Raw genomic sequence first — 55813 nt, 5'->3', positions numbered from 1 at the left:
CAGCTGAATCCTTTAATGCAAAAATCAAAGCTTTCAGAGCATCACTAAGGGGCATCGTTGATGAAAAGTTTTTTCTGTATCGACTTGCAAAGATTTATGCTTATCCCCACTAAATTTCCACTGAGCCCTTCTTGCCCAGATAAGGACATTTGCTTGTGCTGATGACAATGCTATAAGCGTATTGGCTAATTGTGCTGCTGTGATGAAGGTGGCTTTTCCTAAAGAATACTTCTGGGTTGGTTTTTACATTGTTGATGGCAATGAACTTATTCTTGGTCCGTTTCAGGGCACTCCAGCATGCACAAGAATTAAGTATGGACGTGGCGTTTGTGGCTCGGCATGGAAGGAGGGGCGCAGTCTTGTGGTAAACGACGTGGAAGAGTTTCCTGGTCATATAGCGTGTTCTTCGTTGTCAAAATCTGAGATTGTTGTTCCTTTATTTTTTGAAGGAATTGTTGTAGGAGAGATAGATATTGACAGTACAGAACTCTCCACTTTTAACGATACAGACAGAAAGTACCTTGAGCAGGCTGCAGAAATTATAGCCCCGTTTATGGCAAGGCTTGCAAAATAAAAAATCGGTCATTAGAATTTCTCATTGCTTATAAATGCGAGAAATGCTAATGACCGATTTTGAGTTTAGAATCACTTTATGTATTTCTTTCCGTTAATAATATAAATTCCTTTAGGAAGGAGGGATTTGTCTGTTCCAACGTATGAGCCGTTTATTGTGTAGATTCTTTGTGAGTTGGCTTGCATGTTGTTTTGCTCAATGTCCTTGATGTCTGTAGAGTTATCTGTGAAGCCTACTTTCATCTGGCTTGCCTGAACATCCGGTGAGCAGTAGAAGTATGCTCTCATACCCTTCATAGTTGTTCCTGGCTTGGGATGTTTGAATTCAGCGTTAGCGTTAAGGAACAAGTATTGGCTGCTCTCCTCCTCGCTGAACGTTCTGTTGCTGTATGTTCCAATCATGTAGAATGATTCGTCTCCACTTTTCTCAAGTTCAGGTCCGGTAAGTCTGACGCTATTGAAGAATCGTTCCAAGTTTATGTCTTTACCTTTAGGTCTGATAAGATAAGGGCGTCCGGCGACAATCTCTTTTGACTCTTTAAACATCAAGACATCACCCTCTATACGGTCGTATTCGCGGACTTCCGCTTCAACGTCGCATAGTTTTCCGTCAGCTACGCTTAGATTGAAGGGAATGCAGAACGTATTCCACTTATCTGCTACTAATGTTCGTTCAAGTTGGGCATTTATTATTTCTCCCTTATGCGCATATATAATCTGACTGTTATCCGCAGATTCTTTCAGAGTGATGTTGAATATTGGGTTGATGTCAATCTGTATTCTGCTGATGTATGCAACTCTACCAGGGATAATGCGGAAATTTGATGTTTGTGGAATCTTTGCTGTGACTTTAAAGCCTGTGCCATTCGTTTGTTTTTCTTCTCCATATTTTTCGAAGACAGACTCTATATTTTTATTATTTGCTTTGATTTCTAAGACTTTTGTTGATCCGGGCGTATATTCTTGATAATATAATACTGTAACATTATATCCATTTGGCGCGTCTATTTCTGGAGATGTTAGACTACCTCCTCTATTGTCGAGTTGAATTAGACTTTTATCCTGTCTTGTACGTTTACCTTCATAAACCTTCCATTTATAGTCCTTGTTTGATATTGAGTCTACAAAATTGAGGTCAGCCGTAGTGTATTTGTCTTTGAGGCTATTAAACGAATTGTAATTAGAAGCGAATACTATACTTTCTCCTCTATATTGCAGACGATAGAATGTAGAGCTTGCTGCATACGTCTCGTTGCCGGCATAGTTTGCGGATATTACAGTCTCGCCAATTTTGTTTAAGTGTATATTGCCTTCGTTGTCTACTTTTGCTACGTTGTCATTGCTGCTGCTGTAAGTGATTTTGCCGTTTTCTACTGGAGACAATATTGCCTTTGCACCGGTAAATTTATTTTCCTCGTTCACTTTCACCACGATTGTCTGACGGTCAACTTCTTCGAAAGAAAGTTTTGTCGCAATCTTTTGTTTTTCATTTACCTTGATTGTGTATGAGGCGTTGCAAGGGTAGTGGTTGTCATCACCTGAGTAGGCGGCAGTAATCGTGGTCTCGCCGTATTTGTTAGTGTTATTTATGGTGACTTTGCCGTCGTTGTCCACTGTAGCTATGTCCGTGTTGCTACTTGTGTATGAGATTTTGGCATCAGCAATAATTGTGTTGTCAGCATATACATTGGCTTTAGGAGATGCGAAGTCTGTTGTTCCGTAGGTTACGTCGTATGTATTCTTAGCATCTTCTCCGAATAACATCCTTGTTTTTGTCTTTGTTATTATTTCTGAAGATAACTTATATATGTATACAACGTCTGGTCCTCCCAAACTCGGTGACTCGATAAATCCAAACCATCTTGAGTCTTGTACGTAATTCAAGTATTTAGGATGATTCTTTTCAAATAAGATTCTCGCGTCACCATATTTTTTGGTAAATGATATCGTTGCTTGTGTGTTTTCTGAAATCTCATCACTAAGATTGATGTCTTTGCTATCGTTTTTTTCTGAGACGTTATTGATGAATTTCCCTTCATTGCTGCGGAAGTTGAATTTATCGTTTGTTTTCACTAACGTAAAACAAGCAGCGTCAGAGTTTGTGTATGCAAGAGTCTTGTCTGCATTTAGGGTTATTTCTGTAGATAACAGACGCTGACTTTTGCTGTTTGTGTTTACTTTTCCGATCATTGCCGTAGAATACTTGGACACAATAATGATATGATCGCCATTCGAAAGATCGTCAACGTTATTAACGATAGTGTATTCTTTTGATTCCGTTGTCTGCGCCTGTACGCATAATGGCAACAGCGATAATAATAACAGGATAACAGAGAATTGTCTGATATTGTTTAACTGTTTCATTTTAGATTTTTTATTGTTGTTTATGTATGTTAGGTTTAAGAGCCAAGCAAAAGTACAAATAATAATTGATACATCTATGTTATAGATGGTATATTTTGTGTATATTTGTATTTTATAATTCCACAATGGAATATATACAGCATACATGAATGCTATACATTAATATAATATAGAATAGAAATGATAGATTATGATTTGAAAAAGGTGAGAGCCGTGGTCTTTGACGTTGACGGCGTGCTTTCGGCTGAAACCATAACGCTCTCTTCCGAGGGAGAGCCTCTTCGTACGGTGAATATCAAGGACGGCTATGCCATACAGCTGGCGGTACGTCAGGGATTGCATATAGCGATTATAACCGGCGGTAATACCAACGCTGTAAGATTGCGTTACAGCGGTCTTGGCGTGCGCGATATTTATATGAAGGTAAGTGATAAGATGGTGGCTTATGACGACTTGGTGGAGCGATACGGACTGAAGGACGAGGAAGTAATCTATGTCGGTGATGACATTCCTGACTATCAGCTTATGCGTAGAGTGGGTTGTGCCTGTTGTCCGAAGGATGCATGCACAGATATAAAGAGCATAAGCCGTTATGTGAGCGACCGCTGTGGAGGCTATGGCGTAGGACGCGACATCATAGAACAGGTGTTGAGAGCTAAAGGTCTGTGGATGGACGAAGCTGTGGCATTCGGATGGTAATGCCTTAATATGAGAAAATAGGAACATATAAGAATTAAAAGAAATATACGATGAAAATAGTATTGGCAAGTCATTCGCCACGTCGTCAGGAACTTCTGAAAGGGTTGGGCGTAGACTTTAGTGTGAACGTAATAAACGGTATTGACGAGAGTTATCCTGCTACGATGCCAAAGGAGGAAGTGGCAGAGCACCTTGCTGTGAAGAAGCATGAGGCATATACGGTTGGAGAAGACGAACTTCTCATTACTGCAGACACCATTGTAGTGGTGGACGATGAAATTCTCGGCAAGCCAAAGGATGCTGCAGATGCGAGGCGCATGCTGCGTACTATTAGTGGCAGAACACACAAGGTCGTTACTGGTGTATGTCTTGCTACGGCAACGGAATGTCGCAGCTTCTCTGTAGCTACTGAGGTGACGTTCAGACAGCTTCGCGACAGCGAGATTGACTATTATGTTGAGCGCTACAAACCTTTCGATAAGGCAGGTGCTTATGGCATTCAGGAATGGATTGGATATGTGGGTGTGGAAGGCATCCGCGGTAGCTATTACAACGTAATGGGATTCCCCGTACAACGTGTGTATGAAGAGATGACTCGTCATTTTGGCCTTAAAATAGCAGAATAAGCTTTGTGATAGGTAAAAACATGTGACATTTTAATATATTTTAGATGCAAGATTTATGCTCTACGCTAATAATTCAGTAATTTTGTGCTTCGAAACGAGGCGGAAGATTGCCTCTTAGTATCGAAATATAAACATATAATAAACAGAATAAGAAATGTCAGAATCTATTGATATTCGACAGCTGAATGCTCGCATAGAGCAGCAGAGCAGTTTCGTAACCAATCTTGTGACAGGCATGAACCAGGTGATTGTCGGTCAGAAACATCTTGTAGAGTCATTGCTGATATCTTTGCTTAGTGACGGTCACATCCTTTTGGAAGGTGTGCCGGGATTGGCAAAGACCCTTGCCATAAAGACCCTTGCTCAACTTATTGACGCCGATTACAGCCGCATACAGTTTACTCCAGACCTCTTGCCGGCTGACGTTATAGGTACGCTTGTATACTCACAGAAGGACGAGAACTTCCACGTGAAGAAGGGACCGGTATTTGCTAACTTCGTACTTGCAGATGAGATCAACCGTGCCCCTGCTAAGGTGCAGAGTGCTTTGCTCGAGGCTATGCAGGAGCATCAGGTTACTATCGGTGACGAGACATTCAGTCTGCCCAACCCGTTCCTCGTTATGGCTACGCAGAACCCGATAGAGCAGGAGGGAACTTACCAGTTGCCTGAGGCTCAGGTAGACCGTTTCATGCTTAAGGTGGTTATCAGCTATCCTTCTTTGGAGGAGGAGAAGCTTATCATCCGCGAGAATCTGCGTGGTGAGAAGAAGAACATTCTGCCTGTGACAACAGCGGAGGAGATTCTTAAGGCTCGTGCCGTTGTAGAGGAAGTGTATATCGACGAGAAGATAGAGCAGTATATTGCTGACATCGTCTTCGCTTCACGTTATCCTGAGAAGTACGGTCTTGGAGAACTTAAGGACCTTATTACTTTCGGAGGTTCGCCTCGTGCCAGCATCAGCCTTGCTAAGGCAGCCCGCGCTTATGCCTTCATTAAGCGTCGCGGATATGTGGTGCCTGAGGACGTTCGCGCTGTGGCCCATGATGTTATGCGTCACCGTATAGGATTGTCATACGAGGCAGAGGCAAGCAATGTCACCAGCGAGGAGATTGTTTCGAAGATTATCAACAAGGTAGAGGTGCCCTAACAACTCCCCGAATAGCTGTTGTATAAGCTATTACATTCAGAAATCGTTATAGAATTCAGAAATCGTTATAGAATTGGAAACGTCTGAGATATTAAAAAAGGTCCGCAAGATAGAGATAAAGACAAGGGGCCTGAGCCAGAACATCTTCGCCGGTCAGTATCATTCCGCTTTCAAGGGAAGAGGAATGGCGTTCGCTGAAGTGCGTGAGTACCAGTTCGGCGACGATGTGCGTGACATTGACTGGAATGTCACGGCGCGATTCCGCAAACCTTATGTGAAGGTTTTTGAGGAGGAACGCGAGCTTACAGTGATGCTCCTTGTGGATGTATCGGGATCGTTGGATTTCGGTACGCGTAGCCGTATGAAGTCAGAAATGGCTACAGAGATTGCTGCTACTATCGCTTATAGCGCCATACAGAATAATGACAAGATTGGAGTGGTGTTCTTCTCGGACCGTATTGAGAAGTATATCCCGCCAAAGAAGGGACGCAAGCACATTCTTTATATCATCCGCGAAATGTTAGACTTCAAGCCCGAGAGTCGTAAGACAGACATCGGAGGAGCAATGGAGTTCTTTACCAGAGTGATGAAGCGCCGCACGACGGCGTTCGTGCTGAGCGACTTCTATGACAGACATGACTTCTTCAAGCAGATGCAGATAGCCAATAACAAGCACGACGTTATGGCCATACAAGTGTATGACAAGTGGGCGAAAGCTCTTCCGGATGTCGGATTGGTTAAGGTGGTTGATGCTGAGTCGGGTCATGAGATGTATGTCGATACGAGCAGTAAGAAAGTGAGAGCAGCGCATGCCCGTTATTGGATAGAGCGACAGCAGATGCTGAAAGACACGTTGTCGCGAGCCAATGTCGATTGGGTGTCTGTGGCAACTGACGATGATTATGTTAAGGCGATGATGCATCTCTTCGCCTCAAGAAACTGACAAAACGCATGATGTAATGAGACGCTTACTATTATTATCATACATATTGGTATTCTCCTTTGTTGCTGCCGCTGCACAACAGGCAAGCGTGGTGTCGAAGATTGACTCTGTGTCAATCCTTATAGGACAGCAGGCTCACCTGACGGTAGAGGTTACGGCACGCAAGGGAGCCAATGTTGCCTTCCCGCGTTTTAAGCGTGCCCAGCAGATGGTGCCTGGAGTGGAAGTAGTGGAGACAAGTCCTGAGAATCGATCTGAGTCAGACGACCAGCTTACTGTCAGCAAGACATTCACTCTTACAAGCTTCGACGGAAAACTGTATGCCATTCCGGGTATGAAGGTAAAGGTGGACGGCAAGGTGTATGCTTCCAATCAGCTGGCGCTTAAGGTGCTGGAATGTGAGGTGGACACGCTTCATCCCGAAAAGTTCTTTCCTCCTAAGGATGTACAGGACAACCCTTTCATGTGGTCAGAATGGAGTCCGCTCTACTGGCTTGGAGTATTGGTGATGCTTGTGTCAGCCTTCCTCGCTTATCTTATTCTGCGTCTTAAGCAGAACAAGCCCATCGTGGTGAGAGTACGTGTGGTGAAGAAGATACCTGCACATCAGAAAGCCCTTAATGAGATGACACGCCTCAAGAGTGAGAGCTTCAATACGGCAGAGGAGCAGAAGCTGTATTATACACACTTGACCGATACGTTGAGAAAGTATATCAGAGAACGCTTCGGATTCAATGCCATGGAGATGACCAGCTCGGAGATAATCGAACAGTTGAAGACGGCTGGTGACAATACGATGATAGACGAATTGCGTGAGCTTTTTGCTACCGCAGACCTCGTGAAGTTTGCCAAGTATTCATCGCTTTTGGGTGAGAAGGATATGAACCTCGTGAATGCCATACAATACATCGACCAGACCAAGCATGACGAACAACCGCAGGAGGAGCGCATCGTGCCGAAGCTGAGCGACGATGACATCAAGACACGAAAGAACCGCATAACCATCAAGACATTAATATGGTGTTGTGCGATTTTGGCAACAGTTCTCGTGATATATATTGCTTATCATGTATACCTGCTTACACTTTAGCAGGATGATGCATAAGAATATGGATATGTAAGAAAAAGGAAATAATGGAATTTGCTAATAAAGAATACTTCGCACTTCTCTTGCTGCTTGTGCCCTACGTTGTCTGGTTTCTGCTTTTCCGTAAGAAGAGCGAACCAACTATGCGTGTTTCGAGCACAGAGGCTTACCGCTTTGCACCGAAGAGCTGGCGTCAAAGGATTGTGCATTTGCCGATAGTGTTGCGATGCCTTTGCTTTGTGGCATTGGTATGCGTGTTGGCACGTCCGCAAACCCATAACGCTTGGGACAACAAGTCGGTGGAGGGCATAGACATAATGATGGCTATGGACGTATCGACTTCAATGTTGGCTGAGGACCTAAAGCCCAACCGTCTGGAGGCAGCGAAGAGTGTAGCTGCTGAGTTTATTGCCGGACGTCCCAATGACAACATAGGTCTGACCATATTTGCCGGAGAGTCGTTCACGCAATGTCCTATGACTACCGACCATGCCTCGCTCTTGAGCTTGTTGGGATCAGTGCGTACGGATATTGCTGCGCGTGGCATCATTTCCGACGGTACTGCCATAGGTATGGGACTTGCCAATGCTGTTTCGCGACTGAAGAGTTCGAAGGCTAAGAGTAAGGTGATAATCCTTCTTACTGATGGTAGCAATAACATGGGCGACATCTCACCGATGACAAGTGCGGAGATAGCCAAGAGCATGGGTATAAGAGTGTATACGATTGCTGTCGGTACCAACAAGGTGGCACCTTATCCAGTACCAGTTGCGGGTGGTGTACAGTATGTCAATATGCCCGTGGAAATCGATACCAAGACTTTGGCTGATATTGCTGCGACTACAGACGGTAGCGCTTACCGCGCCACCAACAACCGTGAGCTTTCGCAGATTTATAAAGACATCGACCAGTTAGAGAAAACAAAGATGGACGTAAAGCGTTTTTCAAAGCGTTATGAGGCATATATGCCGTTCGCATTAGCGGCTTTCGTTCTTCTTCTCTCTGAAATCTTACTCAGAGTGACTGTGTTACGTAGAATACCTTAAAGGAATAGTTTAAACATGTTTAAGTTTGAAGACCCTTCTTATCTTTGGCTGTTGTGCCTCGTGCCATGTCTCGTGGTATTGAGGTATTATGGTTTGTGGCGCCGACATCGCAAGCTGCGTAAGATAGGAGACAAGGAATTGTTGAAGAGCCTCATGCCAGACGCCTCATCGGCTCGACTGGCATGTAAGTTCTGGATTTTAATGGCAGTGGTGGCGCTTATCATAGTTGTCCTTGCTCGTCCGCAGATGGGAGCAAAGGTGGCTGATGACAAGCGACAGGGCATCGAGACCATTATAGCCGTAGATATCAGTAACTCAATGTTGGCGCAAGACGTTGTGCCTTCGCGATTGGATAAGAGCAAGATGCTTGTTGAGAATCTGGTTGACCATTTCACGGATGACAAGATAGGTATTGTGGTATTTGCCGGTGATGCCTTTGTACAGCTTCCGATAACAAATGATTATGTGTCAGCCAAGATGTTCTTACAAAATCTTGACCCTTCACTTATCGCCACTCAAGGTACCGACATCGCTCGTGCCATCAATCTTTCGGCAAGCAGTTTCACGCAACAGCAGAAAGTTGGAAGAGCCATAATCCTCATAACCGATGGCGAAGATCATGAAGGTGGTGCGGAAGAGGCAGCAAAAGCCGCTGCCAAGAAAGGCATAAATGTCTTTATCCTTGGTGTCGGTGATCCTAAGGGTGCTCCCATACCTGTGGGTGGAGGAGAATATCTGAAGGACAACAACGGTCAGGTGGTAATGTCTGCCCTCAACGAGGAAATGTGTCGTGCAGTGGCAAAAGCAGGAAGCGGAACATACATACATGTTGACAATTCAAACGACGCTCAGGAAAAGCTCAACTCAGAATTATCAAAGCTTCAGAAGGGGGAAACAGGTGGTGCTACATACAGCAATTACGCCGAGCAATTCCAGATTTTCGCCCTCTTGGCTTTATTGTTCTTGGTTTTGGATGCATGCATCCTTGAGGTGAAGAATCCACGATGGAGAAATGTGCGTCTCTTTAGAAAGAGGAGAATATAAAATAAGAATACAACCGAAGATGAACAGATTATTATTCCTGGTGTTGTTTGCCATGACATCGCTAATGTCCTTGGCGCAGGCAGACCGCCAATTTATACGCTATGGAAACAGACATTTCCACCAGCAGAACTTTGTGAAGGCTGAGGCGGAGTACAGAAAGTCGCTTTCTGTAAATCCTGAGAATCCTCAAGCCCTTTACAACCTTGGCTGTGCGCTTATGATGCAGAAGAAAGACTCGGCTGCCGTTCAGCAGTTTGAGAAGGCTGCAAGAGTGGAGAAGGCAAGGATGAGAAAGGCAAAGATATATCATAATATCGGATATGTATGTCAGAGCAACAAGCTGTATGGCGATGCCATAAAGGCGTATAAGGAAAGTCTGCGAAACAATCCTTCGGATGACGAAACGCGATATAACCTTGCTTTGTGTAAGAGGTTGGAGAAGAAAAATCAAAACAAGAATAAGAATCAGAATAAGAAGAATCAACAAAACAAAGACAAGGAAAAGAAGAAAGAGGACAACAAGAAGGATCAGAACCAGAATAAGAATGACCAGCAGAAGCAGAATAGCCAGGAGCGTATGAGTAAGGACAACGCCGAACAACTGCTTAATGCTGCCATGCAGAACGAGCAACAGACGCAGCGTCGCATAAAGGAAGCCATGAGGCGTCAGAAGAGTAAGAAGCTGGACAAGAACTGGTAAACGAAAGAAATCAATAACATATTAGGCATTTGTGCTGTAAACGTGAATAAAGAATAGAATGAAAAAGGCATATATATTGCTTCTCTTTGTAATGGTGTGCGTATTGACCGTCAATGCGCAGGTTATCTCTGTGTCGGCACCTTCCAAGGTGTCTGCGGGAGAAAACTTCAGACTGTCGTTTACCATCAATACGGACGACGTGGATGACTTCAGGGCTGGATCCATTCCTTCCGGTCTTGAGGTTATAGCAGGTCCGTACACATCGCAGCAGTCGAGCTATCAGATTGTGAACGGCCATACCAGCCGTTCGTCTTCCATAACATTCACATACACATTATATGCCGATAAGCCAGGAACATATACTGTCTCAGGAGCTAAGGCACGTGTCGGAGGCAAGACAATAGCTTCGCATCATGTAACCATCAAAGTCGGAGCGGGCTCTCGTCATGGCAATGGTGCTCCGCAGATGCACGAAGATGCCGAGCCAAGGATGAGTTCTTCAGGCAAGATTAGTGCTAATGATCTCTTTGTGAAGGTTAGCGCCAGCAAACGTCGTGTTTGTGAGCAGGAACCAGTACTCCTTACGTATAAGGTTTATACTCTTGTAGACCTTACTTCTTTGGACGGCAAGATGCCTGACTTGAAGGGATTCCATACGCAGGAAGTGCCGCTTCCTCAGCAGAAGAGTTTCCATCTTGAGAAAGTTAACGGCAAGAATTATCGTTGCGTAACATGGAGCCAGTATGTAATGTTTCCGCAGATGACCGGCAAGCTCTCCATACCAAGCATCACATTCAAGGGAATCGTGGTGCAGCGAAACAATTCTGTGGACCCGTTTGAAGCATTCTTTAATGGTGGTTCGGGTTATGTAGAGGTGAAGCGCAATATTGTGGCTCCTGGAATAGACATCCAAGTGGATCCGCTTCCAAAACGCCCTGTCGACTTCTCAGGTGGAGTGGGACACTTCACAATCTCTGCCCAGCTCAATCATAAGACGGTCAAGGAAGGTGAGCCTCTTACTCTCCGTGTGGTAGTAGGCGGAATCGGCAATCTTAAGCTTATCAAGCAGCCGGTGGTTGATTTCCCGAAAGACTTCGACCGTTATGCCCCGAAGGTGTCTGACAAGACCAAGCTTACAGCCAACGGTATAGAGGGTAATATGATTTACGACTATCTTGTCGTGCCCCGCAACCGAGGCGACTATACCATTCCAGCCGTATCGCTTACTTACTACGATACATCTACTAATAGCTACAAGACAATAAAGACCCAGCCCTTGCAGGTAAAGATTGAGAAGGGTGACGGTAATAAGACCACCGTGGACGATTTCTCTGATCAGCCGAAGGATATTAAGCCGATAAAGACGAGTGACGAAGACGTGGTCGGCGTTTACACCTCGTTTGTGGGAAGCGGTAGTTACTGGCTTTGGCTGGTTCTCCCGTTCGTAGTGTTCGTTGCCGTTCTTGTTGTGTTCCGCAAGCGTGCTCTCGACAGTGCCAATATCGTGGCGTCTAAGCAGAAGCGTGCCACAAAGGTGGCAACCAAGCGCCTTAAGACAGCTTACCGTCTTATGAAGGCAGGCCGTTCAGGCGAATTCTATGACGAAGTGCTCCGTGCTTTGTGGGGCTACGTTGGTGACCGTATGAATATGCCAGTGGAGAGTCTTTCTCGCGAAAATGTGGTTGAGGCTTTCGAAGCACGAAACGTGCAGAAGGAGACAACAGAGAAATTCGTGCATGCTTTGGATGAATGCGAGTTTGAGCGTTATTCGCCAGGCGACCCTGCCGGTAACATGAACAAGACATACGAATCTGCTATGATTGCAATAATGGACATTGAGAATACTATAAAGACAGCTAAGAAGAAGGTGGCAGCGCCTGTGCTCCTTGCTCTCATCACGCTTCTCTTTGCTGCGACTACAGCAACAGCTGCTCCTGCTAAGGTTGCAATTACCAAGGTTGACGCAGATAAGGAATATGCCAAGGGCAATTATCTGCAGGCTTCGAAGGATTATTCTGACTTGCTGAAAGTGGGCGAGAGCGTAGAGTTGTATTATAACTTGGGCAACTGCTATTATCGTCTTGGAAACATCACCAAGTCGATTATCGCTTACGAGAAGGCACATCGTCTTTCGCCGTCTGACCGCGACGTAACCTTCAATCTGGAGTTTGTTCGTGAGAAGACTATTGACAAGATAGAGCGTCAGGAGAAGAACTTCTTCTCTGCAGGATATACGATGCTTCAGAATCTTATGGACATGGACGCTTGGGCACGCTTGTCAATCGTAGCTTTCTTCGCATGTCTCGGTATGGCTATGCTTTTCTTGCTTGGCCGTGACGAGTGGATGCGCAAGCTTGGCTTTTACGTAGCCTTGCTGTCAGTCTTTGTCTTTGTCTTCTCCACATTGTTCGCATGGCAGCAGAAGCATAACTTCGATGCTCGTGATAGAGCAGTGGTAGTGGCTCCGTCGGCAAGTGTGAAGCTGACCCCGTCAGACAGTAGCGCCGATGCTGTCGTAGTGCATGAAGGAACTGCAGTCCAGATTGTAGACCGCACTATGTCCGATTGGTATTCTGTAAAGCTCGACGACGGTAAAGAGGGTTGGCTGAAGCGCAACTCTTTGGAGATCATTTAGTTATTTATAAAGGAATAGAATACTTAATAATATATAAGTAAATTGATAGACTCTCAGACCATAATTGATTTAGACCGCGAATTGCTGTTGTTCCTCAATGGTAGCGATTCGGTGTTCCTTGATGGGTGGATGGCATGTCTTACCCATGGCTTGACGTGGGTTCCACTTTACGTGGCGCTTCTTTATCTAGTCATAAAAAACAACGAGTCAGTGGCGCAGATACTCTTGGTAATAGGATGCTCCGCAGCTTGTGTGTTGTTGGCAGATGTCACGGCAGACATTATTGTTAAGCCTTTGGTGGCAAGACCCCGTCCTTGCAATGAGCCTCAGATAAGCGAAATGGTACATTTCGTTTCTGGATTGAGGAGCATGGACTATAGCTTCTTCTCGGCACATGCGGCTAATACCATCTCCATAGCAGTATTTTTCTGTCTTCTTGTGCGTAGCAAGGTGCTGGGTACGACGTTGGTGGTATGGTCGCTCGTAAATGGATATACGAGAATTTACCTCGGACTGCATTATCCCTTTGATGTCCTTACAGGACTGGCATGGGGAACAGCGGTAGGCTTTCTCGTCTATTGGCTTTACACGTTACTTTACAAGCGTCTTTCGTCCGTCAACAACTATGTGTCAACTCAATACACATCCACGGGCTACAGCTTGGACGATGTCGACATAGTGGAGCTGGTATTCTTCCTTACAATTATATATACTATTATACGTGCTGTTATTATTTACTAAAGAAAATGGATACAAAACACATACAAATAAAGGATTTTAACTATAATCTTCCTGACGAGCGCATAGCTAAGTTTCCGCTTGCAAAGCGTGACAATAGCAAGTTGCTGCTCTATCGTCATGGAGAAGTGACGGAGGACGTTTTTCACAATATAGCGCAATATCTTCCTAAGGGCGCTCTTATGGTATTCAATAATACCAAGGTGATTCAGGCACGCCTTCATTTCCGTAAGGAGACAGGAGCCTTGATAGAGGTATTCCTTCTCGAACCGTATATGCCAGCTGACTATGAGCAGATGTTCCAGACCACTGGTCATTGCTCATGGCTCTGCATGATTGGCAATCTGAAGAAGTGGAAGGAAGGAACTTTGAAGCGCACTTTCGACGTTAAGGGCAAAGAGGTTACTCTTGTAGCTGAGCGTAAGGAAGACGTACATAAGAGTTATCGTGTAGACTTCTCATGGGACGCTTCTGATGTATCGTGGGCAGAATTGCTTGATGCAGTCGGCGAGCTTCCCATCCCGCCTTACCTTAACCGTGAGACGCAGGAAAGCGACAAGACCACATACCAGACTGTCTACTCAAAGATAAAGGGTTCGGTAGCAGCTCCGACAGCCGGTCTTCATTTCACGCCGGAGGTACTTGCCGACATCGACCGTCATGGAATAGACCGTGAAGAGTTGACGCTCCATGTTGGCGCTGGAACTTTCAAGCCCGTCAAGTCTGAGGAAATACAGGATCATGAGATGCATACTGAGTATATTTGTGTTCATCGCCAGACCCTCGAAAAGCTTATCCGTCATGAAGCTAAGGCAATAGCCGTAGGCACCACAAGCGTGCGCACACTTGAGAGCCTATATTATATAGGTGTGAAGTTGGAAAAAACTCTTGACCTTTCCGAGGAAGAACTCCACGTATGCCAATGGGAGCCTTACGAGAATGCCGTAGCCAAGCCCATTACGCCCATCAAGGCAATAGAGAACATATTGGCGTATCTTGACAAGCACGGGTTGAGCGCTTTGCATGCCAGTACCCAGATAATCATAGCTCCAGGTTATGAGTATAATATTGTGAAGATGCTGGTAACCAATTTCCATCAGCCGCAGAGCACCTTGCTGCTTCTCGTAAGTGCATTCGTACATGGTGATTGGTGCAAAATCTATGATTATGCTCTGGCACACGATTTCCGCTTCCTGAGCTATGGTGACAGCTCTCTGCTGATACCGTAATGTCAAGGAGATAGCGGCTGAACAAATAAATAACATAACGAAACGTAAGAAAAATGAAGATAGGAGATAAAGTCCAGTTTCTTAGTGAGATTGGAGGAGGCATTATAGCAGGATTTAAGGGTAAGGACATTGCCCTTGTGGAGGATGAGGACGGCTTTCAGATTCCTACCCCCATATCAGACCTTGTAGTTACCAGTACAGGCGACGAATATTCGTCATCCAAGGTAGTGGCTAAGAAGGGTGGGGCAGAAGCTGAGGCTGCAAATGCTGACCCCGACTCATTCTCTATGTCCGTAAAGGCTAAGATGAATGCTTATGATGAGGAGGCAGAAGCCTATGAGGAAGAATATGATGCTGCCGACCGTGAGGTTACATACAAGGCTCCCGTTCAGGAGCGCAAGGGTGGCAACAAGCTCAACGTGCATTACGCATTCGTGCCCAAAGACGTAAAGAACTTTACGAAGACCGACTTCGACTGCTATCTTGTAAACGACAGTAATTATTACGTACGCTTCCTCTATATGAGTATGGAAGGCGCCGAATATACCTTGAGAGCAGAAGGCGAACTCGATCCTAACACGAAGCTCTATCTCGAGACATTCTCACTCGACCAGCTTAACGAGATAAGCCGCATCCGCTTGCAGATGCTTTCCTTTAAGCGCGACAAGACCTTTGTAGCTCGTCCTGTATGCGACGTGCTGTTCAAGGTGGACAAGGTGAAGTTCTTCAAGCTCCACACGTTCCAGGACAATGAGTTCTTCGAGTCACCAGCTTTGCTCTATCAGATTGTTAAGGACGATGAGGTGGCTCAGCTCAAGCCCATCGATGCAGACAAGCTCGTCTATACCGAGGAAGAGGAAGAAGCAGGTAAGAAGAAGCAGGGAACATTGGCAAGCGAAGTGTCGTATAAGAAACTGAAGGGACTGGAGTCGCTCAATACTTCGTCACATGCCAAGGCATCCAAGAGTTCCAACGATGATCTGCTGGTTGTCGACCTTCATGCAGAAGAACTGCTCGAGACCACAGCAGGCATGGGCAATGCGGACATCCTCAACTATCAGCTGGATTATTTCCGTCGCATCCTTGAGGAAAACAAGGCCAACAAAGGCAAGCGTATCGTCTTCATCCACGGTAAGGGAGAAGGCGTGCTCCGTCATGCCTTGGTGAACGAGCTGCGTTATCGTTACAAGAACTATCGTTATCAGGATGCTTCGTTCCAGGAGTATGGTTATGGAGCCACTCAGGTGACAATACGTTAACATTGTATCTATCAACAAAATATAATACCTAAAAGCAAAACTGATTTTTATGAATTACGGTTTCATCACGGTTGCCTCGGCAATTCCTTCTGTAAGGGTTGCTGACGTAGATTATAATATCGAGCAAATAGAGAAACTTGTAGCTCAGGCTGACGAAAAGGGTGTGGAGATAATGGTGTTCCCCGAACTTTCTGTTACGGGTTACACATGCCAGGATCTCTTCGCTCAGCAGAGTCTTGTGGAAGGAGCAGAGAATGCAGTCCTTCATCTGCTTGACGTGTCGCGTAAGTTGGATGTCATTACCATCATCGGCGTACCTGTATGTATCGGTACCGGACTCTATAATTGTGCCGTAGTATGTCAGCATGGTACTGTCCTTGGCATTGTTCCCAAGCGATTCCTGCCCAACTATTCCGAGTTCTATGAGCAGCGCTGGTTTGTCTCTGGCGATGACATGACAGAGCCGGTAGAAATACGTTACGCAGGCAATAAGGTGACAGTCCTTCCCGGAAACCACATCTTCCAAACCAGCGACGGCGTGAAGTTCGGCATCGAGCTTTGCGAGGATGTATGGTCGCCCGTACCACCATCCAACAGTCTTGCCCTTGCCGGAGCAGACATCATCTTCAATCTTTCCGCTACTGACGAGATGTTGGGCAAGAACGCTTACCTGAAGCGCCTCCTCGCTCAGCAGAGCGCTCGCCTTATTTCAGGCTACGTTTACAGCTCTTGCGGATTCGGCGAGAGCACGCAGGACTTGGTTTACGGAGGAAACGCCTATATATATGAGAAAGGAAAGCTCATAGCCGAGTCGGAACGATTCTCTTTGGACGAGCAGCTGGTAGTAAGCCAGATTGACGTGGAGAAGCTCCGCACTATGCGCCGTAAGAACACTACATACCAGCACGCACAGCGTGGTGTCAAGTCTGTAGTCACTCAAGCCGAACCCATCGAGCAGCGTCCATTCACTCTTCTGCGCCACATCAATCCTCTGCCCTTCGTTCCGAGTTCAGATATGATGCACGAGGCATGCGACGAGATATTCTCCATCCAGGTGAGCGGTCTGGCAAAGCGTCTCGTCCATACCCACAGCAAGACTGTGGTCCTTGGCATAAGCGGCGGACTTGATTCCACTCTTGCCCTCCTCGTATGTGCCATGACCTTCGACAAGCTTGGCTACGACCGTAAGGGAATAGTAGGCGTCACGATGCCCGGATTCGGTACCACAGACCGTACCTATAATAATGCCATATCGCTTATGCAGAGCCTTGGCATCACCATACGCGAGATAAGCATCTGCAAGAGCGTGGAGCAGCATTTCCTCGACATCGATCATGACATCAACGTACATGACGTGACATACGAGAACGGTCAGGCTCGTGAGCGCACTCAGATACTCATGGACCTCAGCAATCAGCTTGGAGGACTTGTGGTCGGTACTGGCGACCTTAGCGAGCTTGCATTGGGATGGGCCACGTATAATGGTGACCATATGTCTATGTATGGTGTCAATGCCGGTCTGCCCAAGACCTTCATCCGTCATCTTGTGGCTTATGTGGCAGAAAACTTAGTGGACGACAAGTCGCGCGAAACCTTGCTTGACATCATCGACACGCCCATCAGCCCCGAGCTAATTCCCGCAGACGAGAACGGCGACATAAAGCAGAAGACAGAAGACCTCGTGGGACCATACGAATTACACGACTTCTTCATCTATCACTTCATGAGTTACGGCTATAAGCCCGGCAAGCTTTATATGCTTGCACGCCATGCTTTTGACGATGCACAATATCCGGACGATGTGATAAAGCATTGGCTGAAGGTGTTCCTCCGCCGTTTCTTCAATCAGCAGTTCAAGCGTTCCTGCTTGCCTGACGGACCGAAGGTGGGAAGCGTTAATCTCAGTCCGAGAGGCGACTGGCGTATGCCGTCAGACGCAATGAGTACATTATGGTTGTCAGAGTGTGAAAATCTTTAATCGTGTTTGTTAGTAAGGCAATATGGAAAAAGATTCTAATGAAAAAAAGGCACCAGCATATCTTACCAAGATTTCGAGCGAAACTTTCGATAAGCTGAAAGAACAACTCCTGCAGCTGATGGTCGTGGAGAAAAAATACCGCGACCGACATTTCACGGCCAAGAAACTGGCTGAGGCTTTGCATACGAACACAAGGTATGTTTCCATCGTACTAAATGTGCGCTATCATCTCAACTATTCGCAGTTTGTCAATCGTCTGCGCATAGAAGAGGCGATGGCTCTGCTTGCGGACAAGCGCTATGCTGGCTTGCGTATGGACGAAATATCGGATATGGTGGGATTTGCTAACAGACAGTCGTTCTACCGCGCGTTCCAACTCTACACGGGAGTGACGCCGCGGCAGTATCAGGCCAATTATATTCAACCTTAAAAATAAATGGCAGAAACATTTAAATTCACAGATGAGCGTTTTGCTGACATTCAGATGCTCCGCTATCGTCTTGACGGTTTCGAAGATCTGACATTAAAGCAGAAACTATATATATATTATCTTGCCAAGGCCACATTATGCGGTCGTGACATCGTAACCGACCAGTTCGGTCGTCACAATCTTCTTATCAGGAAGACCTTGGAGGCTGTGTATGAGAACTTCGTGGGCGACCGCACGTCGCACGATTTCCAAGCTCTGACGGTCTATCTGAAGCGTGTGTGGTTCTCCAACGGCATCCATCATCATTATGGATGCGAGAAGTTTGTCCCCGACTTCTCCGAGCCTTTCTTCATCGAAGCCGTACGTCAGGTCGGAGCCGACAAGCTGCCGCTTGCCGAAGGACAGACCGTGGACAGCCTCTTGGATGAGCTGTGCCCCGTAATCTTCAATCCTTCCGTACAGGCAAAGCGCGTAAATCAGAAGGACGGCGACGACCTTGTCAAGACTTCTGCATGCAACTATTATGAAAATCTCTCGCAGAAGGAGGTGGAGGATTTCTATGCCTCTATGCGCAATCCAGAGGACCAGACTCCGATTTCCTATGGACTAAATTCCACCTTGCGAAAGCATGCTGACGGCACCATCCACGAGGACGTATGGAAAGAAGGCGGACTTTACGGACATGCCATCAAGCACATTGTCAATTGGCTGGAGAAGGCAGCAGAAGTGGCTGAAAACCCGCAGCAGACAAAAATCATAAATCTGCTCATCAGTTATTATCGTACAGGCGACCTCCACGTCTTCGACCAGTATTCCATAGAGTGGCTCAAGGAGCAGGAAGGCCGCATCGACTTCATCAACGGCTTCATCGAGGTGTATGGCGACCCGCTTGGCATCAAGGCTTCGTGGGAAGGCATCGTCACGTACAAGGACCTTGTAGCCACACGCCGCACTCAGACCATCAGCCAGAACGCACAATGGTTTGAAGACCATTCGCCCGTGGACCCGCGCTTCCGCAAGACTAAGGTGGTGGGCGTTACTGCTAATGTGGTCTGCTCAGCCATGCTTGGTGGCGACGAATATCCCTCCACTGCCATTGGCATAAATCTTCCTAATGCTGACTGGATAAGGGCAAGCCACGGATCGAAGAGCATTACTATCGGCAATCTTACGCACGCTTACAATCAGGCGGCACGTGGCAACGGCTTCCTTGACGAATACGTCATCGACGACGCCACACGTGCTCTCATTCTGAAGTACGGCGACCTTTGCGACGATCTCCATACCGACCTCCATGAATGTCTCGGTCATGGATCGGGACAACTGCTCCCTGGAGTGTCAGCTGACGCCCTTGGAGCCTATGGCAGCACCATAGAGGAAGCCCGTGCCGACCTCTTCGGACTTTATTATATCGCAGACGCCAAACTCGTGGAATTAGGTCTTGTGCCTGACGCCGATGCTTATCGTTCGCAATACTACACCTATCTTATGAACGGTCTGATGACTCAGCTGACGCGCATCAAGCCCGGACATGAAATAGAGGAGGCACATATGCGCAACCGTGCGCTGGTGGCAAGATGGACTCTCGCCAACTATCCCTCGGCTCTTTCGTTGACCCAAAGGGACGGCAAGACATATCTCCAGGTGAATGATTACGAACTCCTTCGTCAGGCTTTCGCCACTCTTCTTGCCGAAATACAGCGCATAAAGAGCGAGGGCGACTTCGACGGGGCACGTAGCATGGTGGAGCAATATGCCATACACGTCGATTCTGTTCTCCACGAAGAGATGCTGGAGCGCTATGCCAAGTTGGGAATAGCCCCATACAAGGGATTCCTCAATCCGCACATGACCCTCGAACAGTCAGCCGACGGCACCATAACGGATGTCCGTCTCGACTATTCAGAAACATATGAACACCAGATGCTCAGATATTCCTCTGAGTACGGTTATCTCTAAAACAGCAACAAAGACCATAAAATGGATAATAACGAAAAGCTGAAGGCCATTAAAAGGTCGTTCCGTCTGTTCATGAATGGAGTGACGTCGCAGTCAATGCGTGAGAAGGGCCTTGACTATAAAATAAATTGGGGAATATCCCAACCCGACCTCCGACGTATAGCCTCCTCCTACGACAAGGACATGGAGCTGGCTGACATGCTGTGGGCGGAGAAGATAAGGGAATGTCGCATGCTTGCCACACTTCTCTGCCCTGCGGAAGAGATGACCGTGGAGAAGGCTGTAGAATGGTCCGCATCCGTCGACTCCATTGAGTTGGCGGAGTTTCTTGCGTTCAATCTTTTCCAGCATATTGAGGGAGCCGACCGCTTGGTGAAGCCTCTTCTCGATGCCGACAATAAGTGTCTCCATATCTGCGCTTACCATCTCGCCACACGCTTGCTCAAGCAGCGTAAGCCGCTCGATGCAGAAGCTTATACAGCTTTGCTCGGAAGTGCAGAAGCCGACTTCCGTCAGGCAGACCGACACGTGGTTCATGCCATGGTCAACTGCCTGGAATATATCACGGGAAGCGACAGCCCCTATGCCGAACATACAGCCAGACTGCTGAAAGAGTTCGGTTTGGATGCTTTTTAGGCTATCTATTTGGATACTTTCTTAAAATAATGTAACTTTGCATTTAAATGAAAGATGACGTCAAGGAAGTGGTTCGGTCAGTACTGACTGATTACATCGAAACCAACCATTGCCGGAAGACACCCGAGCGTTTTGCTGTGCTTGACGCCGCATACAGCCTTGGAGGATTCTTCAGAACGGAAGACTTGGTGGAGGAGTTGGCGCAGCGCAATTTTCATGTAAGCCGCGGCACGCTATTCAATTCGCTTCGTCTCTTCGTCGAGCTGCGTCTTCTAATACGCCACCGCTTTCAGAACGGCACCCGTTATGAGGCGTGCTATAAGAACGAGAGCCATTGCCACCAGATCTGCACAGTATGCGGCAAGGCCATAGACGTGGACATACCAGGCATTTCAGACCTCCTGCAGGACGCCAAGATGCGCCGCTTCCGTAAAGACCGCTATGCGCTCTACATTTACGGAGTGTGCTCAGCCTGCCAGCTGAAGGAAAAGCGTAAGCGGGTGGCAATAAAGAACGAAAACAAAAAATAACCGAATCAAAACATTTGATTTTTTATGAATAAAGGAAAAGTAGATGTCCTCCTCGGTCTCCAATGGGGCGATGAGGGAAAGGGAAAGGTCGTAGACGTCCTTACTCCGAAGTATGATGTAATTGCTCGTTTTCAGGGAGGTCCTAACGCAGGACATACCTTGGAGTTCGAAGGCCAGAAGTACGTGTTGCGCAGCATCCCCTCTGGCATCTTCCAGGGTGGTAAGGTCAACATTATAGGTAACGGCGTGGTTCTTGCTCCGGACCTCTTCATGGCAGAGGCAAAGGATTTGGAGAAGAGCGGTCACGACCTCAAGGAGCGCCTCCATATCTCAAAGAAGGCACATCTTATCATGCCTACACATCGCGTACTCGACGCAGCCATCGAGGCTTCAAAGGGAAAGAACAAGGTGGGCACCACTGGTAAGGGCATCGGCCCTACTTATACAGACAAGGTAAGCCGTACCGGTCTGCGTGTGGGCGACATCCTCGAAAACTTCCAGGAGAAGTATGAGGCACACAAGGCCGCACACCTCAAGCAGATTGCAGCCCTCGGCTATACAGACTTCGACATCACAGAGGTGGAGAAGGCATGGATGGAAAGCATCGAGTATATCAAGCAGTTCCACATCGTAGACAGCGAGCACGAGATCAACAAGATTCTCCGTTCTGGCAAGGACGTTCTTTGCGAGGGAGCACAGGGCACAATGCTCGACGTAGACTTCGGCTCATATCCCTTCGTTACTTCTTCCAACACAATCTGCGCAGGCGCTTGCATCGGTCTCGGCATCGGTCCTAACCGCATCGGCAACGTCTACGGTATCATGAAGGCATACTGCACACGCGTGGGTGCTGGTCCTTTCCCCACAGAGCTCTTCGACGCTACTGGCAACAAGATTCGCGACCTCGGTCACGAGTATGGCGCTGTGACAGGACGTGAGCGCAGATGCGGATGGTGCGACCTCGTACAGCTCAAATACTCTATCATGATTAATGGCGTTACAGAGCTTATCATGATGAAGAGCGACGTGCTCGACACATTCCCCACCATCAAGGCATGCGTGGCTTACAAGCTGCAGGACGGAACGCAGACCACAGACCTTCCTTACGAGCTGGAGGGCGTTGAGCCTATCTACAAGGAGTTTAAGGGATGGAACGTGGATATGACATCATTCACATCTGAGGACCAGTTCCCCGCAGAGTTCAAGGCTTACATCGACTTCCTTGAGGAATATCTCGAGACTCCTATACGCATTGTCTCAATCGGTCCGGACCGCGAGCAGACAATCGTACGCAAGTAACATCTAAGACATTATATGGCAAAAACAAGCATACCCAAAGGTACGCGCGACTTCTCTCCTGAGGAGATGGCGAAGCGTAACTACATCTTCGACACCATACGTGGCGTATACGCTCTGTACGGATTCCAGCAGATCGAGACTCCTGCCATGGAAACTCTGCAGACCCTCTTGGGCAAGTATGGTGAAGAGGGCGACAAACTGTTGTTTAAGATTCTCAATTCCGGTGACTATCTCTCAAAGATAGACGACGAGCAGCTGCTTCAGCGCGACTCTCTTCACCTTGCCTCAAAGCTCTGTGAGAAGGGACTCCGTTATGACCTTACCGTGCCTTTCGCACGCTATGTCGTACAGCATAGAGAGGAGATACAGCTGCCTTTCCGTCGCTTCCAGATTCAGCCCGTGTGGCGTGCAGACCGTCCGCAGAAGGGCAGATACCGCGAGTTCTATCAGTGTGATGCTGACGTAGTGGGATCTAACTCGCTTCTTAACGAGGTGGAGCTCATCCAGATTATGGACACGGTATTCACCAAGTTCGGAATACGCGTGGCAATCAAGATCAATAACCGCAAGATTCTTACCGGAATAGCTGAGGTTATCGGTGAGGCAGAGAAGATTGTGGACATCACGGTGGCTATTGACAAGCTGGACAAGATCGGACTGGACGGCGTAAACGCTGAGTTGCGTTCCAACGGCATTTCTGATGAGGCTGTGGAGAAGCTCCAGCCGATTATCGCCATGACCGGCACCAATGAGGAGAAGCTTCAGGTTATTGCAGATCTGCTTGCTTCTTCAGAGACAGGTATGAAGGGAGTGGAGGAGACACGCTTCATCCTTGAGAAGGCTGCCAAGTGCGGCATCCGCAATACTCTCGAGCTTGACCTTACACTCGCTCGTGGCCTTAACTATTACACGGGAGCCATCTTTGAGGTTAAGGCGCTCGACTATGCCATCGGTTCGATTACTGGTGGTGGACGCTATGACAATCTTACTGGCATCTTCGGAATGCCTGGACTTAGCGGAGTGGGCATCTCGTTCGGTGCAGACCGCATCTACGACGTGCTTTGCGGCCTTGATCTTTATCCCGAGCAGACCACATGCGGCACTCAGGTGCTTTTCATTAACTTCGGCGAGGCTGAGGCTGACTATTGCCTGCCGATGCTCGGAAAGTGTCGTGAGGAAGGCATTCGTGCCGAAATCTATCCGGACAGCGCGAAGATGAAGAAGCAGATGGCTTATGCCAACTCGAAGAACATCCCCTTCGTGGTGCTTGCTGGCGAGTCGGAGATTGCCGACAACAAGTTCACTCTCAAGAACATGACCACAGGCGAACAGAAGCTTGTAACAGCAGACGAGCTTGTTGAGGCTGTGAAGTAACCATACTTTTTTATTGCGTTGTGGATTTGACGCAGATAATGACTGACAAAGCGGAAACGTGTCAAGATAGGAGTCGAGGAATTCCATTTTGATGTGTTTCCGTTTTTTGTGTTCCTGCTATTCATTGGTTGTTGGGCGTCTTAGTTAAACAATTTGATTGTGCTGCAAAGTTAGTATATATGTTCCAACGTTGCAATAGTTGTCCCCCGGGGCGTGTAAAGTTGTCCTCCATGACGTGAAAAGTGGCGCTGCGCAAATTGCTAACTCCTAATTCATCTTGTCATCTTGTCATCTTGTCATTTTGTCATTTTGTCAAAATGAAAAAGCGAAAGTGCTTGTCAGACTCCTATAGTATAATATATAAAATGCATATTATACTATAGAGCCAAATAACCAACATTCAGAGAATGATTTTGACAAAATGACCAAATGACAAGATTGTGTTCTTGTTTATTCGTGATGATAGCTCTCGCCCTTAATGATGGTGCAGGCACGATAGAGCTGTTCGGTGAATATCAGGCGGACCATCTGGTGTGAGAAGGTCATGCGTGAGAGAGAGATTTTTTCGTTGGCACGCTGATATACAGCGTCTGAGAAGCCGTAGGGACCTCCGATGACGAAGACCAGTCGGCGTGCTGTCTGCATCTTCTTCTGCAGCCATGCAGCCGTCTCCATGCTGGTGCGCTCCGCTCCGTGCTCGTCAAGAAGCACTACGGTGTCAGAGGGTTGCAGTTGGCGCAAGATAAGCTCGCCTTCAGCCTTTTTCTGCTCCTCCTCGCTGAGGTTCTTGGTGTTTTTCAGCGCAGGGATGGTGTTGATGGAGAAGGAGAGATAATGTGTTATCCTGTCTGCGTAATCAGCTATACCTGTAGCGAAGAGCTTGTCCGTGGTCTTGCCCACAAGTATGAGTTCAGCCTTCATATTCCTCCTTCCGCTTAGGGTTCATCGGAAACCATCCTTTCTTCACTCTTTGCTTCTGTTCGAACAGCTCGCCTATGCTCCACAGGCACGAGGCTCCCAACACTCCGAGAAGTGAGGAGATTATGACGTTGGCAATGAGCATTGAACCGATGATGAAGGCGATGCCCGCAAGAAGGAAAATCCACCACAGGCGTACTCCGAAATAATATTCCATCTTAATGACGATGGGGTGGAACAGTCCGATAACCAAAAAAGTGCTGACGGCTATCGAAAGTCCTGTTAAATGTATGTTCTCCATATTAATATACGTGTTATGGTGCAAAATTATAAAAAATATTGAACTTGCGGGAGTGGAAGGGCAAAAAAGAATCGAAAATATTTTGTCGGTCGGCTGAAAATAGGTAACTTTGCACCCGCTTATAAAAATATAGCTTATCAAAAATAGTTTAATGAAGAATGACAAAATGAAAAACCAGTACCGCGTGAATGAGCAAATTCGCGTTCGGGAAGTACGTATAGTTAGTGACGGCGAATCAACAGTGATGCCTACGCGTCATGCTTTGGACATGGCAAGAGAGCAGGGTGTCGACCTGGTTGAAATATCTCCCAATGCCCAGCCGCCAGTTTGTCGTCTCATTGACTACAGCAAGTTCCTTTATCAGCAGAAGAAGCATGCAAAGGAAATGAAAGCTAAGCAGGCAAAGGTTGAAATCAAGGAGATTCGTTTCGGACCTCAGACTGATGCTCACGACTATAACTTCAAGCTTAAGCATGCTCAGGAATTCCTTTCTGACGGCAATAAGGTGAGAGCTTATGTGTTCTTCCGCGGTCGCTCAATCCTTTTCAAGGAGCAGGGCGAGGTGCTGTTGCTCCGTTTCGCCAACGATTTGGAGGAATACGGAAAGGTGGAGCAGCTTCCGAAGCTCGACGGTAAGAAGATGTTCCTCTATCTGGCTCCGAAGAAGACTGGTGCCGTGAAGAAGAGCCAGCAGAAGATGGACCGCGAGAAGAGAGAGGCTGACGCCAACGCCAAGAAGGAAGAGGCTGTAAACACAGAGATGCCGGCAAACGGTGGTCTGCTCGCAAACGCTAAGGTGAGCGAGGCAGCACTCAAGGCTCTGAAGGGCGAGGAATAAGAAAAGACGTTCCTTGCGTCAGACAAGAAAGACCATAGTATAGAAAAATGTGCGTAACGCCTTGGTATATGCGTTGCCACAATATATTAATAAATTAAATAACAAAAAAATGCCAAAAGTTAAGACAAACTCCGGTGCAAAGAAGAGATTCCGCTTTACCGGAACCGGTAAGATCAAGCGTCATCACGCTTACCACAGTCACATTCTGACTAAGAAAACAAAGAAGCAGAAGAGAAACCTGGTTCACCAAGCAATTGTTGATAACAGCAACCTCAAGCAAGTTCGTGACTTGCTTTGCCTTCGTTAATTTCACTAGTCAAACATTTAAAGGAAAAGAAAAACTATGCCAAGATCAGTAAATCACGTTGCTTCAAAAGCAAAGAGAACAAGAATCCTTAAGTTGACCAAGGGTTACTATGGTGCAAGAAAGAATGTTTGGACAGTTGCGAAGAACACTTGGGAGAAGGGTCTCACATACGCTTACCGTGACCGCCGTAACAAGAAGCGCAACTTCCGCGCATTGTGGATCCAGCGTATCAACGCTGCTGCTCGTCTCGAGAACATGACCTATTCTACACTTATGGGTGCACTCCACAAGGCTGGTATCGAGATCAACCGCAAGGTCCTCGCTGACCTCGCTGTTAACAATCCTGAGGCTTTCAAGGCTATCGTAGCTAAGGTAAAGTAATCTGAGGATTATAAAAAGCAAGAAATAAAGAAAAGGATGGAATTGGGTTTTCGCTCAGTTTCCATCCTTTTCTCGTTTTTTTATCTATCAACTTACTTCATTCTGACTATTCTGATGCCTGTCTGGCTTGGGTGGCGCTGCATGTATTGATAGAGCGTCATCGGTTCTTCCACCACTTTCTTGTGTATCTGCGAGGCATTGAGCATGTGCAGCCCGTCCTTGTGCCACACGGCAATGCCGATGTGTGACGTGTCGAGTCCCTTCTTGGAGGTGGTGATGGCTATGATGTCGCCGTCCTTTATGGTGGAGCGGAAGAGGCTGGTGTTTCGGATGGAGGCTTTAGGGATGTAGCGATATTTTCTTCCGCTAAGTTCGCGTTCTCTTTGTGCTATTGTCTTGATGTCCTCGGGCGAATCCTTGAGCATCGGGTAAAGAGAGACGTGCGTGGTCATGAAGTCAATCCGCAGAAGCTGTTCGGATGTGAACGGAGGGGTGGGGGATTGCAGCTCGTGTACGTATCCCTTCTTTGTGTTCTCCTCTATCCATTGTGTGAAGTAATGCTGGCGTGCGGCGTACGTCACTTCGCCGTTCGCATATCTGAGAAGGCGCAGCTGATTCTTATAGTCGTCGTAGGAGGTGCGGCTGTTAGTCACGTAAAGATAGATGGCCATGGTGTTCTCCACGTATGTGGTGCAGTCGAGCTGTCGTGCGTTGATGACGAGGCGTTCTTTGCCTTCTGTCTCCAATGTCTTAGCCATGTAGGGTGTGCCGAGGAATTTCCTTGCTATGTGAAGGATTAGCTTGGAACGTCGGTCCTCCTTGCTGACAGAAGCGTTCTTGCAAAGCTCTTTATAGTAAGCTTCAGAATCCTTTATTATGGACGTGATGATGACGGCGTCTTTGTCTGCAGGCTTTGTAGATGCGTCGTTGGGTGCTGGCTTTGCTGGAGCCGGTTTGACAGTCACGGGAGCTGCTGGCTTCTGCTGCGCATTGGTCTTGTTGCTGTCGGAACATGCTGTGAGCAAGAGAGTGCTCATAGCTATGAGGAATGATTTGGTTATCATATTGTTTTTGTGGTGTTAGTCTTTTTTCTTTTCTTTATTTCATTTTGCCGAAGTTGAATCCTATATACAGATTTATGTTGCCGAAGGTGGTGTTGGTGCGGAACTGCGACTTACGGTAATTGTAAGTATGGAAGATGGCGCTTATGCCGTAATACCACTTCATGTTGTTCCATACCAGTCCGAGTCTGCCTACTCCGTCGAGGTTGAAGTTGTGGAACGAGAAGTCGCGGAAGTTCAGAATCTCGTTGTCTTTCTCGCTACTTGCGCCCTTGTAGCCAATGGCAGCCGAGAGCGAGATGGCAGCCAGCCAGTTATGAGCGAACACCCAGTTGTAAGCGTAACCTCCGGACAGGGAAATGTCGGTATAGTTGATTTTCTTCTTGTCGGGTCCTTCGCTCATGTATCTGCTTGCCACGTCCTCGCCCAGCTTGTCAGAGACGATGGAATAGAGCTTGTCCCAGTCTATGCTGAGCGAATGCTTGGTGTAGCCTATTCCGCACAGAGCCGAACCGCTTGAGCGGCGTTGTATGGTGGACTGGCTGAAGGCGGCAGGATAAGAGAATCGCTTATGATTGAAAATATAGTATAAGTTGAAACCCTTGATGCCTACGTTGATGCCGTCGTACGATACGCCGTTGAGAGGCTCGGTGTTTATCACACGATCATGGTCGAGATAGGCGTGCTTTATGCGATAGTCGTTGCCGGTCTTGCGGTAGAAGAGGTCGATGCCAATCTGCGAACTGTAGAGCGAGAGGTCGAACTCCTGCTTGTTGTTGCCGTTGCGGAGGTGCTTGACGTCGAGTGTGTAACCGAGGAACAGCCATCTCCAGCCGACGTAGGGACCAATCTTGATGGACGGCTGCGGGGAAAACATAAAGTCGTTGCCGCTTCCGGAGCTGATGGTGTACGACTCATACGTGTTGGTGTTCTGCATCATGAACGTGAAATTGTATTTCTGCGGCTCGATGTAGTTGGTGTCCACCCTGCTGAAGTTCTTTACCACCTTGTATGTCGACTTCATCAATCGCTTGAAAAACGGCTCACGCTTAGTGCGCTCAGATATTTCCGAGCGTACTATAGTGTCGCTGTCAGCCGTCATGGCCAACGTGTCCGTGTCTGCCTTTTGTGCAGACATCTGGATGTACGGAAGCGCTGAAATCGCCAGTAAGATGAGTCGTTTTGTCACGTATATAGTGTTCTTTTGGTTGGATATGGTCTTTGTTTAGAGCTTGCCGAGTATGCGGTCCATCACCCAGTTGACGGGAGTGGCGCTCACGCTCGTGCATTCGCAAATGCCAATGCCCTGCAGATGCTCTATGACGGAGCGGATGATGGGCAGCTGTACGTAAGGCGGATTGGGAACGACGATGCTGCTTCTGCCTTCGCTCGTTACAAGCTGTATGGGGCTGTAGTTGTAGACGGAGAAGGAGAGCATTCCTTTCTCGCCGATGACCTCTATGCGGTCTTCCTTGGCGCTCTGATGGCCCACGAAACACCATGAGCCGCTGCCTGGCAGACCGTTCTCAAAGTAGAAACAGGCGCTTATTGTGTCCTCTGCCTTGTAGAGCTTTGCCATGTTAGAGCAATAGCCGTGTGCGCGTGTTATTACGCCGAAGATGTCCTGTATCAGGTCGAGCTGATGAGGGGCAAGGTCGTAGAAATAGCCTCCTCCTGCGATGTCGGGTTGCAGGCGCCAAGGTAGCGAACCGTTGCTCTTATAGTCAAGGTCGCGTGGCGGAACGGAGAACCTTATCTGTACGTTGGCAGGCGTGCCGATGGCTCCGGACTGGATAATCTGCTTCACCTTCTGGAAGTAAGGCAGGTAACGTCTGTAATAAGCCACGAAGCAAGGCACGCCGGTCAGCTCGCTTATGCGATTGATTCGTGCGCAGTCCTCGTAGCTTGCAGCGAGAGGCTTCTCTATGTAGACGGGCTTGCCTGCCTTCATCGCCATGATGGCGAAAGTGGCGTGGCTGGACGGCGGCGTGGCTATGTAGATGGCGTTTATCTCCGGGTCGTTAATGAGCTCAAGAGGGTCAGTATACCATTTTTTTATGTTATGTCTTTTAGCGTACGACTCAGCCTTCTCGGCGTTGCGGCTCATAACTGCCACAACGTGCGAACCGGGCACCTCGTTAAAGGCAGGTCCCGACTTCTTCTCGGTCACTTCGCCGCATCCAATGAATCCCCATCCTATTTCTTTCATGATAAGTGTTTGTATATAATAATGTGTTGTCGTTATGTTGTGGTTTTGTTGCTTAGGCGTGTTCTTCCAGCCATCTGTCGATAAGCATTCGTGCCAGGCTCAGCTTCTCTGGAATGGTGGGAAGCGCGTCCTTATGGAACCATCCTCCCTTGGAAAGCTCCGATTCCTGCAGTTTCAGCTCTCCGCTCTCGTATTCGGCGAAGTAGCCCACCATCAGACCGCAAGGGTAGGGCCAAGGCTGCGACTTGAAGTAGCGGAGATTCTTTATCTTGAGCGACGTCTCCTCCATGACTTCTCTCTGTACGGCTTCCTCAAGCGATTCTCCCGTCTCGACGAATCCGGCTATGCAACCGTAGAAGTCCGTCTTGAAATTCTTTGCGTGGACGAGGAGCAGATTGTCACCCTTGTTGATGAGGACGATGATGGCTGTGGCAAGGAGAGGCCACGAGAGCTTGCCGCATTTAGGGCAGACCTTCGAAATTTCCGTGTTCATAACCAGCTTTTCGCCGCAACGTCCGCAGTATTGGGTGTTGATGTCCCAATATAGCAGCTCGTGGCATTTTCCCGCTTTCTGATAAAGCTCAGGAGAAAGCTTGTAGTAAGACTTGCGCAAGTCGCACCATTCATATCCGGCAGAATCGACATTTTCAGACATTTCCAAGGCGTTGACGAGTGTGCCGTCAGCCATAGGCGTTACGTTCAGTACGTGTGCCCCTTCGTTCAAGCAGAACGGGCATGAATCTCCAAAAGGAATGGTGTAAGTTCCGTCTGCTGTTTGTTTCAGCAGGACGTCGTTTTTATGAAAGACAAACCAATAATTCATAAGTGTGATATTTGTGGTACAAAAGTAGGATATTTTATTGAGAAACGCATCAAAAAAAGTAAAAATACGTGCTCCTTTCTTGCGTACGTCGATTATTTTTGTACCTTTGCACGTGTAATCTTTCATAGACGATCATGACTTTAGTTATTGTAACCATAATTCTTCTGAGCTATATCTTAATAGCTACCGAGAAATTCACCAATATAAGCAAAGCCGCCGTTGCAATCTTCGTTGGAACGCTGGTTTGGATTCTCTATGTGGGTTACGGAATGGACTTCGTAACGAGCCATCATTCTTCAGAATATGCCAATTTTTTGGCTTTACGCCCTTCTTCCTCGGTTGAGGTGAAGAACTTCATAGCACAGAACATCTTCCTCAGATACGTAGGCAAAGCCTCCGAGGTGGTGTTGTTCCTGCTCTCCACTATGGCAATAACGGAGATATTGGTGAACAACGGCTGCTTCGACTTTCTTACGCGACTGATACGGACGCGCCATAGCAAACGCATGCTATGGATTGTTTCTGCCCTGACGTTTGTCATCTCTGCCAATCTGGACAACCTTACCACTACGGTAATAATGCTGACCGTGATGCACGGAGTGGTGGTGAAGCAGAAGCAACGCATACTTATGGGTTGTGCCATTGCCATTTCGGCAAACTGCGGTGGCGCTCTGACCGTAATCGGTGATCCTACGGGATTGGTGTTGTGGAATACGGGAGCCGTGACAGCCACCAATTACTCGATGACTCTTGCTGTTCCCTGCCTTGTGGCATGGGCGTTGCCGGTATGGTGGATCGGCAGGATGCTGCCGCCACATGTGGAGGTGGAGAACATGATGCTCACGTATCGTGGAGACGATGCCAACGTGAAGACTTGGCAGCGCATTCTGATGCTTATGATAGGTATAGGCGGTCTTTGGTTTATACCTACATTCCATAACATTACGAAGCTCAGTCCGTTTGTAGGTGCGTTGTGCGTGGTGGCTGTGCTTTGCGTTGTAAATGAAATAATAACGCGCAAGTCGCTAAATCCAGAGGAGAAGGTGAAACGCAGAGGTCTGCGTGCCCTTCAGTATGACGTGATGCAGATGATACTCTTCGTGTTGGGCATCATGCTTACCGTCGGCGTGGTTTGCGAGACGGGTATTGCGGACAGCATAGAAGGTTGGCTGAAAGACTATTGTTCGGACGCTTTGGTGCTGGGACTGATTGCTCAGGCTGCCAGCTCCGTGCTCGACAATTTCGTCACGTCGGTTTCGGTGCTCTCTGTTTCTGCCCCGACTTTGTTGGGTGATGGAGCGGATATGGCTTCGAAGGCAGACCTCGGACTCTGCTGGAAGGCAATAGCTTTCTCGTCTTCCGTAGGCGGAAACATCTTGTGTATAGGCAGTATGAGCGGACTGGCGCTTATGAAGATAGAACGCATAAAACTCGGCTGGTATTTGCGTAATGTGGGTTGGGTGGCGATGATAGGCTCCGTGCTCGGCCTTCTGATAATGAACTTTTTACTACAATAATACATTAACTATGGCAAGAATTCAAACAATAGGAATTTTGACCTCGGGTGGTGATGCCCCAGGTATGAACGCTGCTATACGTGCGGTAACCCGTGCAGGCATCTGTAACGGTTATAAGATTAAGGGTATCTATCGCGGATACGACGGTCTTATCAACGGTGAAATAGAAGACTTCACTACAGAGAATGTTAGTGGAATAATCATGTCTGGAGGAACCATACTTAAGACTGCCCGCTCAAAGGAATTTATGACCGATGAGGGTAAGGAGAAGGCTTACCAGCAGATGCAGGAGCATGGCATAGACGCTCTTGTCGTGATTGGCGGAAACGGATCGCTGACCGGTGCTATGGAGTTTGCACGTAAGTATGATGTATGTTGCATCGGTTTGCCCGGAACCATAGATAACGACCTTTACGGAACCGACTCGACAATCGGATATGACACCACTATGAACACCATCGTGGAGTGTGTGGACCGCATCCGCGATACGGCGCAGAGCCATGAGCGCATCTTCTTCATAGAGGTGATGGGACGCGACGCAGGATTCCTTGCTCAGAACAGCGCTATCGCAAGTGGAGCAGAGGCTGCCATCATTCCGGAGGATTCAACCGACGTGGACCAGTTGGCTCGATTCATGGAGCGAGGCATCCGTAAGTCGAAGAAGAGCTGTATTGTAATAGTATCGGAAAGCCCCAAGTGTGGCGCTATGTTCTATGCAGAACGTGTAAAGAAGGAATTCCCGCAGTTCGACGTACGCGTGTCAATCCTTGGTCACTTGCAGCGTGGCGGTCGTCCGAGCGCTCATGACCGTATCCTTGCTTCCAGAACAGGCGTAGGTGCGATAGAGGCCATTCAGCAGGGACAGCGCAACGTGATGATAGGCGTTCGCAACAACGAGATTGTTTATGTGCCGCTGAGCGAAGCTATCCGAAGCGATAAGCCGTTCGACCGTAAGCTCATTAAGGTGCTTGACGAGCTGAGCATATAACGTCTTTGTCCGATTTGCACTAAAATATTGGTACTTTTAAGAGCATTTGTAGCGATTTTATTTTTTATGTAAAATATTGTTGTTATATTTGCAGCGCATAAAAAAACTAATAATAAATAAAATCTATATGTCACAAATCAACGGTCGCATCTCGCAGATTATCGGCCCGGTTATCGACGTTTACTTCGATACAGCCGGAAAGAACCCTGAAGAGGTGTTGCCTAAAATTCACGAAGCTCTGAAGCTTAAGCGTCCTAACGGACAGGAGCTTATCATTGAGGTGCAGCAGCACATCGGCGAAGATACCGTACGCTGCGTCGCAATGGACAATACCGACGGATTGCAGCGTGGCTTGAAGGTTGTTCCGACAGGCAATGCCATCATGATGCCGGCAGGTGAGCAGATCAAGGGTCGTATGATGAACGTCATCGGTCAGCCTATTGACGGTATGAGCACGCTCAGCATGGAGGGTGCTTATCCTATCCACCGTGAGGCGCCCAAGTTTGAGGATCTTTCCACACACAAGGAGATGCTCGCAACGGGTATCAAGGTCATTGACCTTCTGGAGCCTTACATGAAGGGTGGTAAGATTGGTCTGTTCGGCGGTGCAGGTGTGGGTAAGACCGTGCTTATCATGGAGCTTATCAACAACATCGCCAAGGGTCATAACGGTTATTCGGTATTCGCCGGAGTTGGTGAGCGTACTCGTGAGGGTAATGACCTTATCCGAGACATGCTCGAGTCAGGCGTTATCAAGTACGGCGACAAGTTCAGAAAGGCAATGGAGGAAGGCAAGTGGGACTTGTCTCTCGTTGACCAGGAAGAGCTTAAAAAGAGCCAGGCCACACTTGTCTATGGACAGATGAACGAGCCGCCTGGAGCACGTGCTTCCGTGGCTTTGTCAGGTCTGACAGTTGCAGAGGAATTCCGCGATCATGGTGGAAAGGACGGCGAAGCAGCCGACATCATGTTCTTCATCGACAATATCTTCCGTTTTACTCAGGCAGGTTCTGAGGTGTCCGCCCTTCTCGGTCGTATGCCTTCAGCCGTAGGTTATCAGCCGACACTTGCCAGCGAGATGGGACAGATGCAGGAGCGTATTACTTCTACAAAGAAGGGATCAATTACTTCGGTACAGGCAGTATATGTGCCTGCTGACGACTTGACTGACCCGGCACCTGCAACAACCTTTACTCACCTTGACGCCACAACAGAGCTTTCGCGTAAGATTACGGAGCTTGGCATTTATCCTGCCGTAGATCCTCTGGGTTCTACATCACGTATCCTCGACCCGCTGATTGTGGGTAAGGAGCACTATGAGTGCGCCCAGCGCGTTAAGCAGATTCTTCAGCGCTATAAGGAACTTCAGGACATCATCGCCATCCTTGGTATGGACGAGCTTTCTGACGAGGACAAGCTGACCGTGAACCGTGCACGTCGAGTGCAGCGTTTCCTTTCTCAGCCGTTCGCCGTGGCAGAGCAGTTCACAGGCGTTAAGGGTGTGATGGTTTCTATTGAGGACACCATCAAGGGCTTCAACATGATTCTCGACGGCGAGGTGGACAACCTTCCGGAGCAGGCATTCCTTAACGTAGGTACGATCGAGGATGCCATCGAGAAGGGTAAGAAGCTTCTTGAGGCAGCTAAGGGATAATCCGCTTCACACTTAATACTTGTAAGAATATGAGTTTGAATCTAAGAATCGTCTCTCCTGAGAAAGTGGAGTTTGTAGGAACGGTGGACCGCGTGGTCGTGCCGGGCGCAAGTGGTGAATTCGAGATACTTACCAATCACGCTCCTATTATCTCTACACTCGATAGCGGACGTATCACATTTTTTGACTCAGAAGGCGAGCATGAGGTGAAGGCAATGGGTGGTTTCGTTGAGGTGCAGAAAAACAACGTAAACATTTGTGTTGAACTTTAATGAAACCCGGTTGACATGTTGAAAAATACAGAGATAGCAAAACTTAGCCGACGTTATGTCGTGCAGACTATTTTAGCTGTAGTGGTACTGTCGTTGGCTGTACTTTCCCTGCAGATGTTCGCTCATGTTGACGGACTTGTCCCGCCTCTTGTAGTGAGTGCATTGTTCGCCCTTGTGGTGGAGCTTGCCGACATATTCTTATGGAAAAGGATAGCCGTGGCAAATCAGAATATGCTTCCGACATTCTTTTCGGCCGTGTCCGGCTTCCGTATGTTGTTGGCTCTCTTCACGCTTGTAGGATGCTACATTGCCGTAGGTCGCGATGCGATGCTCGAATACTGTCTGGTGTTTATGGTTTTCTATTTATGGATGATTGTCCACCATTCGGCATTCTTCTCGCACGTCTCCAATTCGCATACTGAGTGTGACAAAGATAATAAATAAACGATAATGAAACAGATAAAGTCATTATTACTTCTCTTGGTATTGGCATTGATGCCAGCCTTCGCCTTTGCAGGAGGGTCCCATGGAGAGGAGGGCAAGTCGCTCGATATTCCGTCTACGGTACTTGAGCACCTGTCTGACTCTTATGAGTGGCACATCGCTTCCTATGAGGGCAAGAGTCTGAGCATTCCGTTGCCGATAATCGTCAGAAGTTCAAGTACAGGCGAGTGGTCGTTCTGCACAGAGCATACCTTGCCGAAGAATTTCTTCTTCGACGAGGAACATCATGGCAAGATCTATGAGAAAATGCCTGATGGCTCGAAGGTGCGTCCCATCGACCTTAGCATCACGAAGACTGTGGCACAGATCTGGATTGTGGTTTTCGTGCTGCTGGGAATATTCATCCCATGCGCCCGCTGGTATAAGAACAAGGACGAGAGAAGTGAGGCTCCTGGCGGATTTGTCGGTATGATGGAGATGTTCGTCATGACAATCTATGACGACGTGATAAAGGCGTCGATAGGCGAGAAGCGTTTCAAGCCCTTCGCACCATATCTGCTCACGGTGTTCTTCTTCATCTTTACGACGAACCTTCTCGGTTTGCTCCCGATATTCCCGGGTGGTGCCAATGTGACGGGTAACATCAACGTGACGTTCTTCCTCGCCATCTGCACCATGATTGCCATCAATCTCTTTGGCAATAAGGAGTATTGGAAAGATATCTTCTGGCCTCACGTACCGGTATTCCTCAAGGCTTATCCGGTGCCTTTGATGCCAGTCATCGAGTTCTTCGGTGTGTTCACCAAGCCGTTCGCTCTAATGGTCCGTCTCTTTGCCAACATGATGGCAGGTCACGCAATCATCCTGAGCTTCACATGCGTCATCTTCCTCGGATGGTCGATGGGCGTGGGCTACGGTATAGGTTTGAACCTCGTAAGTGCCATAATGATGCTCTTCATGAACTGTCTTGAAGTGCTTGTGGCATTCATTCAGGCTTATGTCTTCACCTTGTTGAGCGCCGTGTTCATCGGTCTGGCTCAGAAGGAAGAGGAGGCAGAGGCTTAACAACAGAATAAACAATAAAAAAATAACAACTTAAAAAAATTAAACAACTATGATTATTTCATCACTTTTGGCTGCTGAAGGTCTGGCACAGCTGGGCTGCGGTCTCGGAGCAGGTATTGCAGTAATTGGCGCAGGTTTGGGTATTGGTAAGATTGGCGGCAGCGCAATGGACGCTATTGCACGTCAGCCCGAGGCTTCAGGCAAGATTCAGACAAACATGATTCTTACTTCAGCTTTCGTTGAGGGTTGTGCATTGTTCGCTATCGTAGCTTGTGCCTTCCTTATCAAGTAAGGAGTTGCACTCTTACGTAATAGCAACAAAGAGTTCGTAAAATATTGCAAATGGATTTTAGTACATTGCCATCAATATTAACTCCTGACCTTGGACTCCTCTTTTGGATGCTTCTTGCATTCCTTGTGGTGTTCTTCGTGCTCGCCAAGTTCGGCTTCCCGGCTATTATCGGGATGGTGGAGAAGCGCAAGAAGTACATCGACGAGAGTCTGTCCAAGGCGCAGAAGGCCGCTGCCCAGCTGGAGAACATCAAGCAGGAGAGCGAGTCGATGCTTCAGGAAGCACGTGGAAAGCAGGCCGCCATTCTCAAGGAGGCTGCTGCTACACGTGAGGCTATCGTGGCACAGGCACAGGAGAAGGCTCGTGAAGAGAGCGCCCGCATCATCAATGATGCCAAGGCAGAGATTGAAAGCCAGAAGCAGGCTGCAATCAGCGAGATTCGCCAGCAGGTAGCTGCGTTGAGTGTTGAGATTTCGGAGAAGGTCTTGCGCCAGAAGCTCAATACAGATAAGGCACAGATGGATTACATTAACCAGATGCTTGATGAAGTTACAGCTAATAATAAATAAGAGTAAGCTATGGATTTAGGATTAATATCGGTCAGATATGCACGCGCCTTGCTCAAGGCGGGCATTGAGGCTAAGGAGGCCGACAAGGTGTATGCTGACATGCAGACCCTTGCTCACAGCTACTCCACGACGCCTGCGCTGAGGGTTACGATAGATAATCCCATGCTCTCAAAGAAGCAGAAGGAGAGTCTGCTCCTCGCAGCAGCTGCTGGAGGAACATGCGACTTGACAAAGCGTTTTGTCGCCCTTGTGCTCAAAGAAGGCCGTGAGAGTATCATGCAATTCATCGCCAACTCGTTTGTTACTCTGTACAGAAAGCATAACAATCTAATCGGTGCTAAACTAACGACTGCCTGCACCATCGACTCCGTTACGGAGCAGAAGATGCGACAGTTGGTTGAGGGAAGGACAAATGGCACAGTTGAGTTCCAGACAGAGGTTAATCCTAACATCATTGGCGGATTCGTACTTGAGTACGACACCTATCGTATGGATGCCAGCGTGAAGAAACAGCTCAATGCCATTCTGTCACAGCTTAATTAATTAACTTTTAAAGAAGTATGTCAGATAAAATAAAACCAAGCGAAGTGTCACAGGTGCTTCTCGAACAGCTGCAGGGCATTAACAACAGCCAGCAGTTTGACGAGGTGGGTACTGTGCTTGAGGTCGGCGATGGTGTGGCCCGTATATACGGACTCCGCAACGCTGAGGCCAACGAGCTTCTCGAGTTCGAGAACGGCACTATGGCTATCGTAATGAACCTCGAGGAGGACAACGTTGGTTGTGTGCTTCTGGGTTCTACGGAGGGCATCAAGGAGGGCATGGTCGTTAAGCGTACCAAGCGCATCGCTTCTATCCGCGTCAACGACAATATGCTCGGACGTGTCATCAATCCGCTCGGACAGGCCATCGACGGCAAGGGCGAGATTGACATGACAGGTGCTTTCGAGATGCCGCTCGACCGCAAGGCCCCGGGCGTTATCTATCGCCAGCCGGTAAAGGAGCCTCTGCAGACTGGTATCAAGTCTGTAGACTCGATGATTCCTATCGGCCGTGGCCAGCGTGAGCTTATCATTGGCGACCGTCAGACTGGTAAGACTGCCATCGCCGTTGATACCATCATCAATCAGAAGAGTTTCTACGAGGCAGGCAAGCCCGTTTACTGTATTTATGTGGCTATCGGCCAGAAGGCATCTACTGTTGCCGCTCTCGTCGAGAACCTCAAGCAGCATGGCGCCATGCCTTACACTATCATCGTAGCGGCTACGGCTGCCGATCCTGCTGCCATGCAGTATTACGCACCGTTTGCAGGTGCCGCCATTGGCGAGTACTTCCGCGACCGTGGCTACTCAGCACTCGTTGTCTATGATGATCTTTCAAAGCAGGCTGTTGCTTACCGTGAGGTATCGTTGATTCTTCGTCGTCCTTCAGGACGTGAGGCTTATCCGGGCGATGTGTTCTATCTTCACTCTCGTCTGTTGGAGCGTGCAGCACGTATCAACGATCAGCAGGAGGTGGCAGAACAGATGAATGACCTGCCAGAGTGTATGAAGGGTCATGTAAAGGGTGGTGGTTCGCTTACCGCTCTTCCTATCATCGAGACTCAGGCTGGTGACGTTTCGGCTTATATCCCGACCAACGTTATCTCTATTACCGACGGTCAGATCTATCTGGAGAGCGACCTCTTCAACCAGGGCTTCCGTCCTGCTGTAAACGTAGGTATTTCGGTATCGCGTGTAGGTGGTTCGGCTCAGATTAAGAGTATGAAGAAGGTGGCTGGTACGCTGAAGATTGATATGGCTCAGTATCGTGAGCTTGAGGCTTTCTCTAAGTTCTCAAGTGATATGGACGCCGTTACTGCCATGACCATCGACCGTGGCCGTAAGAACAATCAGCTGCTTATCCAGCCACAGTACACTCCGATGCCCGTTGGCGAGCAGGTGGCCATCATCTATTGCGGAACACATGGCTTGATGCACGACGTGCCCGTTGAGAAGGTGCGTGAGTGTCAGGAGACCTTCCTTGACAAGGTTCGTACTCAGCATGCCGACGTAATTGAGGCACTTGCAAGTGGTAAGATTGACGACTCGCTCACAGCTGTTCTCGAACAGACTATGGCTGATGTAGCAGGTCAGTATAAAAAGTAATAGCTTATGCCGTCACTCAAAGAAATCAAGAACAGACTCACATCAGTCAACAGCACCCGTAAGATTACGAGTGCCATGAAGATGGTGGCTTCCTCTAAGCTCCATCATGCTCAGCAGATGATTGAGAACATGCTTCCCTACGAGACGATGCTTGAGCATATCCTCAAGACTTTCCTCGCTTCTGAGGCTGACGCATCCACGGTTTTCAACGTGGAGCGCCCCGTAAAGCGTGTTGCCTTGGTGGTTTATGCCTCTAACAGCAGTCTGTGTGGTGGATTTAATGCCAATGTCATCCGTCTGCTCCAGCATATAGTTGACGAGTATTCTGAGAAGTTGGGCAAGGACAATATTGTTGTCTACCCGATTGGACGAAAGGTTGCTGAGAAGGCGGCTAAAATGGGGCTTCATGTGGCAGGAGACTTTACAAGTCTTGCAGAAAAGCCGAACGTGAAGCAATGTATTGAAATAGCCCGTGAGATAGGGCAGAAGTTTGTTAGTGGTGATGTTGACCGCGTGGAGATGATTTATCATCATTTCAAGAGCGCCGGTTCGCAGATTCTTACACGCAAGAACTTCCTTCCTATCGACCTTACTGAGGAGTTGAAGCGCGACCGCACTCGTGACCTTAACTCTACTGTAACCTCAAAGGAGGCACAGGAGTATCTTAAGAAGAATGCTTCGGCAGAGGAGCACAAGCAAGAGGAAAACGTACGTCCGCTCAACGATAACTTTCTTGTTGAGCCGGACATGAATACAGTCCTCTCGCAGCTCATTCCCAAGTATCTTCACCTGATGCTCTATACAGCCTTGCTCGACAGCATCGCAAGCGAGCATGCCGCCCGAATGGTGGCCATGCAGACCGCTACAGATAATGCTGATGAGATACTTCGCGAGCTCAATCTTCAGTTCAACAAGAGCCGTCAGCAGGCTATTACTAACGAATTGCTCGATATTGTTGGTGGAAGTATCAACAACTAACACCGAAACATATCCATTTTTAGATGAAGACAATCTGTATGTTCCCAACCTACAGGTTGTCTTCTTTTTTGTACTTGTTTTTAGGAAAAACCTCCAAACATATTTTGTGTTATGTCTTATTTGCCGTAACTTTGCATCTAAACAATATTTACAAATATGTGAAATATGCCCTTTGTCGGGTAAACTAATAAAAACAATATCCTAATCTATGAATTTGAAAGTCCGTTTAGCTCTGATGAACTTCCTGGAGTTCGCAGTATGGGGTTCCTATCTTACGTCCATGGGACAGTATCTCGGTCGTGCAGGTATGGGTGCCGAAATCTCTTGGTTTTATGCGATTCAGGGAATCGTTTCTATCTTTATGCCCACCATTATGGGTGTAATTGCCGATAGGCTTATCCAACCACAGCGTCTGTTAGGTCTTTGTCACCTCATAGCCGGTTGTTTCATGGTCTCGCTTTTCCTTCTCGGCAATGCTTCTCCAAATCCGGACAAGACCCTCTTCATATCGCTTTACACTCTTAGCGTGGCATTCTATATGCCAACGCTTGCTTTATCGAATACTGCCGCTTTTGCCATTCTCAAGTCTGGCGGGCTCGATACCGTAAAGGACTTTCCCCCGATACGAGTTTTTGGAACAGTTGGCTTTATCGCTACAATGTGGTTTGTCAATTGTGCCTTCCTTGATGGAGGCAATTTCGGACTGACATTATCCGAGAATGCTGGCAAATTCCAGTATACGCATCTTCAGTTCCTTGTTTCTGGCATCCTTGGCTTCGTACTCTTCCTTTATTGTTTTACGTTGCCCGAGTGCAAGTTGGCTCCTAAGGCACAGACATCTTTGGCAGAGACTTTAGGCCTGAATGCTTTCTCAATGTTCCGCACCAAGCGTATGGCATTGTTCTTCCTTTTCTCTGCCCTTCTTGGCATGTCGCTTCAGGTGACTAACGGTTATGCCACTCCCTTCATAACCAGCTTCAAGGGCATTCCTGAGATGGCTGATTCGTTTGCTGCCAACAACGCCACCCTCCTTGTGTCTATTAGTCAGATAGCGGAGGCATTGTGTATTCTTCTCATCCCGTTCTTCATGCGTCGTTATGGCATCAAGACCGTGATATGATAGCTATGCTTGCATGGGTATTGCGTTTCGGTTTCTTCGGATTGGGCAATGCCGTATTCCCAGGTGTGGTGCTCTTCATCCTCTCGTGCCTTGTATATGGTGTGGCGTTCGACTTCTTTAATGTTTCAGGCGGACTCTTCGTTGATCAGGAATGTGACGCTTCTGTCCGTGCTTCCGCTCAGGGAATGTTTATGCTCATGACCAATGGGCTTGGAGCTACAGTCGGAACGCTTCTTGCCGGAAAGGTTATCAATCATTACTGTCAATGGGTGGATACTCCGAAGGGCTCGTTCCTTCTTGGCGACTGGCAGACATGCTGGTTCATATTCGCAGCATACGCTTTGGTCGTAGCAGTATTGTTCGGATTAGTATTCAGAACTAAGAAACAGTAAACTCGCTAAAAAGAAACAGTAACTTACTGAAATGAAAGAAATACGATATTTTTATGTTCCTCAAGCCTCCTCCGTTAATGAATTGCCGGAGGAGGAAGCTAAGCATGCCGTTAAGGTGCTTCGTCTGCAGGCAGGCGACACCATTCATATCGTTGACGGCGAGGGTGGCCTTTTTGAAGCGGAAGTGACGATGGCAAGCGGTCGCCATTGCATGTATAACATTATTTCTACTGAACATACCGAAAAGGAATGGAAGGGCAAGATTTGTCTTGGAATCGCCCCTACCAAGATGATGGACCGTATAGAGTGGATGGTGGAGAAAGCCACAGAGATAGGTTTCGATGAAGTGGCGTTCCTCGATTGTCGTTTCTCTGAACGTAAAACCCTGCGTACGGATCGTATAGAGCGTATTGTGGTGTCTGCCATGAAGCAGAGTCATAAGGCCCGCAAGCCAGAAGTTCGTGAACTTCAGTCTTTCCATGATTTTATCCTTGCTCCAAGAGAGGGTCGCAAGTTCATAGCCCATTGTTATGATGAGATTCCCCGTACCGACTTCTTCGATGTGTTGAAGACCATCGATTCTGAAGAAACCGTGACGTTTCTTGTAGGTCCAGAAGGCGATTTCTCCATTGACGAGGTACGTATGGCAATAGACAACGGATATGAACCGATAAGTCTTGGACGTTGCCGATTGCGTACGGAGACAGCCGGACTGAGCGGCGTTATGATGGCGAATCTCTGCAAGCGCTTGCTCTGATATGTGAATCCCCCTTGCTGAAAGGAGGTAAATGAATGACAAATATTAGGTATTATGTCTAAATCGAATAAACTTAAAATCAGTATTTCTGTTTGTCTGTGTGCCATAGCTGCTATAGTCACAGCTTTTCTTTTATGTGGTGGCAGCAATTACACTAACGCCATTCCTTCCAACGCCACAGCTTTGGCACGTCTTGACCTTTCAAAGTCTGAAGATGGAGGAGCCGTTTCTGCCATAAAGAGTCTGCTTGGTGTAGACAATCTCGAAGGTTGCGGATTGGATGCTACAAGCAGCCTATATCTCTTCGAGACCGTTGACGGCAATTTCGGCTTGTGTGGCAAAGTGTCTGATATGGATAAACTGAAGGATTTCTTCAGCTCGCAGTCTTCCAAGGGATTTTGCTCTGAGGTGAAAAAGACGGGCGACTATTATTTTACGGACATTAAGGAATCGTGGTGTGTTGGCTATTCTTCCAATAGCCTCGTGGTTCTCGGTCCCGTGACGGCAGCAGCCATGCCCGATGCCAAGCGCGTTGTTATGCGTCTGCTTGGTCAGAAGAAGGAAAGAAGCGTAGTTAAGAAGCCAATATTCGCCAAGCTTTCTTCCATGGAAAGCCCCTTTGCCTTTGTTGCCCAAGCCCAGGCATTGCCCGAAAAAATTGCTGGTCCATTGTTTATCGGCGCTCCAAAAGGAGCTGATGTTTCGCAGCTTCTTGTTGCTGCCAACGTCTATTTCCATAAACAGCACGTTCTGATAGAAGGAACCCCGTTCTCCTTTGACGAGCAACTTCAGAAGTCGCTTGATGAAGCAGGTAAGGCTTATCGTAAGATAGGCGACTCATATTTTCCCCTTGTGTCGAAGGATGATGCCTTCGCTATGTTCCTTAATGTTAAGGGTGAGGAATTTCTGCCCCTGCTTCAGTCAAATCCTTCCTTCCAGGCGATGCTTGCCGGAGCTAATATGGCCATAGACCTTGATAACATCCTTCGTAGCGTTGACGGCGATTTGTTCTTTGCTGCTGACGGTTTTACTGACAAGCGTGCTGGTTATTCTATCTTCGCTAAGGTTGTGGATTCTCCAAAATGGCTTAAGGATATCGATTATTGGAAAAGTTCCTGCCAAAAGGGTTGCTCCATTTCTGACGATGGCGATAAAGCTTGGATCTATCGTAGTGGCGATGCCAACTTCAGTTTCGGATTAAAGACCAACGATTTCTACGCCACCAATTCGCCCTCAAAGCTCGCATGCCTTGCTGACAAGTCATCAAAGCCCTCCCTTAGTTCGGACATAACTGGCGAGATTCGTAATTCGCGTCTGGCTGTAGTTGTCAATCCCTCTGCCATTGCAGGAACGAATGATGTTGCTGCCAGCATAAGCAACGCCTTTGGAGGAATGAAGACAATAGTATACGTTATGAAGTTTAAATAATTAATATGGATAATATACAGTTCCAGAACGTCGTTCCCCATGTTTTTCAGTCGCGCGATAATAGCGACTCAGAGATATGGGGAAAAGACGTGACCTTTCAGAAAGGACATCTTTATCTGCTCGAGTCGGCGAGTGGTCGTGGCAAGAGCACATTTTGCAGTTATCTGCTTGGATATCGTAACGACTATTCCGGTCAGGTGCTATTTGACGGACACGACACAAGAGCGTTCCGAACCTCACAATGGACAGATGTACGTAAGTCGCATGTAAGCCTACTCTTTCAAGAACTTCGCCTTTTCCCTGAACTTACAGCCTGGGAGAATGTCGAAATAAAGAATCGCCTTACCTCACATACCGCCGCCGAAACCATCCGTCGTTGGTTTGATATGTTGGGCATCGGGGACAAGAAGGACGCTCTTATAGGCGAGATGTCGTACGGCCAGCAGCAGAGAGTGGCGCTCATGCGAGCCCTCGTTCAGCCATACGACTTCATAGTTCTCGACGAACCAATCAGCCATCTTGACGATCAGAATGCTGCTATTATGGGCGAGATAGTTATGGAAGAAGCACGTCGTCAAGGAGCAGGAGTTATAATGACAAGCATAGGAAAGCACATTCCATTGAATTACGAGAAAACAGTAAGATTATGAATTTGATTTGGAAACTGCTGCGGCAGCATATCAGCATCCCGCAGTTTGTGGGATTTTTCTTTGCCAATCTGTTTGGCGTAATGATTGTTCTTTTCGGATTTCAGTTTTATCGTGACATCCTCCCCATATTCACAGGAGAGGACAGTTTCATGAAGTCCAATTATCTCATCATTTCCAAAGCTATCGGTACCGGTAGCACTCTCTCCGGTCGCACGAACACATTTACAGCCTCCGACATCGATGAGCTACAGTCGCAGCCTTTCGTTAAAGGCATCGGACGCTTTGTTTCTGCCGGATATCGTGTGGAAGCATCTATGGGCGTAGAGGGCGTAAATGTGCTCAATTCGGAGCTGTTCATAGAAAGCGTACCAGACCGTTTCGTTGACGTACCGCTTGACAAGTGGCGTTATGAGGAAGGTTCTGACGTTGTCCCCATTATCCTCCCTCGCTCTTACATCACCATGTATAACTTCGGCTTCGCCCAAAGCCATTCGCTTCCGAAGATTAGCGAAGGCCTTGTTGGTATGATAGATTTCAGCATCTTCGTTCATGGAGCAGGTGGCGACCGTCGTTTTAAGGGTAAGGTGATAGGTTTCTCCTCGCGTCTTAACTCCATCCTTGTGCCTGAGCAGTTTATGAAGTGGAGCAACCGCCAGTTTGCACCTGATGCACCTGAAGCTCCGTCGCGTATGATAGTGGAGGTGGACAATCCCACGGACACCAGAGTGACAGAGTTTATGGAGAGCCATGGTTACGACACGGCAGACAACAATATGGACGCTGAGAAGACCACGTATTTCCTCAAGCTCCTCGTAACCATAGTCATGGCTGTCGGCATACTCATATCAGTTCTGAGCTTCTATATCCTCATGCTCAGCATCTATCTGCTTGTAGAGAAGAACTCCACGAAGTTGCAGAACCTTCTCCTTATAGGATACAGCCCTTACCGCGTGTCGTTGCCTTATCAGTTGCTCACCATCGGCCTGAATCTTGTAGTTCTCCTGCTTGCATGCGTGGCATTGGCTTTAGCCCGGTCATACTATATGGACATGCTCCTCATGCTCTATCCTGACATGGAAAGCGGCAGCATGCTTTATGCCGTTTTTTTAGGAATGATGATATTCTTAGTGATTTCTCTCTTCAACATTCTTGTAATTACAAGGAAGGTGAAGAGAATCTGATCTTACAACTTATTATGGAGCATAGCGTCTTAAAGATACTCGCTATGCTCCTGCCAATTTCTTTCTTGCTGTAATATGGAATGCCGTAAAGACCATTATGCCCGTTGTTATCCATGTTATAGGATAAACTATCATAATGGTTTGGTAAGATGTCCAGACTGGACATACGGCGAACACCCAAACCACACGTAGCAGACAAGTGCCGACGATGGTAAGCAGGGTGGGGAGCATCGACTTTCCCATGCCTCTCATTGCCGATGCCGAAATCTCGTAGCTGCATGCTATGAATTGCCATGATAGTACTATCAGCATTCGTGTGTAAGCATATTCTGCCACGGAAGCGTCCGTGGTGAAGAGGCTGACGAAGAAGGTTTTTTGCCAGATGAATAGTTGCGCAGATGCTGCGCTTAGCAAGGTGCTGAGTCCGAGACATAGCCAGTAGATGCGCTTTACTCGATTATAGTTGCCAGCACCATAGTTCTGCGCTATGAAAGTGATGGCTGCGCCGTTGAATGCAGAAATTATGAAGTAACAGTAATACTCGAAATTTACTGCTGCTGCCGATCCTGCCACGGCATCCGCTCCATGGCTGTTGATGGTTGTCTGAAGTAGTACGTTGGAGAAGGAGAACACCATTCCCTGGAGTCCAGCCGGAACGCCAATCATAAGCATGCTCTTCAACTCATTTTTGTTTATGCCTATGCTTCGGAGATTCAGTCTGTAAGGTTCTTCCTCACGTATAAGAAGGAATATGATGCTTGCGGCACTAAAGACATTTGCTATGTCCGTGGCAATAGCCACACCTGCCACTCCCATGTGGAAGACTATTACAAGTATAAGATTAAGTACTGTATTGATGATTCCCGCAATGACGAGAATGTAGAGAGGTCGGCTTGTGTCGCCCTTGCTTCTTAGTATGGCTGAGCAGAAATTATAGATAAGGAGAAAGGGAGTGCCGATAAAATAGATGCGGAGATAACGTACAGCCATATCGAGAACCTCCGTTGGTGTGCCCATGATGGTGAGTATTGGGCGTGCTGCCAGTACGCCTATAACGGTTAATGCCAATCCTGAGAAGAGGGCGGTGGCAGCCGTTGTGCGTATGGCGTACTTTGTAAGGTTGTTGTCCTTCTGTCCTATGTGGTTGGAGATGACAACATTGGCTCCCATGGATATTCCAAGGAAGAGATTGATGAGCAGACTTATTACCGGTCCGTTGCTTCCGACTGCGGCAAGAGCATAACTACTGTCGAAGCGTCCCACTACGGCAACGTCAACCGAATTGAACAGTTGCTGCAGAATGCTGCTGGCGGCAAGCGGCATGGCGAAAATGATGATCTTCGCAAGCAACGGGCCGTGAAGCATGTCTATCTCGTTCTTCCTTGGCATGTATCCTACGAATTTTTAGTAACGGTATTATTCCTACATTTTATTATCCTACGAAAGCGATAAACGTAGCGTCTTCTTCCGTGCGGTTTTCTCCTGTGTGCATCTTTCCCTTAGGGCAGTAATGTATTTCGCCTGCCTTAGCTATTTCTTCCTTTCCGTCTTCGCAGATAAAGGTCAGCTGTCCTTCCAGAACGTAAATCACCTCGCAGTTGTCAGTATGCGTGTGTGTGCCGATGGAGCTGCCCGGCTTAAGCACGTTACGCATAATCTTGACGTTGCCGTCGTCAGCCATTCGGGTAAGGAGAGTGCCTTTTCCACCCTTGAATCCTTCGATACTCTTTTCCTCGATTTTGTCAAAATTGATAATCATAAGTAACCTCCTTTTGTTTAATGTTGTTTGGTCGTAATACTTTAATGATATTTTGCTATGTGTTGTAACACAACGCTATGCATGAAATTTATTATGCTTTTTCTTTGCCATCGTTCCTGCCGTGCATACCATAGTGGCAAGGATGAAGAGCATGGCTATGAGGATGTCTGACATAGCCTCGTTGTGAGCCGGACTCCAGCAGTAGGCGATGCCAAGGAACAGGCCTCCGTCGCTTGCCATGAAGTATGTGCTTTCGGCTGTGCTTCGTTGGCAATGGTCACAATGATCGAGAAGCTTGTATAGCTGCTCGGAGCTGGTCAGTCCGAATCCCATTCCGAGGAGAATGGGGCAGAGTGTATCTTCAGCCCATCCATGATAGGACAGCATGGCTGCCATCGCCACCAATATGCAGGCATTGCCTACGGCAGATGTATAGCGTCCTGTACGTACCACGGCATACTGGAGCACCATTATGGAGATGACGAAGCCGGAAATCATGAATAGATAGAACTCGATGTCCTGCTTTGTGGCTATGAGTAAGCCGAGAGCTGCCGCCATGAGCATGACGACGATGGTGGTGCTCCATCCGCGTAGCATAAAGAAGCGGTCGAGCGAGAGGATGCGTGTACCTTCTTCGGGAGCGCGGAATGGGAACCGTACGCTCAGGACGAGCAACATCGACAGGAGCACAGCCACGGCTGCTATAGTGTAGATGAGCGACGTTCGTGCCTCGTTGGTAAGCGCAAGGGCTGCCATCGGTCCTGCCACGATGGCAAGGCGTGATGTCCATATTGCAGTATAATTGGCCTCCGTTCTATGGCATGATTCGGTCTTGTCTATGAGCAACGTGCATGAGAGCACACGCTTGGCATTGCCGAAGAAGAATCCGCATGTCAGGAAGATGGCGATGGCCTCCACGTCCCTTATCGCAACCGTAAAGCCTGCCGTACGGTCTGTCAGGACAAACATCGTGGCGATGGTCAGTCCGAGACATAATGCCGAGATGCAGAATACCTTATTGCGTCGGTAGCGTTGGATTAGCCAACTCGAGAAAAATCCTGACACACAGATACCTACGACGAAGGCTATCATCGTGGCTGAGGCACATTCCATGCTTATGCCATGACTCACGGCGAGTCGTTGCGGCAAGAGCGGAATGGCCATATAGCACGACATGCACAACATCACCTCTGCTATGACAAGCATGGTGAAGTCGCGATTCCATAGCCTCTTAAACGTAGGCGTACATTGGTTGTTAGTATGATTCTGATTCATTAGGGAAATCTGAAGACTTGACGTCCTGGACATAGCGTCCGATGGCGTCCGTCATTATTTCGTATAAATTAGCGTATTGACGTAAGAATTTGGGCTTGAATCCCTTATTCATTCCGAGCATATCGGCATATACAAGCACCTGTCCGTCCGTCTTGTTGCCGGCTCCGATGCCTATTGTGGCGCAAGAGACAGCCTTCGTCACTTCCTCTGCCAGCTTGGCGGGCACCTTCTCCAGAACGATGCAGAAGCATCCTGCCTCCTCCAGAGCCTTTGCGTCAGCCATCAGCTTGGCAGCCTCTGCCTCCTCCTTGGCTCTAAGACCGTATCCTCCGAACTTGTGCACGCTCTGAGGCGTCAGTCCGAGGTGTCCGCATACTGGAATGCCTGCGTCTACGATGCGCTTCACCATGTGAGCTATTTCTTCTCCGCCTTCGAGCTTCACGGCGTCCACGCCAGTTTCTTTCATTATTCTTATGGCGTTACGTACGCCTTCCTCCTCGCTTACCTGATAGCTTCCGAAAGGCATGTCGCATACCACGAGGGCGTGCTTCACGGCTCTTGCTACGGCGCGTGCATGGAATATCATTTCCTCCACGGTAATGGGGAGTGTGGTCTGATTGCCGAGCATCACGTTAGATGCTGAGTCGCCGATGAGGATGGCGTCAACGCCTGCCTGATCCACGATGGTGGCGGTGGTGAAGTCGTAAGCAGTAAGCCAGCTGATTTTCTCGCCGCTGTTTTTCATCTCGAAAAAGTGGGGTGCGGTAATTTTCTTTTTGTTTGTGCTTAAATATTCTGCCATTTGCTTAATATGAATTTGACATATAAACCAACTATGCGGCTGGTTTGGTCCGACAAAATTACTACATTTTGTCCGAACGGCAAAGTTAAATTAGTTTATATTGTTAATATAACCAAATTGACACAATAAATCCAAGGCATACGGCGTTACTATTCTCGTTGTAATTACAAAGAGAAGAAAAAAACATGAAACATTCGGTATCCATACTTATTTTGTTGGCTTTGTGTCTTAACTGTTTCGGACAGGAAGATGAACACATGGACAGGAAGGCTCTTCGCGACAGCCTTTCGCAAGCGTCTAATGTCCTTGCCTATCATCCTGACTCGTTGGATCTGAGACTGAGGAAAGCCAAATGGAATATCCTTCTGGAGGAATGGCAGTATGCGCGTGAAGAATATGATTATGTGCTTAATCGCCAGCCTGACAACGTGGCAGCCTTGTTCTATCGTGCGTTTGTCAACGAGAAGCAGCATCGCTATAAGTTTGCCCGTCTCGACCTTGAGCACCTGCTCTACGTCGTGCCAGGCAATTTCGAGGCTACGTTAGGACTGGCTCTGCTCAATCAGAAGGACAATCGCCATACGGAGGCCATGAACATGATAAACCTCCTTGTGGAACAACATCCTGCCAACGCCTTGGCTTATGCCGCACGTGCCGGAATGGAGGTAGAGCAGAAGCTTTATGCCCCTGCCGAGTACGATTATGGCAAGGCGATAGAGCTAAGCCCGGACAATACCGACTATCTGCTTTCGCGTGCCGACGTCCGTCTGCGGATGAAAGACAAGAAGGGCGCACGCGAAGACCTCGACCGTATGGTCAGTCTCGGCATCTCGCGTGCCAGTCTCTCCGCATGGTACGCCAAGTGTAAATAAAGGTTGGTGGCCTATGTGTAGATAAGGTCGCACATCACCATGTCGCTCACAAAGAGTCCCTTACGCGTAAGATGTAGATGGCCGTTGTCCATCGCCATCAGCCCCGCGTCTATGTTGCGCTTGGCAGCCTTCATTATATATTCGCGATATTTAGGCTTGAGGCTGTCCACGTACAGCCCCTCCTTTGTCCTTAGGGCTGTGGTCACGAGGTCGTCATAATGCGTGTCGTCGTCTATTATTTCCATTGACGAAGGCAGGACGCCAGTCCTAAGGCTCTCCACGTATTGTCTTATGTCAGCCACGTTGCTGCTTCGCTTGCCTATGGTGTAAGAGTGGGCTGAAGCGCCGAAGCCCAAGTAAGGCACGTCGTGCCAGTAGCTCGAGTTGTGTAGCGAGCGATGTTCCGGCTTGGCGAAGTTGCTTATCTCGTAATGCTCATATCCGGCTGAGCTTAGCTGGTCTATAAGGCTCTCATACATCTCTATGGACGTCTCGTCCGCAATCTGACTTACCTTTCCTTTCTCCAGCAGACTGAATAGGGGAGTGCCTTCCTCATACATCAGGCTGTAGGCGGATATGTGGCTTGGAGCAAGCTCCACCCCCTTACGCACGTCCTCCTGCCATTCGCTTACGGTCTGTCCGGGGAATCCGAACATAAGGTCGATGCTGACGTTGCTTATGCCGGCACGACGTACCGTGCTGACAGCGTTACGGGCTATTTCGGCGGTATGGCGACGGCGCAGGAAGCGCAGGCGGCTGTCGTCAAACGACTGGATGCCCATGCTTATTCTGTTCACCCCATATCCCTTCACGTCCTTAACGTATTCATCTGTGATGTCGTCAGGATTCATCTCCATAGTCACCTCCCTCAACTGACATTCGTATGTTTCCTTTACGCATGACAGTATTCGCCCTACATTCTCGCTCTTAAGACACGACGGCGTACCGCCTCCTATATATATCGTGTCCACGACGGGCGTTTCGCCTTCGCCGCAGAAGCAAAGAGGTTCCTTCTTTCTTAGCTTTATTTCGTGTAGAAGCGCTTCCACATAGCCTGTTTCCATTGTTTTCGCCAATGTTGTGCTGTAAAAGCCGCAATAAATGCATCGGCTGGAGCAGAAAGGTATGTGGATGTATATTCCGAACTTCAGTTTTTTTTCCATATAATTAATGTATAGAGTGGTATTAAGTACTAACTTGTGTAAACAAAATTACTAATAAGTTTAAAAAAATCACACTTTTTCCCGATTTCTTTTGTCGTTATTCATTTATTTCATAACTTAGATGACGGATAGACACAGCCCCATGTCAATCCGCCATGATAAATCTTATATTAACCATTTAAAACCTGAAGATATGAGGGTCTATCAAACAAATGAGATTAAGAACATTGCCCTGCTGGGCAGTGCGGGTAGCGGCAAGACCACCCTTGCCGAGTCTATGCTTTTTGGAAGTGGCATCATCAAGCGCCGTGGTACGGTGGAAGCTAAAAACACGGTAAGCGACTACTTCCCCGTGGAGCACGAATATGGCTATTCTGTGTTCCCGACCGTGTTCCATGTAGAGTGGAACAACAAGAAACTCAATATCATTGATTGTCCGGGTTCTGACGACTTTATTGGTGGAGCCATTACTGCACTCAACGTAACAGACCAAGCTGTTATTCTTATCAATGGACAGTATGGCCCGGAAGTGGGCACCCAGAACAATTTCCGTTATACTGAGAAACTCCACAAGCCAGTTATTTTCCTCGTCAACCAGCTCGACTCAGACAAGTGCGACTTTGACAACATCATCGCCAACATGAAGTCTATCTACGGTTCGAAGTGCGTACAGATTCAGTATCCCGTCGGCACAGGCAATGGCTTTAACGCCATTATCGACGTGCTGCTCATGAAGATGTATACATGGGGACCGGACGGTGGTATGCCCACCATCGTCGACATTCCTGAGGGAGAGAAGGAGAAGGCTTTGGCTCTCCACAAGGAGCTCGTAGAGGCTGCTGCCGAGAACGACGAGACGTTGATGGAGAAGTTCTTCGAGGAAGAAACCCTTACAGAGGACGAGCTTCGCGAAGGCATACGCAAGGGTCTTGTCACACGCTCCATCTTCCCCGTATTCTGCGTTTGCGCAGGTAAGGACATGGGCGTTCGCCGCTTGATGGAGTTCCTTGGCAACGTCGTACCTTTCGTAAGCGAGATGCCTAAGCTCCATAACACACGTGGCGAGGAAATCACGCCTGATAGCAACGGTCCTGAGTCAGTCTACTTCTTCAAGACCGGACTGGAGCCGCACATCGGCGAGGTGAGCTACTTCAAGGTTATGAGCGGCTCCGTCAAGCCGGGCGACGACCTCACCAATGCAGACCGCGGCTCTAAGGAGCGTATCGGTCAGATTTATGCTTGTGCTGGAGCCAACCGTATACCCGTTGACCAGCTTGTGGCAGGAGATATCGGATGTACTGTTAAGCTGAAGGACGTAAAGACAGGAAACACCCTCAATGGAAAAGATTGCGAATGGCGCTTCGATTTCATCAAATACCCGAATCCGAAATTCTCACGTGCCATCAAGGCTGAGAACACAGCAGAGACAGAGAAGCTTATGGCAGCCCTCCTCCGTATGCATCAGGAAGACCCCACATGGATGGTGGAGCAGAGCAAGGAGCTTCGTCAGACCATCGTACGCGGTCAGGGCGAATTCCACCTCCGCACATTGAAGTGGAGACTGGAGAACAACGAGAAGCTGGCTGTCAAGTTTGAGCCGACACGCATCCCGTATCGCGAGACCATCACAAAGATGGCGCGTGCCGAGTATCGTCACAAGAAGCAGTCGGGTGGTGCAGGCCAGTTCGGCGAGGTTCACATGATTGTGGAGCCGTACGCAGAAGGAATGCCCGATCCCGTATCTTACAAGATAAATGGCCAGGAGTTTAAGATCAACATCAAGGGCCGTGAAGAGATTGATCTCGAGTGGGGCGGCAAGCTGGTATTCATCAATTCTGTAGTTGGTGGTGCCATCGACACACGCTTTATGCCTGCCATCCTCAAGGGCATAATGGAGCGCATCGAGCATGGTCCGCTTACCGGCAGCTACGCTCGCGACGTACGCGTTGTGGTTTATGACGGCAAGATGCACCCGGTTGACTCTAACGAGCTTTCGTTCATGCTCGCAGCACGTAACGCATTCTCGGCAGCCTTCAAGGAGGCAGGTCCGAAGATTCTCGAGCCTATCTACGACCTCGAGGTTTACGTACCGGCAGACTACATGGGCGACGTGATGTCAGACCTTCAGGGCCGTCGTGCCCTTATCATGGGTATGGACAGCGAGGCTGGCTATCAGAAGCTCCAGGCTAAGATTCCTCTCAAGGAGCTTGCCAACTATTCTATCTCGCTTAGCAGCCTTACCGGAGGACGTGCTTCGTTCACAACGAAGTTTGCAAGCTACGAGCTTGTTCCGAACGACCTCCAGCAGAAGCTTATCGACGAGCACGCTGCTGAGGTTTCTGACGAAGAATAAACAACTTTTTATTTGAGAGTTGAGAGTTGAGGTGGTCTCAACTATCTCAGCTCTCATTTTTTGTTATATGAATTGGTCTACGGTAGAGGCTGTTTGCCAATCGTAAAGAGCCTCTATGCCGACTGTAAAGAGCTACCAAGACATGCTTGATGGAGAAATGAGAGTGGCCTTTTAGAGGGAAAGTTGTGTTGGCTTTGACGTTCCAGTTATTCCAGTTATTCCAGTTCTTCCAATTAAAAATAATGGTGTGAAAAACGCTAACCCCCTTTTTAAGAACTCTATAACTTATTGATTATTAATTAATTATATATATAATATATATATAAAAGAGAGGGGATGGATGTGCTTTAAAATTAATTGGAATAACTGGAATAACTGGAATAAACGTGTCTTTCTTTTCTTTAAAAGGCTGATAATCAAGGGGTTGTTATGTTGCTGTGTGTGACAGTTGAAGTCGGAAATTCCAGTAATACTACTTATTTTTCGCTTCCTGCTGTATGTTTCAGGGTTCAGAACTCCCATTGTGCTTGTATTTCAAGGTCAGTTTTCTTCGAATCGTTTATCTCTTGATGGCTGCTTGAAATCTTTTCTCGGTCGAAAAATTTCGTTGTTGCCACCTTGCAGCCTATTTGTAAGCTCATAATCATTCATTCCTTTACCTTTGTCACATGAAAAAATCTCAATGATATGATTGCATCAAAACGATACGCTTACGTTTTTCAATCGTAATGAGCCACTTTATCAATCGTAATGAGCCATTTTATGAGCAATGAACTGCAACTCTACTTACTGTCAATAAAAAAATCATAAAATTTTGGAAAGTTGACAATTATTCTTTGTGGTCTCTCCAAATTGCAGTACCTTTGCAATTATGAAAAATTTTATTAAACGAAATATACTTGTTTTACTTGGCGTGCTGTTGTCCACGCCTTTTTTTGCGCAGAACTCTTTGGTGGAATGTGAGGACACTTGCTCTCACATCCATGGCATAGACATCA

At 47.8% G+C, this 55813-nt stretch carries 53 protein-coding genes and 2 pseudogenes (1 of these 55 running past the window's edge); 43 read left to right on the top strand and 12 right to left on the bottom strand.

The features are described from left to right. A pseudogene (locus tag CHL74_RS16110) lies at positions 1 to 113 on the top strand (ISAon1 family transposase); the annotation flags it as partial. Positions 114 to 139: 26 nt separating this feature from the next. Then, positions 140 to 574, top strand: a complete 435-nt coding sequence (locus CHL74_RS04055) for a GAF domain-containing protein (RefSeq protein ID WP_094879886.1) — start codon at positions 140 to 142, stop codon at positions 572 to 574. Positions 575 to 645: 71 nt separating this feature from the next. Here CHL74_RS04055 and CHL74_RS04050 read toward each other — a convergent pair whose 3' ends face one another. Beyond that, on the bottom strand, positions 646 to 2937 hold the full coding sequence (locus CHL74_RS04050; protein WP_176452164.1) for an Ig-like domain-containing protein: 2292 nt from the start codon (positions 2935 to 2937) through the stop codon (positions 646 to 648). Positions 2938 to 3117: 180 nt separating this feature from the next. Between CHL74_RS04050 and CHL74_RS04045 the strand changes: the two genes are divergently transcribed. From CHL74_RS04045 to hisS, 19 genes are all read left to right on the top strand, one after another. Next, complete coding sequence (locus CHL74_RS04045) at positions 3118 to 3636, top strand: KdsC family phosphatase (protein ID WP_094879884.1); 519 nt, start codon at positions 3118 to 3120, stop codon at positions 3634 to 3636. A gap of 50 nt (positions 3637 to 3686) precedes the next feature. Continuing rightward, on the top strand, positions 3687 to 4262 hold the full coding sequence (locus CHL74_RS04040; protein ID WP_094879883.1) for a Maf-like protein: 576 nt from the start codon (positions 3687 to 3689) through the stop codon (positions 4260 to 4262). Between the two features lie 154 nt (positions 4263 to 4416). Further along, positions 4417 to 5412: an AAA family ATPase gene (locus CHL74_RS04035; protein WP_094879882.1), complete on the top strand. Its 996-nt coding sequence runs from the start codon at positions 4417 to 4419 to the stop codon at positions 5410 to 5412. Between the two features lie 73 nt (positions 5413 to 5485). Beyond that, on the top strand, positions 5486 to 6355 hold the full coding sequence (locus CHL74_RS04030; RefSeq protein WP_094879881.1) for a DUF58 domain-containing protein: 870 nt from the start codon (positions 5486 to 5488) through the stop codon (positions 6353 to 6355). Positions 6356 to 6371: 16 nt separating this feature from the next. Then, entirely contained in the window at positions 6372 to 7445 is a 1074-nt protein-coding gene (locus CHL74_RS04025; RefSeq protein ID WP_176452163.1) for a BatD family protein, read from the top strand. Between the two features lie 44 nt (positions 7446 to 7489). Then, entirely contained in the window at positions 7490 to 8488 is a 999-nt protein-coding gene (locus tag CHL74_RS04020; RefSeq protein ID WP_094879880.1) for a vWA domain-containing protein, read from the top strand. Positions 8489 to 8503: 15 nt separating this feature from the next. Continuing rightward, positions 8504 to 9532 (top strand): VWA domain-containing protein, encoded by a 1029-nt coding sequence (locus CHL74_RS04015; protein ID WP_094879879.1) that lies wholly within the window; start codon positions 8504 to 8506, stop codon positions 9530 to 9532. 19 nt (positions 9533 to 9551) lie between these two features. Then, on the top strand, positions 9552 to 10232 hold the full coding sequence (locus CHL74_RS04010) for a tetratricopeptide repeat protein (protein WP_094879878.1): 681 nt from the start codon (positions 9552 to 9554) through the stop codon (positions 10230 to 10232). 58 nt (positions 10233 to 10290) lie between these two features. Beyond that, complete coding sequence (locus CHL74_RS04005; RefSeq protein ID WP_094879877.1) at positions 10291 to 12867, top strand: BatD family protein; 2577 nt, start codon at positions 10291 to 10293, stop codon at positions 12865 to 12867. A gap of 42 nt (positions 12868 to 12909) precedes the next feature. Beyond that, entirely contained in the window at positions 12910 to 13608 is a 699-nt protein-coding gene (locus tag CHL74_RS04000) for a phosphatase PAP2 family protein (RefSeq protein ID WP_366037201.1), read from the top strand. A 5-nt stretch (positions 13609 to 13613) separates the two neighbouring features. Next, positions 13614 to 14834, top strand: a complete 1221-nt coding sequence (locus CHL74_RS03995) for an S-adenosylmethionine:tRNA ribosyltransferase-isomerase (protein ID WP_094879876.1) — start codon at positions 13614 to 13616, stop codon at positions 14832 to 14834. 53 nt (positions 14835 to 14887) lie between these two features. Further along, entirely contained in the window at positions 14888 to 16093 is a 1206-nt protein-coding gene (locus tag CHL74_RS03990; RefSeq protein ID WP_094879875.1) for a DUF2027 domain-containing protein, read from the top strand. A gap of 49 nt (positions 16094 to 16142) precedes the next feature. After that, a complete protein-coding gene (locus tag CHL74_RS03985; protein ID WP_094879874.1) occupies positions 16143 to 18071 on the top strand; it encodes an NAD(+) synthase in 1929 nt (642 codons plus the stop codon). Between the two features lie 22 nt (positions 18072 to 18093). After that, positions 18094 to 18501, top strand: a complete 408-nt coding sequence (locus CHL74_RS03980) for a helix-turn-helix domain-containing protein (RefSeq protein WP_094879873.1) — start codon at positions 18094 to 18096, stop codon at positions 18499 to 18501. 6 nt (positions 18502 to 18507) lie between these two features. Beyond that, positions 18508 to 20460, top strand: a complete 1953-nt coding sequence (locus tag CHL74_RS03975) for a dipeptidyl-peptidase 3 family protein (RefSeq protein ID WP_094879872.1) — start codon at positions 18508 to 18510, stop codon at positions 20458 to 20460. A 21-nt stretch (positions 20461 to 20481) separates the two neighbouring features. Then, positions 20482 to 21096: a DNA alkylation repair protein gene (locus CHL74_RS03970; protein ID WP_094879871.1), complete on the top strand. Its 615-nt coding sequence runs from the start codon at positions 20482 to 20484 to the stop codon at positions 21094 to 21096. 47 nt (positions 21097 to 21143) lie between these two features. Next, positions 21144 to 21626, top strand: coding sequence for a Fur family transcriptional regulator (locus CHL74_RS03965; protein WP_094879870.1), 483 nt, complete (start codon positions 21144 to 21146; stop codon positions 21624 to 21626). Positions 21627 to 21650: 24 nt separating this feature from the next. Then, complete coding sequence (locus CHL74_RS03960) at positions 21651 to 22925, top strand: adenylosuccinate synthase (protein WP_094879869.1); 1275 nt, start codon at positions 21651 to 21653, stop codon at positions 22923 to 22925. A 15-nt stretch (positions 22926 to 22940) separates the two neighbouring features. Beyond that, the gene (hisS, locus tag CHL74_RS03955) at positions 22941 to 24299 is read left to right on the top strand and encodes a histidine--tRNA ligase (RefSeq protein WP_094879868.1); all 1359 of its coding nucleotides are present in this window, start codon (positions 22941 to 22943) and stop codon (positions 24297 to 24299) included. A 450-nt stretch (positions 24300 to 24749) separates the two neighbouring features. Here the strand turns inward: hisS and rlmH are convergent, their stop codons facing one another. After that, positions 24750 to 25220 (bottom strand): 23S rRNA (pseudouridine(1915)-N(3))-methyltransferase RlmH, encoded by a 471-nt coding sequence (gene rlmH, locus CHL74_RS03950; RefSeq protein ID WP_094879867.1) that lies wholly within the window; start codon positions 25218 to 25220, stop codon positions 24750 to 24752. Then, on the bottom strand, positions 25210 to 25518 hold the full coding sequence (locus CHL74_RS03945; RefSeq protein WP_094879866.1) for a DUF4491 family protein: 309 nt from the start codon (positions 25516 to 25518) through the stop codon (positions 25210 to 25212). Before CHL74_RS03945 ends, rlmH begins: the two co-directional genes overlap by 11 nt. Before the next feature lie 151 nt (positions 25519 to 25669). Between CHL74_RS03945 and infC the strand changes: the two genes are divergently transcribed. From infC to rplT, 3 genes are all read left to right on the top strand, one after another. Next, positions 25670 to 26356: a translation initiation factor IF-3 gene (infC, locus tag CHL74_RS03940; protein ID WP_094879865.1), complete on the top strand. Its 687-nt coding sequence runs from the start codon at positions 25670 to 25672 to the stop codon at positions 26354 to 26356. Positions 26357 to 26465: 109 nt separating this feature from the next. Beyond that, positions 26466 to 26663 (top strand): 50S ribosomal protein L35, encoded by a 198-nt coding sequence (rpmI, locus tag CHL74_RS03935; protein WP_022159100.1) that lies wholly within the window; start codon positions 26466 to 26468, stop codon positions 26661 to 26663. A gap of 36 nt (positions 26664 to 26699) precedes the next feature. Further along, complete coding sequence (gene rplT, locus CHL74_RS03930; RefSeq protein ID WP_094879864.1) at positions 26700 to 27044, top strand: 50S ribosomal protein L20; 345 nt, start codon at positions 26700 to 26702, stop codon at positions 27042 to 27044. 92 nt (positions 27045 to 27136) lie between these two features. Here rplT and CHL74_RS03925 read toward each other — a convergent pair whose 3' ends face one another. Genes CHL74_RS03925 through nudC form a run of 4 tightly spaced genes read right to left on the bottom strand, consistent with a single transcriptional unit; the run spans position 27137 to position 31137 of the window. Then, the gene (locus CHL74_RS03925) at positions 27137 to 28108 is read right to left on the bottom strand and encodes an N-acetylmuramoyl-L-alanine amidase-like domain-containing protein (RefSeq protein WP_254923213.1); all 972 of its coding nucleotides are present in this window, start codon (positions 28106 to 28108) and stop codon (positions 27137 to 27139) included. 34 nt (positions 28109 to 28142) lie between these two features. Further along, positions 28143 to 29294 (bottom strand): DUF4421 domain-containing protein, encoded by a 1152-nt coding sequence (locus tag CHL74_RS03920; RefSeq protein ID WP_254923212.1) that lies wholly within the window; start codon positions 29292 to 29294, stop codon positions 28143 to 28145. A 36-nt stretch (positions 29295 to 29330) separates the two neighbouring features. Then, positions 29331 to 30314: a Gfo/Idh/MocA family protein gene (locus tag CHL74_RS03915; RefSeq protein ID WP_094879862.1), complete on the bottom strand. Its 984-nt coding sequence runs from the start codon at positions 30312 to 30314 to the stop codon at positions 29331 to 29333. Positions 30315 to 30366: 52 nt separating this feature from the next. Beyond that, complete coding sequence (gene nudC / locus CHL74_RS03910; protein ID WP_094879861.1) at positions 30367 to 31137, bottom strand: NAD(+) diphosphatase; 771 nt, start codon at positions 31135 to 31137, stop codon at positions 30367 to 30369. Between the two features lie 134 nt (positions 31138 to 31271). Between nudC and CHL74_RS03905 the strand changes: the two genes are divergently transcribed. The 16 genes and pseudogenes from CHL74_RS03905 (at position 31272) to CHL74_RS03830 (ending at position 46591) form a co-directional block, all read left to right on the top strand. Next, a complete protein-coding gene (locus CHL74_RS03905) occupies positions 31272 to 32654 on the top strand; it encodes an SLC13 family permease (protein ID WP_094879860.1) in 1383 nt (460 codons plus the stop codon). A 10-nt stretch (positions 32655 to 32664) separates the two neighbouring features. Then, positions 32665 to 33642, top strand: coding sequence for a 6-phosphofructokinase (pfkA, locus tag CHL74_RS03900; protein WP_094879859.1), 978 nt, complete (start codon positions 32665 to 32667; stop codon positions 33640 to 33642). A gap of 127 nt (positions 33643 to 33769) precedes the next feature. Continuing rightward, entirely contained in the window at positions 33770 to 35296 is a 1527-nt protein-coding gene (gene atpD, locus CHL74_RS03895; RefSeq protein ID WP_094879858.1) for a F0F1 ATP synthase subunit beta, read from the top strand. Positions 35297 to 35325: 29 nt separating this feature from the next. After that, entirely contained in the window at positions 35326 to 35568 is a 243-nt protein-coding gene (gene atpC / locus CHL74_RS03890; RefSeq protein ID WP_094879857.1) for an ATP synthase F1 subunit epsilon, read from the top strand. A gap of 15 nt (positions 35569 to 35583) precedes the next feature. Then, positions 35584 to 36012 (top strand): hypothetical protein, encoded by a 429-nt coding sequence (locus tag CHL74_RS03885; protein ID WP_094879856.1) that lies wholly within the window; start codon positions 35584 to 35586, stop codon positions 36010 to 36012. Positions 36013 to 36018: 6 nt separating this feature from the next. Further along, positions 36019 to 37077 carry a F0F1 ATP synthase subunit A gene (atpB, locus tag CHL74_RS03880; protein ID WP_094879855.1) on the top strand — a complete coding sequence of 353 codons (1059 nt, stop codon included), beginning with the start codon at positions 36019 to 36021 and terminating at the stop codon, positions 37075 to 37077. Positions 37078 to 37126: 49 nt separating this feature from the next. After that, on the top strand, positions 37127 to 37369 hold the full coding sequence (atpE, locus tag CHL74_RS03875) for an ATP synthase F0 subunit C (RefSeq protein WP_094879854.1): 243 nt from the start codon (positions 37127 to 37129) through the stop codon (positions 37367 to 37369). Positions 37370 to 37419: 50 nt separating this feature from the next. After that, a complete protein-coding gene (atpF, locus tag CHL74_RS03870) occupies positions 37420 to 37938 on the top strand; it encodes a F0F1 ATP synthase subunit B (protein ID WP_094879853.1) in 519 nt (172 codons plus the stop codon). 9 nt (positions 37939 to 37947) lie between these two features. Continuing rightward, positions 37948 to 38481 (top strand): F0F1 ATP synthase subunit delta, encoded by a 534-nt coding sequence (locus tag CHL74_RS03865; RefSeq protein ID WP_094879852.1) that lies wholly within the window; start codon positions 37948 to 37950, stop codon positions 38479 to 38481. 17 nt (positions 38482 to 38498) lie between these two features. Beyond that, positions 38499 to 40085 (top strand): F0F1 ATP synthase subunit alpha, encoded by a 1587-nt coding sequence (atpA, locus tag CHL74_RS03860; protein WP_094879851.1) that lies wholly within the window; start codon positions 38499 to 38501, stop codon positions 40083 to 40085. 6 nt (positions 40086 to 40091) lie between these two features. Continuing rightward, on the top strand, positions 40092 to 41063 hold the full coding sequence (locus CHL74_RS03855; protein ID WP_094879850.1) for a F0F1 ATP synthase subunit gamma: 972 nt from the start codon (positions 40092 to 40094) through the stop codon (positions 41061 to 41063). Between the two features lie 208 nt (positions 41064 to 41271). Beyond that, positions 41272 to 42575, top strand: a pseudogene (locus tag CHL74_RS03850) (MFS transporter). 31 nt (positions 42576 to 42606) lie between these two features. Further along, positions 42607 to 43332 carry a 16S rRNA (uracil(1498)-N(3))-methyltransferase gene (locus CHL74_RS03845; RefSeq protein WP_094879849.1) on the top strand — a complete coding sequence of 242 codons (726 nt, stop codon included), beginning with the start codon at positions 42607 to 42609 and terminating at the stop codon, positions 43330 to 43332. A gap of 54 nt (positions 43333 to 43386) precedes the next feature. Next, positions 43387 to 44760 (top strand): DUF4836 family protein, encoded by a 1374-nt coding sequence (locus CHL74_RS03840; protein WP_094879848.1) that lies wholly within the window; start codon positions 43387 to 43389, stop codon positions 44758 to 44760. Positions 44761 to 44765: 5 nt separating this feature from the next. Next, positions 44766 to 45410 carry an ATP-binding cassette domain-containing protein gene (locus tag CHL74_RS03835; RefSeq protein ID WP_094879847.1) on the top strand — a complete coding sequence of 215 codons (645 nt, stop codon included), beginning with the start codon at positions 44766 to 44768 and terminating at the stop codon, positions 45408 to 45410. Further along, positions 45407 to 46591: a hypothetical protein gene (locus tag CHL74_RS03830; protein WP_094879846.1), complete on the top strand. Its 1185-nt coding sequence runs from the start codon at positions 45407 to 45409 to the stop codon at positions 46589 to 46591. Before CHL74_RS03835 ends, CHL74_RS03830 begins: the two co-directional genes overlap by 4 nt. Positions 46592 to 46633: 42 nt before the next feature. Here CHL74_RS03830 and CHL74_RS03825 read toward each other — a convergent pair whose 3' ends face one another. From CHL74_RS03825 to panB, 4 genes are all read right to left on the bottom strand, one after another. Then, the gene (locus CHL74_RS03825; protein ID WP_094879845.1) at positions 46634 to 47980 is read right to left on the bottom strand and encodes an MATE family efflux transporter; all 1347 of its coding nucleotides are present in this window, start codon (positions 47978 to 47980) and stop codon (positions 46634 to 46636) included. 43 nt (positions 47981 to 48023) lie between these two features. Then, the gene (locus tag CHL74_RS03820) at positions 48024 to 48350 is read right to left on the bottom strand and encodes a cupin domain-containing protein (protein ID WP_094879844.1); all 327 of its coding nucleotides are present in this window, start codon (positions 48348 to 48350) and stop codon (positions 48024 to 48026) included. Between the two features lie 75 nt (positions 48351 to 48425). Next, on the bottom strand, positions 48426 to 49625 hold the full coding sequence (locus CHL74_RS03815) for an MFS transporter (RefSeq protein ID WP_176452162.1): 1200 nt from the start codon (positions 49623 to 49625) through the stop codon (positions 48426 to 48428). Beyond that, positions 49606 to 50427: a 3-methyl-2-oxobutanoate hydroxymethyltransferase gene (gene panB / locus CHL74_RS03810; protein WP_094879842.1), complete on the bottom strand. Its 822-nt coding sequence runs from the start codon at positions 50425 to 50427 to the stop codon at positions 49606 to 49608. Before panB ends, CHL74_RS03815 begins: the two co-directional genes overlap by 20 nt. Before the next feature lie 185 nt (positions 50428 to 50612). Here panB and CHL74_RS03805 point away from each other — a divergent pair, with 185 nt between their 5' ends. Beyond that, the gene (locus CHL74_RS03805) at positions 50613 to 51299 is read left to right on the top strand and encodes a tetratricopeptide repeat protein (protein ID WP_094879841.1); all 687 of its coding nucleotides are present in this window, start codon (positions 50613 to 50615) and stop codon (positions 51297 to 51299) included. A gap of 11 nt (positions 51300 to 51310) precedes the next feature. Here CHL74_RS03805 and hemW read toward each other — a convergent pair whose 3' ends face one another. Beyond that, positions 51311 to 52462, bottom strand: coding sequence for a radical SAM family heme chaperone HemW (hemW, locus tag CHL74_RS03800; protein WP_094879840.1), 1152 nt, complete (start codon positions 52460 to 52462; stop codon positions 51311 to 51313). A gap of 193 nt (positions 52463 to 52655) precedes the next feature. Between hemW and CHL74_RS03795 the strand changes: the two genes are divergently transcribed. Together CHL74_RS03795 and CHL74_RS03790 are read left to right on the top strand one after the other, a co-directional pair. Beyond that, entirely contained in the window at positions 52656 to 54815 is a 2160-nt protein-coding gene (locus CHL74_RS03795) for an elongation factor G (protein WP_094879839.1), read from the top strand. Positions 54816 to 55686: 871 nt separating this feature from the next. After that, positions 55687 to 55813, top strand: partial view of a glycoside hydrolase family 25 protein gene (locus CHL74_RS03790; protein ID WP_094879838.1) — the 5' end (the start) only. It continues 581 nt past the right edge of the window; 127 of the gene's 708 nt are visible here — the first part of the coding sequence; the start codon lies at positions 55687 to 55689; its stop codon lies beyond the right edge, outside the window.

The organism is Prevotella sp. 885, from assembly GCF_002265625.1.
Classification (GTDB): Bacteria; Bacteroidota; Bacteroidia; order Bacteroidales; family Bacteroidaceae; genus Prevotella.
This window is presented reverse-complemented; position numbering and strand designations above follow the sequence as displayed.

Excerpts from the sequence above, each read along its gene's own strand:
- CHL74_RS04050 (WP_176452164.1), bottom strand. The coding sequence starts at position 2,937 with ATGAAACAGTTAAACAATATCAGACAATTCTCTGTTATCCTGTTATTA.
- CHL74_RS04045 (WP_094879884.1), top strand. The coding sequence starts at position 3,118 with ATGATAGATTATGATTTGAAAAAGGTGAGAGCCGTGGTCTTTGACGTT.
- CHL74_RS04040 (WP_094879883.1), top strand. The coding sequence starts at position 3,687 with ATGAAAATAGTATTGGCAAGTCATTCGCCACGTCGTCAGGAACTTCTG.
- CHL74_RS04035 (WP_094879882.1), top strand. The coding sequence starts at position 4,417 with ATGTCAGAATCTATTGATATTCGACAGCTGAATGCTCGCATAGAGCAG.
- CHL74_RS04025 (WP_176452163.1), top strand. The coding sequence starts at position 6,372 with ATGAGACGCTTACTATTATTATCATACATATTGGTATTCTCCTTTGTT.
- CHL74_RS04020 (WP_094879880.1), top strand. The coding sequence starts at position 7,490 with ATGGAATTTGCTAATAAAGAATACTTCGCACTTCTCTTGCTGCTTGTG.
- CHL74_RS04015 (WP_094879879.1), top strand. The coding sequence starts at position 8,504 with ATGTTTAAGTTTGAAGACCCTTCTTATCTTTGGCTGTTGTGCCTCGTG.
- CHL74_RS04010 (WP_094879878.1), top strand. The coding sequence starts at position 9,552 with ATGAACAGATTATTATTCCTGGTGTTGTTTGCCATGACATCGCTAATG.
- CHL74_RS04005 (WP_094879877.1), top strand. The coding sequence starts at position 10,291 with ATGAAAAAGGCATATATATTGCTTCTCTTTGTAATGGTGTGCGTATTG.
- CHL74_RS03995 (WP_094879876.1), top strand. The coding sequence starts at position 13,614 with ATGGATACAAAACACATACAAATAAAGGATTTTAACTATAATCTTCCT.
- CHL74_RS03990 (WP_094879875.1), top strand. The coding sequence starts at position 14,888 with ATGAAGATAGGAGATAAAGTCCAGTTTCTTAGTGAGATTGGAGGAGGC.
- CHL74_RS03985 (WP_094879874.1), top strand. The coding sequence starts at position 16,143 with ATGAATTACGGTTTCATCACGGTTGCCTCGGCAATTCCTTCTGTAAGG.
- CHL74_RS03980 (WP_094879873.1), top strand. The coding sequence starts at position 18,094 with ATGGAAAAAGATTCTAATGAAAAAAAGGCACCAGCATATCTTACCAAG.
- CHL74_RS03975 (WP_094879872.1), top strand. The coding sequence starts at position 18,508 with ATGGCAGAAACATTTAAATTCACAGATGAGCGTTTTGCTGACATTCAG.
- CHL74_RS03970 (WP_094879871.1), top strand. The coding sequence starts at position 20,482 with ATGGATAATAACGAAAAGCTGAAGGCCATTAAAAGGTCGTTCCGTCTG.
- CHL74_RS03965 (WP_094879870.1), top strand. The coding sequence starts at position 21,144 with ATGAAAGATGACGTCAAGGAAGTGGTTCGGTCAGTACTGACTGATTAC.
- CHL74_RS03960 (WP_094879869.1), top strand. The coding sequence starts at position 21,651 with ATGAATAAAGGAAAAGTAGATGTCCTCCTCGGTCTCCAATGGGGCGAT.
- hisS (WP_094879868.1), top strand. The coding sequence starts at position 22,941 with ATGGCAAAAACAAGCATACCCAAAGGTACGCGCGACTTCTCTCCTGAG.
- rlmH (WP_094879867.1), bottom strand. The coding sequence starts at position 25,220 with ATGAAGGCTGAACTCATACTTGTGGGCAAGACCACGGACAAGCTCTTC.
- CHL74_RS03945 (WP_094879866.1), bottom strand. The coding sequence starts at position 25,518 with ATGGAGAACATACATTTAACAGGACTTTCGATAGCCGTCAGCACTTTT.
- infC (WP_094879865.1), top strand. The coding sequence starts at position 25,670 with ATGAAGAATGACAAAATGAAAAACCAGTACCGCGTGAATGAGCAAATT.
- rpmI (WP_022159100.1), top strand. The coding sequence starts at position 26,466 with ATGCCAAAAGTTAAGACAAACTCCGGTGCAAAGAAGAGATTCCGCTTT.
- rplT (WP_094879864.1), top strand. The coding sequence starts at position 26,700 with ATGCCAAGATCAGTAAATCACGTTGCTTCAAAAGCAAAGAGAACAAGA.
- CHL74_RS03925 (WP_254923213.1), bottom strand. The coding sequence starts at position 28,108 with ATGATAACCAAATCATTCCTCATAGCTATGAGCACTCTCTTGCTCACA.
- CHL74_RS03915 (WP_094879862.1), bottom strand. The coding sequence starts at position 30,314 with ATGAAAGAAATAGGATGGGGATTCATTGGATGCGGCGAAGTGACCGAG.
- nudC (WP_094879861.1), bottom strand. The coding sequence starts at position 31,137 with ATGAATTATTGGTTTGTCTTTCATAAAAACGACGTCCTGCTGAAACAA.
- CHL74_RS03905 (WP_094879860.1), top strand. The coding sequence starts at position 31,272 with ATGACTTTAGTTATTGTAACCATAATTCTTCTGAGCTATATCTTAATA.
- pfkA (WP_094879859.1), top strand. The coding sequence starts at position 32,665 with ATGGCAAGAATTCAAACAATAGGAATTTTGACCTCGGGTGGTGATGCC.
- atpD (WP_094879858.1), top strand. The coding sequence starts at position 33,770 with ATGTCACAAATCAACGGTCGCATCTCGCAGATTATCGGCCCGGTTATC.
- atpC (WP_094879857.1), top strand. The coding sequence starts at position 35,326 with ATGAGTTTGAATCTAAGAATCGTCTCTCCTGAGAAAGTGGAGTTTGTA.
- CHL74_RS03885 (WP_094879856.1), top strand. The coding sequence starts at position 35,584 with ATGTTGAAAAATACAGAGATAGCAAAACTTAGCCGACGTTATGTCGTG.
- atpB (WP_094879855.1), top strand. The coding sequence starts at position 36,019 with ATGAAACAGATAAAGTCATTATTACTTCTCTTGGTATTGGCATTGATG.
- atpE (WP_094879854.1), top strand. The coding sequence starts at position 37,127 with ATGATTATTTCATCACTTTTGGCTGCTGAAGGTCTGGCACAGCTGGGC.
- atpF (WP_094879853.1), top strand. The coding sequence starts at position 37,420 with ATGGATTTTAGTACATTGCCATCAATATTAACTCCTGACCTTGGACTC.
- CHL74_RS03865 (WP_094879852.1), top strand. The coding sequence starts at position 37,948 with ATGGATTTAGGATTAATATCGGTCAGATATGCACGCGCCTTGCTCAAG.
- atpA (WP_094879851.1), top strand. The coding sequence starts at position 38,499 with ATGTCAGATAAAATAAAACCAAGCGAAGTGTCACAGGTGCTTCTCGAA.
- CHL74_RS03855 (WP_094879850.1), top strand. The coding sequence starts at position 40,092 with ATGCCGTCACTCAAAGAAATCAAGAACAGACTCACATCAGTCAACAGC.
- CHL74_RS03845 (WP_094879849.1), top strand. The coding sequence starts at position 42,607 with ATGAAAGAAATACGATATTTTTATGTTCCTCAAGCCTCCTCCGTTAAT.
- CHL74_RS03840 (WP_094879848.1), top strand. The coding sequence starts at position 43,387 with ATGTCTAAATCGAATAAACTTAAAATCAGTATTTCTGTTTGTCTGTGT.
- CHL74_RS03835 (WP_094879847.1), top strand. The coding sequence starts at position 44,766 with ATGGATAATATACAGTTCCAGAACGTCGTTCCCCATGTTTTTCAGTCG.
- CHL74_RS03830 (WP_094879846.1), top strand. The coding sequence starts at position 45,407 with ATGAATTTGATTTGGAAACTGCTGCGGCAGCATATCAGCATCCCGCAG.
- CHL74_RS03825 (WP_094879845.1), bottom strand. The coding sequence starts at position 47,980 with ATGCCAAGGAAGAACGAGATAGACATGCTTCACGGCCCGTTGCTTGCG.
- CHL74_RS03820 (WP_094879844.1), bottom strand. The coding sequence starts at position 48,350 with ATGATTATCAATTTTGACAAAATCGAGGAAAAGAGTATCGAAGGATTC.
- CHL74_RS03815 (WP_176452162.1), bottom strand. The coding sequence starts at position 49,625 with ATGAATCAGAATCATACTAACAACCAATGTACGCCTACGTTTAAGAGG.
- panB (WP_094879842.1), bottom strand. The coding sequence starts at position 50,427 with ATGGCAGAATATTTAAGCACAAACAAAAAGAAAATTACCGCACCCCAC.
- CHL74_RS03805 (WP_094879841.1), top strand. The coding sequence starts at position 50,613 with ATGAAACATTCGGTATCCATACTTATTTTGTTGGCTTTGTGTCTTAAC.
- hemW (WP_094879840.1), bottom strand. The coding sequence starts at position 52,462 with ATGGAAAAAAAACTGAAGTTCGGAATATACATCCACATACCTTTCTGC.
- CHL74_RS03795 (WP_094879839.1), top strand. The coding sequence starts at position 52,656 with ATGAGGGTCTATCAAACAAATGAGATTAAGAACATTGCCCTGCTGGGC.